This window comes from Caballeronia sp. NCF2 (assembly GCF_023631205.1).
Taxonomy (GTDB): Bacteria; Pseudomonadota; Gammaproteobacteria; order Burkholderiales; family Burkholderiaceae; genus Caballeronia; species Caballeronia zhejiangensis.
The window spans coordinates 169,947-222,025 of record NZ_JALQDN010000063.1; the positions used below are offsets into that span (position 1 = coordinate 169,947).

48 protein-coding genes and 2 pseudogenes (1 of these 50 only partly in view) are annotated in these 52,079 nt (G+C 64.0%); 28 read left to right on the plus strand and 22 right to left on the minus strand.

The window, feature by feature from the left end:
* The 3 genes in view from NCS02_RS22855 to NCS02_RS22865 are tightly spaced (at most 11 nt apart) and all read left to right on the plus strand, a layout consistent with a single transcriptional unit that may run on beyond the window.
* Positions 1-1,013, plus strand: the 3' portion of a protein-coding gene (locus NCS02_RS22855; protein ID WP_250503401.1) for an MFS transporter. 289 nt of this gene lie to the left of the window's left edge; only the last 1,013 of its 1,302 coding nucleotides appear in the window; its start codon lies beyond the left edge, outside the window; the stop codon is at positions 1,011-1,013.
* Between the two features lie 11 nt (positions 1,014-1,024).
* Positions 1,025-1,735 (plus strand): SDR family NAD(P)-dependent oxidoreductase, encoded by a 711-nt coding sequence (locus NCS02_RS22860; RefSeq protein WP_033536512.1) that lies wholly within the window; start codon positions 1,025-1,027, stop codon positions 1,733-1,735.
* Positions 1,736-1,745: 10 nt separating this feature from the next.
* Complete coding sequence (locus tag NCS02_RS22865; protein ID WP_250520000.1) at positions 1,746-2,543, plus strand: IclR family transcriptional regulator; 798 nt, start codon at positions 1,746-1,748, stop codon at positions 2,541-2,543.
* A gap of 39 nt (positions 2,544-2,582) precedes the next feature.
* On the opposite strand, the gene NCS02_RS22870 is transcribed toward NCS02_RS22865, so the two are convergent.
* Positions 2,583-4,019 carry an AarF/UbiB family protein gene (locus tag NCS02_RS22870; RefSeq protein WP_250503402.1) on the minus strand — a complete coding sequence of 479 codons (1,437 nt, stop codon included), beginning with the start codon at positions 4,017-4,019 and terminating at the stop codon, positions 2,583-2,585.
* Between the two features lie 151 nt (positions 4,020-4,170).
* On the opposite strand from NCS02_RS22870, the gene NCS02_RS22875 reads away from it, so the two are divergent.
* Positions 4,171-5,085, plus strand: coding sequence for a serine hydrolase domain-containing protein (locus tag NCS02_RS22875; RefSeq protein WP_250503403.1), 915 nt, complete (start codon positions 4,171-4,173; stop codon positions 5,083-5,085).
* 156 nt (positions 5,086-5,241) lie between these two features.
* Positions 5,242-5,652: a hypothetical protein gene (locus NCS02_RS22880; protein WP_250458184.1), complete on the plus strand. Its 411-nt coding sequence runs from the start codon at positions 5,242-5,244 to the stop codon at positions 5,650-5,652.
* Here NCS02_RS22880 and NCS02_RS22885 read toward each other — a convergent pair.
* A complete protein-coding gene (locus tag NCS02_RS22885) occupies positions 5,628-6,095 on the minus strand; it encodes a response regulator (protein WP_175982666.1) in 468 nt (155 codons plus the stop codon). The two genes, NCS02_RS22880 and NCS02_RS22885, sit on opposite strands and share 25 nt — an antisense overlap.
* A gap of 219 nt (positions 6,096-6,314) precedes the next feature.
* Between NCS02_RS22885 and NCS02_RS22890 the strand changes: the two genes are divergently transcribed.
* Complete coding sequence (locus tag NCS02_RS22890; protein ID WP_175982667.1) at positions 6,315-6,554, plus strand: hypothetical protein; 240 nt, start codon at positions 6,315-6,317, stop codon at positions 6,552-6,554.
* Here the strand turns inward: NCS02_RS22890 and NCS02_RS22895 are convergent.
* From NCS02_RS22895 to NCS02_RS22905, 3 genes are read right to left on the minus strand one after another with little or no spacing between them, the layout of a single operon-like run.
* On the minus strand, positions 6,551-8,098 hold the full coding sequence (locus NCS02_RS22895) for an efflux transporter outer membrane subunit (RefSeq protein ID WP_250458185.1): 1,548 nt from the start codon (positions 8,096-8,098) through the stop codon (positions 6,551-6,553). The two genes, NCS02_RS22890 and NCS02_RS22895, sit on opposite strands and share 4 nt — an antisense overlap.
* Position 8,099: 1 nt before the next feature.
* Complete coding sequence (locus tag NCS02_RS22900) at positions 8,100-9,686, minus strand: DHA2 family efflux MFS transporter permease subunit (RefSeq protein ID WP_008349125.1); 1,587 nt, start codon at positions 9,684-9,686, stop codon at positions 8,100-8,102.
* Between the two features lie 4 nt (positions 9,687-9,690).
* Positions 9,691-10,842, minus strand: coding sequence for an HlyD family secretion protein (locus tag NCS02_RS22905; RefSeq protein ID WP_250503404.1), 1,152 nt, complete (start codon positions 10,840-10,842; stop codon positions 9,691-9,693).
* Between the two features lie 272 nt (positions 10,843-11,114).
* Here NCS02_RS22905 and NCS02_RS22910 point away from each other — a divergent pair, with 272 nt between their 5' ends.
* A complete protein-coding gene (locus NCS02_RS22910) occupies positions 11,115-11,657 on the plus strand; it encodes a universal stress protein (protein ID WP_008349129.1) in 543 nt (180 codons plus the stop codon).
* On the opposite strand, the gene NCS02_RS22915 is transcribed toward NCS02_RS22910, so the two are convergent.
* Positions 11,636-12,382 (minus strand): IclR family transcriptional regulator, encoded by a 747-nt coding sequence (locus NCS02_RS22915; RefSeq protein WP_008349131.1) that lies wholly within the window; start codon positions 12,380-12,382, stop codon positions 11,636-11,638. The two genes, NCS02_RS22910 and NCS02_RS22915, sit on opposite strands and share 22 nt — an antisense overlap.
* Positions 12,383-12,483: 101 nt before the next feature.
* Between NCS02_RS22915 and NCS02_RS22920 the strand changes: the two genes are divergently transcribed.
* Positions 12,484-13,656: a fumarylacetoacetate hydrolase family protein gene (locus NCS02_RS22920; RefSeq protein ID WP_008349133.1), complete on the plus strand. Its 1,173-nt coding sequence runs from the start codon at positions 12,484-12,486 to the stop codon at positions 13,654-13,656.
* Between the two features lie 6 nt (positions 13,657-13,662).
* Here the strand turns inward: NCS02_RS22920 and NCS02_RS22925 are convergent, their stop codons facing one another.
* Both NCS02_RS22925 and msrC read right to left on the minus strand, forming a co-directional pair.
* On the minus strand, positions 13,663-14,646 hold the full coding sequence (locus tag NCS02_RS22925; RefSeq protein WP_033536490.1) for a substrate-binding domain-containing protein: 984 nt from the start codon (positions 14,644-14,646) through the stop codon (positions 13,663-13,665).
* Positions 14,647-14,772: 126 nt separating this feature from the next.
* Positions 14,773-15,267: a free L-methionine (R)-S-oxide reductase MsrC gene (msrC, locus tag NCS02_RS22930; RefSeq protein ID WP_250503405.1), complete on the minus strand. Its 495-nt coding sequence runs from the start codon at positions 15,265-15,267 to the stop codon at positions 14,773-14,775.
* 311 nt (positions 15,268-15,578) lie between these two features.
* On the opposite strand from msrC, the gene NCS02_RS22935 reads away from it, so the two are divergent.
* The 4 genes and pseudogenes from NCS02_RS22935 to NCS02_RS22950 all read left to right on the plus strand — a co-directional run bounded on the left by NCS02_RS22935 (position 15,579) and on the right by NCS02_RS22950 (position 20,427).
* Positions 15,579-16,820 carry an ROK family transcriptional regulator gene (locus NCS02_RS22935; protein WP_175982673.1) on the plus strand — a complete coding sequence of 414 codons (1,242 nt, stop codon included), beginning with the start codon at positions 15,579-15,581 and terminating at the stop codon, positions 16,818-16,820.
* Positions 16,810-18,354, plus strand: a complete 1,545-nt coding sequence (locus tag NCS02_RS22940) for a sugar ABC transporter ATP-binding protein (protein WP_250503406.1) — start codon at positions 16,810-16,812, stop codon at positions 18,352-18,354. Before NCS02_RS22935 ends, NCS02_RS22940 begins: the two co-directional genes overlap by 11 nt.
* A 100-nt stretch (positions 18,355-18,454) precedes the next feature.
* Positions 18,455-19,405, plus strand: a pseudogene (locus tag NCS02_RS22945) (ABC transporter permease subunit); the annotation flags it as partial.
* Between the two features lie 128 nt (positions 19,406-19,533).
* On the plus strand, positions 19,534-20,427 hold the full coding sequence (locus NCS02_RS22950; protein ID WP_404989962.1) for an ABC transporter substrate-binding protein: 894 nt from the start codon (positions 19,534-19,536) through the stop codon (positions 20,425-20,427).
* Positions 20,428-20,439: 12 nt separating this feature from the next.
* Here NCS02_RS22950 and NCS02_RS22955 read toward each other — a convergent pair whose 3' ends face one another.
* The 3 genes from NCS02_RS22955 to NCS02_RS22965 form a co-directional block, all read right to left on the minus strand.
* Entirely contained in the window at positions 20,440-21,354 is a 915-nt protein-coding gene (locus tag NCS02_RS22955; RefSeq protein ID WP_250503407.1) for an NHL repeat-containing protein, read from the minus strand.
* Between the two features lie 73 nt (positions 21,355-21,427).
* Positions 21,428-22,666 carry an MFS transporter gene (locus NCS02_RS22960; RefSeq protein WP_033536488.1) on the minus strand — a complete coding sequence of 413 codons (1,239 nt, stop codon included), beginning with the start codon at positions 22,664-22,666 and terminating at the stop codon, positions 21,428-21,430.
* 119 nt (positions 22,667-22,785) lie between these two features.
* Complete coding sequence (locus NCS02_RS22965; protein WP_008349142.1) at positions 22,786-23,622, minus strand: alpha/beta fold hydrolase; 837 nt, start codon at positions 23,620-23,622, stop codon at positions 22,786-22,788.
* 223 nt (positions 23,623-23,845) lie between these two features.
* On the opposite strand from NCS02_RS22965, the gene NCS02_RS22970 reads away from it, so the two are divergent.
* The 3 genes from NCS02_RS22970 (at position 23,846) to NCS02_RS22980 (ending at position 26,989) form a co-directional block, all read left to right on the plus strand.
* Positions 23,846-24,331: a molybdopterin-dependent oxidoreductase gene (locus NCS02_RS22970; RefSeq protein WP_250503408.1), complete on the plus strand. Its 486-nt coding sequence runs from the start codon at positions 23,846-23,848 to the stop codon at positions 24,329-24,331.
* A gap of 364 nt (positions 24,332-24,695) precedes the next feature.
* Positions 24,696-26,603, plus strand: a complete 1,908-nt coding sequence (locus tag NCS02_RS22975) for a two-partner secretion domain-containing protein (protein WP_350029897.1) — start codon at positions 24,696-24,698, stop codon at positions 26,601-26,603.
* Positions 26,588-26,989, plus strand: a complete 402-nt coding sequence (locus tag NCS02_RS22980) for a winged helix-turn-helix domain-containing protein (RefSeq protein WP_008349149.1) — start codon at positions 26,588-26,590, stop codon at positions 26,987-26,989. The genes NCS02_RS22975 and NCS02_RS22980 overlap by 16 nt, the downstream gene beginning before the upstream one ends.
* On the opposite strand, the gene NCS02_RS22985 is transcribed toward NCS02_RS22980, so the two are convergent.
* Positions 26,986-28,296 carry a DUF2325 domain-containing protein gene (locus NCS02_RS22985; RefSeq protein WP_250441217.1) on the minus strand — a complete coding sequence of 437 codons (1,311 nt, stop codon included), beginning with the start codon at positions 28,294-28,296 and terminating at the stop codon, positions 26,986-26,988. The two genes, NCS02_RS22980 and NCS02_RS22985, sit on opposite strands and share 4 nt — an antisense overlap.
* Positions 28,297-28,517: 221 nt before the next feature.
* Here NCS02_RS22985 and lpdA point away from each other — a divergent pair, with 221 nt between their 5' ends.
* A complete protein-coding gene (gene lpdA, locus NCS02_RS22990; protein WP_250460633.1) occupies positions 28,518-30,272 on the plus strand; it encodes a dihydrolipoyl dehydrogenase in 1,755 nt (584 codons plus the stop codon).
* Here lpdA and NCS02_RS22995 read toward each other — a convergent pair.
* Positions 30,269-33,709, minus strand: coding sequence for a response regulator (locus NCS02_RS22995; protein WP_250523302.1), 3,441 nt, complete (start codon positions 33,707-33,709; stop codon positions 30,269-30,271). The two genes, lpdA and NCS02_RS22995, sit on opposite strands and share 4 nt — an antisense overlap.
* 401 nt (positions 33,710-34,110) lie before the next feature.
* On the opposite strand from NCS02_RS22995, the gene NCS02_RS23000 reads away from it, so the two are divergent.
* Positions 34,111-35,520 (plus strand): aromatic acid/H+ symport family MFS transporter, encoded by a 1,410-nt coding sequence (locus NCS02_RS23000; protein ID WP_250460637.1) that lies wholly within the window; start codon positions 34,111-34,113, stop codon positions 35,518-35,520.
* Between the two features lie 62 nt (positions 35,521-35,582).
* A complete protein-coding gene (locus NCS02_RS23005; protein ID WP_250503410.1) occupies positions 35,583-35,810 on the plus strand; it encodes a hypothetical protein in 228 nt (75 codons plus the stop codon).
* Positions 35,811-35,819: 9 nt separating this feature from the next.
* On the opposite strand, the gene NCS02_RS23010 is transcribed toward NCS02_RS23005, so the two are convergent.
* Together NCS02_RS23010 and NCS02_RS23015 are read right to left on the minus strand one after the other, a co-directional pair.
* The gene (locus NCS02_RS23010) at positions 35,820-36,578 is read right to left on the minus strand and encodes a TetR/AcrR family transcriptional regulator (RefSeq protein WP_175982681.1); all 759 of its coding nucleotides are present in this window, start codon (positions 36,576-36,578) and stop codon (positions 35,820-35,822) included.
* A gap of 140 nt (positions 36,579-36,718) precedes the next feature.
* Positions 36,719-37,933 carry a trypsin-like serine peptidase gene (locus tag NCS02_RS23015; protein ID WP_250436922.1) on the minus strand — a complete coding sequence of 405 codons (1,215 nt, stop codon included), beginning with the start codon at positions 37,931-37,933 and terminating at the stop codon, positions 36,719-36,721.
* Between the two features lie 1,201 nt (positions 37,934-39,134).
* Between NCS02_RS23015 and NCS02_RS23020 the strand changes: the two genes are divergently transcribed.
* The gene (locus tag NCS02_RS23020) at positions 39,135-39,374 is read left to right on the plus strand and encodes a hypothetical protein (protein WP_250503420.1); all 240 of its coding nucleotides are present in this window, start codon (positions 39,135-39,137) and stop codon (positions 39,372-39,374) included.
* A gap of 44 nt (positions 39,375-39,418) precedes the next feature.
* On the opposite strand, the gene NCS02_RS23025 is transcribed toward NCS02_RS23020, so the two are convergent.
* Entirely contained in the window at positions 39,419-39,811 is a 393-nt protein-coding gene (locus NCS02_RS23025; protein ID WP_250520002.1) for a hypothetical protein, read from the minus strand.
* Positions 39,812-40,021: 210 nt separating this feature from the next.
* On the opposite strand from NCS02_RS23025, the gene NCS02_RS23030 reads away from it, so the two are divergent.
* Positions 40,022-40,768: an SDR family NAD(P)-dependent oxidoreductase gene (locus NCS02_RS23030; protein ID WP_250503412.1), complete on the plus strand. Its 747-nt coding sequence runs from the start codon at positions 40,022-40,024 to the stop codon at positions 40,766-40,768.
* Positions 40,769-40,778: 10 nt separating this feature from the next.
* On the opposite strand, the gene NCS02_RS23035 is transcribed toward NCS02_RS23030, so the two are convergent.
* On the minus strand, positions 40,779-41,465 hold the full coding sequence (locus NCS02_RS23035) for a CBS domain-containing protein (protein WP_008349162.1): 687 nt from the start codon (positions 41,463-41,465) through the stop codon (positions 40,779-40,781).
* Between the two features lie 118 nt (positions 41,466-41,583).
* On the opposite strand from NCS02_RS23035, the gene NCS02_RS23040 reads away from it, so the two are divergent.
* The 3 genes from NCS02_RS23040 (at position 41,584) to NCS02_RS23050 (ending at position 44,311) form a co-directional block, all read left to right on the plus strand.
* Positions 41,584-41,970 carry a hypothetical protein gene (locus NCS02_RS23040; protein ID WP_250503413.1) on the plus strand — a complete coding sequence of 129 codons (387 nt, stop codon included), beginning with the start codon at positions 41,584-41,586 and terminating at the stop codon, positions 41,968-41,970.
* Between the two features lie 549 nt (positions 41,971-42,519).
* Complete coding sequence (locus NCS02_RS23045; protein ID WP_175982103.1) at positions 42,520-43,617, plus strand: glycosyl hydrolase; 1,098 nt, start codon at positions 42,520-42,522, stop codon at positions 43,615-43,617.
* Positions 43,618-43,894: 277 nt separating this feature from the next.
* Positions 43,895-44,311: a ferredoxin reductase domain-containing protein gene (locus tag NCS02_RS23050; RefSeq protein ID WP_250441209.1), complete on the plus strand. Its 417-nt coding sequence runs from the start codon at positions 43,895-43,897 to the stop codon at positions 44,309-44,311.
* Between the two features lie 9 nt (positions 44,312-44,320).
* Here NCS02_RS23050 and NCS02_RS23055 read toward each other — a convergent pair whose 3' ends face one another.
* Positions 44,321-44,974: an HAD family hydrolase gene (locus NCS02_RS23055; RefSeq protein WP_175982102.1), complete on the minus strand. Its 654-nt coding sequence runs from the start codon at positions 44,972-44,974 to the stop codon at positions 44,321-44,323.
* 155 nt (positions 44,975-45,129) lie between these two features.
* On the opposite strand from NCS02_RS23055, the gene NCS02_RS23060 reads away from it, so the two are divergent.
* The 5 genes from NCS02_RS23060 to NCS02_RS23080 all read left to right on the plus strand — a co-directional run bounded on the left by NCS02_RS23060 (position 45,130) and on the right by NCS02_RS23080 (position 50,287).
* Positions 45,130-46,356: an FAD-dependent monooxygenase gene (locus NCS02_RS23060; RefSeq protein WP_008349167.1), complete on the plus strand. Its 1,227-nt coding sequence runs from the start codon at positions 45,130-45,132 to the stop codon at positions 46,354-46,356.
* 1 nt (position 46,357) lies between these two features.
* Positions 46,358-47,113, plus strand: coding sequence for a maleate cis-trans isomerase family protein (locus NCS02_RS23065; protein ID WP_275445957.1), 756 nt, complete (start codon positions 46,358-46,360; stop codon positions 47,111-47,113).
* A gap of 674 nt (positions 47,114-47,787) precedes the next feature.
* Positions 47,788-48,603, plus strand: coding sequence for an alpha/beta fold hydrolase (locus tag NCS02_RS23070; RefSeq protein WP_250503415.1), 816 nt, complete (start codon positions 47,788-47,790; stop codon positions 48,601-48,603).
* Between the two features lie 17 nt (positions 48,604-48,620).
* Positions 48,621-49,661 (plus strand): 2,5-dihydroxypyridine 5,6-dioxygenase NicX family protein, encoded by a 1,041-nt coding sequence (locus NCS02_RS23075; protein ID WP_250503416.1) that lies wholly within the window; start codon positions 48,621-48,623, stop codon positions 49,659-49,661.
* Entirely contained in the window at positions 49,658-50,287 is a 630-nt protein-coding gene (locus tag NCS02_RS23080) for an isochorismatase family protein (RefSeq protein ID WP_250503417.1), read from the plus strand. The genes NCS02_RS23075 and NCS02_RS23080 overlap by 4 nt, the downstream gene beginning before the upstream one ends.
* On the opposite strand, the gene NCS02_RS23085 is transcribed toward NCS02_RS23080, so the two are convergent.
* The 4 genes and pseudogenes from NCS02_RS23085 to NCS02_RS23100 form a co-directional block, all read right to left on the minus strand.
* Positions 50,253-50,591: a hypothetical protein gene (locus NCS02_RS23085; protein WP_008349173.1), complete on the minus strand. Its 339-nt coding sequence runs from the start codon at positions 50,589-50,591 to the stop codon at positions 50,253-50,255. The genes NCS02_RS23080 and NCS02_RS23085 overlap by 35 nt on opposite strands.
* 165 nt (positions 50,592-50,756) lie before the next feature.
* On the minus strand, positions 50,757-50,975 hold the full coding sequence (locus NCS02_RS23090) for a hypothetical protein (RefSeq protein ID WP_250523303.1): 219 nt from the start codon (positions 50,973-50,975) through the stop codon (positions 50,757-50,759).
* A gap of 79 nt (positions 50,976-51,054) precedes the next feature.
* Complete coding sequence (phbB, locus tag NCS02_RS23095) at positions 51,055-51,798, minus strand: acetoacetyl-CoA reductase (RefSeq protein ID WP_008349175.1); 744 nt, start codon at positions 51,796-51,798, stop codon at positions 51,055-51,057.
* Between the two features lie 131 nt (positions 51,799-51,929).
* Positions 51,930-52,079: pseudogene (locus tag NCS02_RS23100) on the minus strand (acetyl-CoA C-acetyltransferase); the annotation flags it as partial.

Here is a 52,079-nt window from a genome sequence, read left to right on the forward strand (position 1 = left end):
GGCTCGTCACGAATCTGCATCAGTTTCTCGCGGCGCGCATCGCGCTCGGCATCGGCGAGGCGCCGCAATTTCCGGCGGGCGCAAAGGTCGTGTCCGAATGGTTCGCGCAACGCGAACGCGGCAAGCCGACGGGCATCTTCGTCACGTCATCGACCATCGGACCCGCGCTCGCGCCGCCCATCCTCACCGTGCTTCTGCTGTCCTTCGGCTGGCGCAACATGTTCGTCATCATGGGCGCGCTCGGGATTGCGGTGTCGATCGGCTGGTACATCGTCTATCGCAACCGGAAGGACGTGAAGCTCGAATCGCAAGAACTCGCGCATCTGACCGAGGGCGAACCGGCGCAGCGCAAGGAACGCAACATGACGTTCGCGGAATGGCGCGGCCTTTTCGGCAAGGCGACGACGTGGGGCATGATCTTCGGCTTCATGGGCGTGATCTACATGGTGTGGCTGTATCTCACGTGGCTGCCCGCGTATCTCGAACACGAGCGTCATCTGACGATCGCGAAGACCGGCTGGGTCGTGACGATTCCGTATCTCGCGGGCACGCTCGGCATGCTCTCGTCGGGCTTCATCGCCGATGGTTTGATGGCGCGCGGCGTCGCCCCGATCCGCAGCCGCAAGTGGCCGATCTGCTCGGGACTCATCGGCGCGGCGCTGTTCACCGTGCCCGCCGCGTTCACGCCGAACCTGACGCTCGCGATCGCCTATCTCTCGGCCGCGATGTTCTTCGTCAACATGGCGAGCGGCGCCGCGTGGGCGCTCGTTTCCGTTGCCGCGCCGCGCCACATGGTCGCGTCGCTCGGCAGTATCCAGAACTTCGGCGGCTACTTCGGCGGCTCGTTTGCGCCGTTCATCACGGGCCTCGTCGTCGACAAGACGCATTCGTTCGTGAACGCGTTCCTGATCAGCGCGGGCGTCGCGTTCGCTGCTGCGCTCGTCTACATGTTCGTCGTGCGCGCGCCGATCGAGGACGCGGAGCGCCAGACCGAACCCGTTCCCGCCGTATGAATCGCACCGATATGACTTTTCAAGCTGATCTCTTCAAGGGCAAGACCGTCGTCGTGACCGGCGGCACGCAGGGCATCGGCGCGGGCATCGCGCAGCAATTCGCGGCGCTCGGCGCGCGCGTGATCGCCGCCGGCCTAGCGCCGACCGACGCGCCCGGCATCGAAGTCGTCGAACTCGATGTCGCCGATGCCGCCAGCGTCGCCGCGCTCTTTGCGCGTATCGATTCGCTCGACGTGCTCGTCAACTGCGCGGGCATGATCCGGCGCGGCGACGAGCACGACATCGAAACATTCGAGCGCGTGATCGCGGTGAATCTCAACGGCACGATGCGCATGTGCGCCGCCGCGCGTCCACTGCTCGCGCGCAGCAAGGGTTCGATCATCAATACGGCGTCGATGCTGACGTTCTTCGGCGGCGGACTCGTGCCCGCGTACAGCGCGAGCAAGGGCGGCGTCGCGCAACTGACGAAATCGCTGGCGATCGCCTATGCCGCCGAGGGCATCCGCGTGAATGCCGTTGCGCCCGGCTGGATTGCGACGCCGCTCACGCAAGCGCTGCAGAACGACGACGGCCGCTCGCAAGCGATCCTCGACCGCACGCCGATGAAGCGCTGGGGCTTGCCGGAAGACGTCGCGCGCGTGACGGCGTTTCTCGCGTCACCGGCGGCGTCGTTCATGACGGGCGCGATCGTACCCGTCGATGGCGGCTATCTCGTGGCATGATTCCCGCATCATGCCCTCAGACACCGCTTCCCTCGACGCCGCCAAGGCCACCGGCACCGCCGCCTTCTCGAAGTTCATGGCGGTGCTGCAACTCATTGCCGATGCCGGCGAACCGCCGACCATCGCGCGTCTCACCACGGCGAGCGGTTATCCGCGTCCGACGGTCTATCGCATCGTCGGCGCGCTAATCGCGGAAGGCCTGGTCGTCGAAAGCGTGCGCGGCGGATGTTACGCGCCCGGCCCGCGGCTGATGTCGCTCGCGAGCCGCAGTTGGGAGCGCTCCGATTTGCGCATCGCGGCCACCGACGCGTTGCAGGCGCTGCGCGACGCGACGCAGGAGACGGTGCATCTGGCAGTGCGCAGCGGCTCCGAGATGGTGTACATCGAGAAGCTCGAAAGCCCGCATGCGGTTCGCATGGCGTCGCGCATCGGCACGCGCGTGACGCTGTATTCGAGTTCCGTCGGCAAGGCGTATCTGTCGAAGCAATCGCCCGCCGAACGCGATGCATTGCTGCATGGCCTGAAGTTCGAACGCTTCACACCGAACACGATCACCGATCGCGCCGCGCTCGACGCCGAACTCGATGCAACTCACGCGCGCGGCTATTCGGAAGACCGCGAGGAAAACGAGGCGCAGATTTTCTGCTACGGCAGCGCGATCGTCGGCGCGAATGGCGTGACGCTCGGCTGCGTGAGCATCAGCATTCCGCTGTTCAGAAAGAGCGCGACGCCGCTCGAAACCTACGTCGAGCCGCTGAAGGACGCGTCGCGCGCGATCGCGGAGCGTATGTCGCCGGGTACGCGTTGACGCGCTAATGCCCGCGCCTTGGCTCGGAACCAGCGCCCCTCAGTCCCGCCGAAACGCGCCCGCCGCATCCGCCCGCTGTGCGATGAGCCGCGGCAGACGCGGCAGTGTGTGCGGCCAGTGCGTCGCTTCGTGCGCAAAGCGCGCCGCCATGCTTCTGAAGCCGATCTGATCCGCCGCGAGCCGCACGATGACCCTGCGCGCGATCTTCCATACGTCGACGTCCGGCGCGATGTCCTCCGCGATGCGCTCGATGCGTTCCGCCGAACGCGCGAGCAGCACCGCGCGCGACGCGATGCGCCCGTGCGACGCGCTGAACATATGTTCGGCGGGCGCCTTGCCGATCGCGCCGAATAGATGCGCGACACCGACCTTGCTGCGTGCGTGCGGCGAAGCAAAGCGCTCGGCTTCGCGCCGATACGTCGCTTCGACGCGCACTTCGTGATGCGTCGCATGCGTCTCGGGCCGGCCGTGCTCGAGATGTGCGCGCGCGGCCGCCTTGTGATCGCCCTCCATCAGCGCATGCGATACGCCGACGATGAAGTCGCGCTCGTGCGCCGCGAAGAACATCATCGGATTGTCGGCTTCCAGCACGATCTGGCCGCGCGTCTCGCCTTCGATGCCCACGCGCGCGCCCGCCGCGTCCAGTCCCGCGTGATACAGCCCGACGCCCAGCGCCATTTCGAAGAACGCTTCGATGAGCGTCGCGAGGACATCGGCCTGATCGAGCCCGCATGACGCGAGCGCTTGCGCATCCGACAGTGCGGCCGTTTCGATCGCGCGTGTCGTCAGCACCGAATCGTTGCAATAGTCCCAGAGCACTTCTGGCACGGCGAGACGCGCGTCGTCGCGCAGGCGAAAGCGCAAGTAGCTCTGATCGGCGGCGCGCTGGCGCAAGTCGATCATCGCATCGACGCTCTCGCGTGAACGGCGCACCCATTCCACCGGATGCATCTCGCGCGCCTTCGCCGAACGGCGTTCCGCGAAACGCGCAGCCGCGAGCGCGAGGTCGAGATCGTCAGCGAGTTCGGCATGCGCGTCGGCGCGCAATAGCGTGACGCGCACCGCCATATCGCGGATGCGAGCACGATGCGTCTGCTCCGCGATGCCCGAGCGCAACGGCACCGCGCTCAACTCGGTGAGCTCGAAGGAAAGCGCGGGCGGGAATGCGGCTCTGCAAGCGTCGCGAAAGCGCGTTGCGTCGTACGGCGTGAAGAGCCCGTCGAGTTCGGACAGCGCGACGCGCACCGCCGTTTCGGCAAGCGCCGGATGACTCGCGAGCGCGCCGGACGCGTTCTCCAGCACGCGCGAAAGTTGCGAGAGCGCGGGCACGCCGGCTGCCAGCGGCGCGGCGCGCGCGCCATGCGTGGCGAAGAAGCGCGCGACGCGCGTCATCGCTGCGCCGTCGCCGGTCAGATGGCTTTCGCGGACGAACGCCCGGCCAAGACGCCAGAGCGTCGCGAGTCGTCGGACTGACAAATTCGGGCTCGCTGAAAGTGAGTTGAAACCGCTGAAAGGCTGCGATGCCGCCGTGTGTGGCATCCGGATTGCTGACTGTGTAACACGATTCGTTCCTGCATGCACGCGGACGAAACGAAGCCCTCCTCATTTACTTCGCGATCCTTTTTAAATGACGACTTCTTCCTTACGCGAAGCGCTGACGAACGAATCCGGCGTGCGAAGCTTCATCGTCGCGCACGACGATGCGATCGCGTTCGAACATTATCGTGAGGACGTGACGCCGGAATCGCTCGAAAACATCAACTCGGTCACGAAGACCATCGTCACGCTTGCCGTCGGCGCGGCGCTTCGCGAAGGCGCGCTTCCGCCGCTCGATACCCCCGCCGCGCGCCTTGTGCCGCCCATGTGCGACACGGCGCTCGATCATCGCGTGCAGCGCATCACGCTCAGGCATCTGCTCATGATGACATCGGGATTCGAATGGGACCAGCGCACCATCGACGACTGCGTGCTCGGCAGTTGCGAGCGCTTCTCGGACGATGAAAGCCGGCTGCGCTTCATTCTCTCGCGGCCCTTCGCGAGCGAGCCGGGCACGCGCTTTCAATACGATTCGCACGCGGTCCAGTTGCTGTCGCTGGCGCTCGAATCCGCGACGGGGCGCACGCTCGCCGATTACGCGCGCGACACGCTGTTCGCGCCGCTCGGCATCGAAGCGAGCGCATGGATCAGCGACGAGGACGGTCACACGTTCGGCGGGCGCGGTCTCCTGCTGCGCGCACGCGACATGATTTCGCTCGGCGTTCTGATGATGCATCGCGGCGCATGGCGTGGCGCGCGCATCGTCGACGAAGCGTTCATCGACGATGCCATGTCGGTGCAAAGCGACGGCGGCCCGCCGATGGACGCGCAATACGGCTATCTCTGCTGGATCGATCCGCGTTATGTCTTCGCGGCGGGACACGGCGGCCAGTTCATCTTCATCGCGCAACGAGAGCGGATCGTCGCGGCCACGACGTGCGACAGCGGCGATGCACATCGCAACATGCGCGACCTGTTCGAGCGCCATGTGCTCGACATGGCGTGAAAGAAACCGCGCGACTGTATCTTTTTGTCGATGCACATTTCGGATTAATCTCAATACGGTATCTTATAAATGCGTCGCCTGGACGCATTCACATCAAGATCGAGAAAACTTCGAGCGCCGTGCACGAAGACTCATAACGATAAAAAGAGAAGCGCCATGCAATACCATTCCGAACCGCCGATGGCGAAAGCGATGTACATCCTTGGGCAGATCGGCGCGATCATCTGTCACGAACGCGGGCCGCGCCCGCAGACCGCGGTGCTGACGAAAATGGCATCGCGCCCCGCCGAGGGTTTCTCGATAGCTGTTGCGAGCATGAACGAAATGTGCCCGCCGCGGCGCGGAGAGCGCCGCGCGCTGCTGCAATGGAAGCACAAGGAGATCGGGCGCCTGCGCCGCATGCTGCCCGATCCGCTGCCGACGGCCGCATCCGCGCATACGCAGATGCCGTTCTGGGCCGGCTATTGTCAGTACTGGGAAGACATGTTGAAAGCGGACGCAGAGCGCGATGTCGAACCATTCGCGCCGAAGCTCGAACTCGTTCAGCGCAAGCGCACCGATGCATGATCGCCCTCGCCTTGACGCGCCGAGAAATAATCGCGCAGCACCGCGATCATGCCGTCGAGTTCGGTCGGCTTGACAAAGTAGCCGTTGAAGCCGGTGCGCTGCGCGCGCGACAGATCCTGCGGATCCGTGCAACTCGTATGCGCGAGCAGCAACATCGACAGATCGATGGCGCGGATCGCTTCGGCCGCTTCCCAGCCATCGCCGAGCGGCATCATCAGATCGAGCAGTACGACGCCCGGCCGCCACTTGCGCGCGAGCGACACGGCGTCGAGGCCCGTGTGCACCGCGCGCACGGTGAAGTCGGCGTCTTCGAGCGCGAGACAGATCGCGCGCGTCGCGTCCATGTCGTCATCGGCGATGAGCACGCGCGGCTCGTCGCAGCACGTCGCGCGCGGCGGAATCTGCCACAGCGCTCGCGTGGAAACACGTTCGTGTCGTTGCATCGTTCGGGCCTCGGAATGAACGGAGATGAGAGCAACGATCATTCCCTCGCGGGCCCGCAAAAGCGTGGCGTCAGGCGGCATGCGGCGCGCCGACGTTACACTTCGGGATTACCCGGTGGCTGTCGCGGCGCGTCGATGCACGCGCGCCGTGCAGGATTTGCATCGTCGTCGCATGAGCGTCGACGATGGTGCATTCATCTCCAAACGAGAGGCTAATCGATGTTCGTCGTGTATTGGCTTGGCGACAACCCTGACGCCGAAGGCGCGGCACGCTACAAGCGCTTCGATGCGAACGCGCTCGCCGATGCGCTGCGCTTCGCCGAAGACCTGCGCCGCCGTCAAGCCGCTGGCGAGAACATCGGCTTCGTCACGCTATGCAGTGAAAACCCGCATTCGGTCGGCAAGCCCGGCGTCGCCGATCCGCCCGCCGACTACGACTGGAAAAAGCGCAGACGTTAGTTTTGCGCGGTCGCGGATGCGTCGTCCTGCCATCCGCCGCCGAGCGACTTGTACACGGCGATGAGATCGGTCGTCACGTTGACGGTCGATTGCGCGAGCTGCTCGCGCGTCTGCGCAAGCTGACGTTCGGCATCGAGCACGGTCACGAAAGGCGTGAGTCCTTTGCGATAACTGTCCGTCGCGAGTTGCAGGCTGACGCGATTCGCCTCGACCGTGCGCGTGAGCGCCGCGCGCCGGTCCTGTTCGGTCCGATACGAAACCAGCGCGTTATCCACTTCCTGCAACGCGTTGAGCACCGTCTGCCGATACTGCAACGCCGCTTGCCCCGCCTGCGCCTTCGCCACGCGCACGTTCGCGCGCAACGCGCCGCCTTCGAAAATCGGCAGCGAAATGCTCGGCCCGACCGACCAGAACAGGCTCGACCAATGCGCGAGATAGCGCGCCTTCGTTGCACGCGTGCCGACCTGCCCAGTTAGTGAGATATCCGGATACATCTGCGCCACCGCGACGCCGACTTCAGCGGTCGCGGAATGCAGTTGCGCCTCCGCGCGGCGAATGTCTGGACGACGGCGCGCGAGCGTCGACGGCAAGCCGATCGGCACGACCGGCGGCACCGGCGGCAACGCGCGCGCATCGGACAGTTCCGCGTCGAGCGTGCCCGGCGCGTTGCCGGTCAGCACGGCGAGACCGTTCATCGCCTGCGCGATTTGCGCATCGAGCGTCGGCAGTTGCGCCTGCAACGATCCGACTTGCGCGCTCGCGCTCTGCACGTCCTGCTGGCTCGTCAGGCCGACGCGTGCCTGTTCGCGCGTGAGATCGAGAATCTGCTCTTCGGCGTCGATCTCGGCGAGTGTGATCTGCTTGATCGCCTGCGCGCCGCGCAATTGCGCATACGTGCGTGCGACTTCCGATTCGAGCGAAACGAGCGCGTCGTTGCGACTTTCGATTTCAGCCTGCGTCTGCGCATTCGCCGATTCCACCGAACGCCGCACGCGGCCAAAAAGATCGAGTTCCCACGATGCGTCGAAGCCGTCCTGAAACAGCGTGACCGGACCGGTCGCGGAATCGAGTCCCTGACGGATCTGTGCGCCGTTCGCGCCGAGACCGTCGAGCTTGTCGTACACGCCTTGCGATTCGAGCAGGCCTTTCAAGCCGAGTTGCTGACGCTTCACGCTCGCATTCGCGCTCAACTGCGGCAAGCCCTGCGCCGCCGCCGACACGCTCTCTTCCCGCGCCGCCGCGATGCGCAGCACCGCGCTCTGCAAATCGAGATTGCCCGCGATGGCGCGTTCGATCAGCGCATCGAGCGTCGCATCGTTGAACTGCTTCCACCAGCGCGGATCGGGATCGGCGGAAGTCTGCGCCGTCGATGGCGCGTCGGCATGGGGCACGCGCGGATCGTCCGGCGCGTTCTGCGCGCGCTGCGTGTCGCGCCAGTTATCGGGAACATCGGCTTTCGGCGGCGTGAAATCCGGGCCGACCGCGCACGCGCTCAATGCGAGCGCGAACATCGGAATGAACGGAATGATTGGACGCAGCTTCATCTCAATGCCCTCCCGCCTGGCCCGAAGCCTTCACGGGCGAAAAGAAAAACGTGAGCGGTATGAACATGAACGCGAAGATCGCGCACGCGGCGAACACGTCGAGATACGCGAGGATGGTCGCCTGCGATACGAGCGTCTTGTACATCTGCCCGGTCGCGGCGGACATCGCTTGCGACATCGTCTGGCCACTGTCCATCAGCGTGCGCGCGATGCGTTGCACCGACTCGTTGTACGGCTGATTGAGCGGCGTCAGATGCTCGACCATATGCGCCATGTTCGCCTGCGTGCGCTCGCGGATCATCGCGGTCGCGAGCGAGATGCCGATCGATCCCGCGACGTTGCGAAACATCGTGAAGAGCGCGGAGGCATCGTTGTTGAGCGACTTCGGCAGTGACAGATACGCCAGCGTCGTGACCGGCACGAACAGAAAGCCGATGCCGATGGATTGCGCGCTGCGCATCTTCGTCAGCGTCACGTAATCGACGTTCGGCACGAGATGATGCGAATACAAGAGCGCGCATCCCATCAGAAAGAAGCCGAACGCGACGAGAAAGCGCGTCTGAATCACGTTCATCAGCTTGCTGACGACGGGAATCAGGAACACGATGCAGATCGCGCCCGGCGAGAGCACGAGGCCCGCGAGCGTCGCCGTGTAGCCGAGCTGCTGTTGCGCGAGCTGCGGTATCAGCACGGCGCTGCCGTACAGCACCGATGCGAATCCGACGATAGCCGCCGAACCGAGCGCGAAGTTGCGATCTTTCATCACGCGAAGATCGACGACGGGCCGCTTCGCGTACAGCAGCCAGAATGTCGCGCCGACGATGCCTACCGCCGCGAGCACCGCGAACGTCACGATGAAGTTCGACGCGAACCAGTCGTCGTCCTCGCCGCGATCGAGAAATACTTGCAGACAGCCGAGCCCGAGCGCGATGAGGCTGATGCCGACCACATCGATGCCGATCTTCTTCGGGTCTTGCCGTTTTTCCCACGGCGGATCTTCGACGAACTGCATCACCGCGATGGTCGTCAGCACGCCCACCGGCACGTTGATGAGAAAGACCCAGCGCCAGGTGAAGTTATCGGTGATCCAGCCGCCGAGCGTCGGTCCGAGCACCGGCGCGACGACGATCGCGACCGCCGAGATCGAGAACGCGCGGCCGCGCTGCTCGGGCGGAAAGGTATCGAGAATGATCGATTGCTGGCTCGGTTGCAGGCCGCCGCCGAAGAAGCCCTGCAGAATCCGGAAGACGATCAGTTCACCGAGATTCGACGCGATGCCGCACATGAACGAGCAGACCGTGAACGCCCCGATGCAGATGAGAAAGTAGCGCTTGCGCCCGAGTATCTTCGAGAAGTACGCCGAAAGCGGCAGCACGATGCCGTTCGCGACGAGATAGGACGTGAGTGTCCACGTCGCTTCGTCGTAGCTCGCGGACATCGTGCCGGAAATGTGCGGCAGCGCGACGTTCACGATGGTCGTGTCGAGCACTTCCATGAACGCCGCAAGCGTGACGACCACGGCGATGAGCCACGGATTCGCGCTCGGCTTCCAGCCGCTGTGGTCGTGTTCCGCGGTGCTGTCGCTCATGATGTCAATGGCGCAGCATGACGGTCGGCACGACCGAAAGCCCGAGCGGCAGCGATGTGCCCGGCTTCAATCCATCGTCGATGACGATCTTCACCGGCACGCGCTGCACGATCTTCACGAAGTTGCCCGTCGCGTTTTCGGCGGGGAACGCGGAGAAGCGCGAGCCGCTGCCGAGCTGCACGCTGTCGACGTGGCCGTGCAGCTTCATGTCGGGATACGCATCGACGTCGATATCGACCTTGTCGCCCGGCTGCATCCGATCCAGTTGCGACTCCTTGAAGTTCGCGCTGATCCAGACGCGCGTCGTGACGAGCGAAAGTATCGACGTGCCCGCCTGCAGGAACGTGCCGTATTGCACGTTGCGCTTCGTGATCCAGCCATCGGCGGGCGCGCGCAGTTCGGTGTACGAGAGATTCAGTTGCGCCGATTCGACTTGCGCCTGCGCCTGCCGCACTTGCTGACGCCGCTCCTCGACGGTCGCCACGACTTGCGCGATCTGCTGCGGCACGAGGCTCGCGGTGCGGACCTGCGCACGCGCCTGCGCGACGTTCGCCTGCGCGCTCTTTTGCTGGGCGTCCGCGGTGTCGATGTTTTGTTGCGACGTCGCGCGGATATCGACGGAATGCTGCCGCTCGTACGCCGCGCTCGCCTGCGCGAGATTGGCGCGCGCGTTGAGCTCCTGCGCCTGGGCCTCTGCGAGCTGCGCTGGATACTGCACGCGCGCCACTTCGAGCTGCGTTTGCGCCGCGTGCAGTTGCGCCTGCGCGAGACCGAGCTGCGCGTTGGCCTGATCGAGTTGCGCCTGATAATCGCGCGGATCGATCCTGATGAGCAGATCGCCTTTGTGCACGAAGCGGTTGTCGTCGATGTGCATCGTCACGACATAGCCCGATACCTTCGGCGCGATCGTGACGGCATCGCCGTCGGTGTAGGCGTCGTCGGTGCTGACCTGATTGCGCGTCAGGAACCACCAGACGAACGCGCCGATCGCCAGCACCACGACGACGACGCCCAGAATGATCAGCGGCTTTTTGCCGGGCTTCTTGCGCGCTTTGTCTTCCGCTTTGTCTTCCGCTTTGTCGCCGTCGTCTTTCGCGTCCTTGCGAACATTCTCGCGCGCTTCGTCTTGAGTATCGGAGTCGTCTCGGTCTGACATCGCCGCTCGCTATCGGGTAATCGGATGAGTCCCGGACGAACGCCGGGCGAAGTTGCGCGAATGCCGGAGCGCTCGGACGCTCGATCAAGGCATTCGGAAGGCACACGATCAGCAAACGGTATTCCCTTACGGTTTCGATACGCGCAGGCGCAGCGGCGCGGGCGCAATGGCCAGCGATCCAGTCGCTTTGTAAAAGATGCAATTGCGCGCTCATTTCCCGCTAACTTTGCGAGCCGATCATCCGCTCTGAACCAAACAGACGGAGACTCATCATGTACAAGCACATTCTCGTCGCGGTCGGCACGAGCCTCAGCGAAAGCGCCCTGACCACCGCCATCACGCGCGCCCGCGACTGCAACGCGCGGCTGACCGCGCTGCACATCGTCGATCAGGCGCCGTGGTGGGCCATCGTCACCGCCGACAGCAATCCGGGCGAAACGCTCGATGTCATCGAGGATCACGCGCGTGCCGTCACGCGCTATGCGGCGCGATTGATCGATAGCGCGGGCATCGACGGCATTGCGCGCAGCGTCACGCAGCCGCTCGACGGCACGAGCGTCGGCGAACTGATCGCGCGCGAGGCGAAGGCGGCGGGCGCGGATCTGATCGTGCTCGGCGGCGAGGCAGAAGCCGGCTGGCGGCACGGCGAAGCGCGTCTGCGCGATGTGGTGTGCTCGCACGCAACATGCGACGTGCTGATCGCGGCGCACGCGAGCGCACCGCTTTCCGCAGGAACCGATCACGCGCGCGTCGCCGCTTCGTCGGCCTGCGCTGGCACGCGCGTATCACATCGTCAGAGCGCGCCGCGCAAGTGAGCTGCAAGCTGCACGATACCGATCGAAATCTGCTTCTCACGTTTCGGATCGAGCCGGCCGACCGGCACGCTCGTCGATACCGCGACGCGCTTGCCCGCCGGCGTCATCCCGACGTAAGCCGCGAAACACGCGAGGCCTTCCGCGACTTCCTCGCGCTCGACCGCGAGACCGCTCGCGCGAATCGACGCGAGTTCGCGCAGTAGCGCCGCGCGCCGCGTGATGGTGCGCGGCGTCACCGCTTCGAGACGGTCGGGCAGGCGCTCGATCACGGCTTCATCGGTCATTCCGGAAAGCAGCGCCTTGCCGAGCGCGCAGCAATGCGCGGGCAGACGCGAGCCGAGATCCGACACGAGCCGCACCGGACGATGCGCGTCCTCGCGCGCGATGTAGACAACCTGCACGCCGTCGAGCACGGCGAGCTGCACGACCTCGTTGTGCTTGTTGATGAACGCGCCGGCGCCTTCGCGAAACGCGGCTTGCAGCTTGTCGTGCCGCACATAGGCGTTGCCGAGCTCGAAGAGACCGACGCCGATCATGTAGCCGTCGTCGCGCTTTTCGATCCATTGCATGCGCGCGAGCGTTTCCAGCATCAGATAAAGCGTGCTGCGCGAGAGGCCGGTTTGTTCCGCGAGCGCGGCCGCACGCACCGGTTTCGCGGCGGCGGCGAGCGCTTCGAGAATGTCGCTGGCGCGGCGCAGCGCGGGAACGTCGTAAGTTTTTTCCATGACCGCATTATTCCAACGGGTTGGACATTTAATCAACCCAATGGACACTCTTCGACACGCGGGCTACGATCGGCATTCCTTTCCCGCCTGTCATCGCATTCATGCAAACCGTCAACGTCTCCTCCTGTCTGCCCGAAGATTTCGCCGACGCCGTGCTGATCGGCCGTGTCTGGCGCCCTGCGCCCGTGAACGGTCCCGCCGTCGTCGCGGTGCGCAAGGGCGAAGTGTTCGACATCACGCGCGCCGCGCCGACCACCGCCGACCTCTTCGATCACGCCGATGCGCTCGACATCGCCCGCAACGCCGAAGGCGAGCATCTCGGCAACGTTCAGGATCTGCTGCAAGCGACGCTCGATGCATCGGCCGGCGGCCTGCGCCTGCTCGCACCCTGCGACGTGCAGGCGGTGAAGGCGTGCGGCGTCACGTTCGCGGTGAGTTTGCTGGAGCGCGTCATCGAAGAGCAGGCGGGCGGCGACGCAAGCCGCGCGCAGGAAGTGCGCGACACGATCAACAAGCTGATCGGCGCGGATCTGTCGAAGATCGAGCCCGGCTCGGACGCCGCGATGAAGCTGAAGGCCGAACTGGAGCGTCGCGGCGCGTGGTCGCAATACATGGAAGTGGGCATCGGGCCGGACGCGGAAGTGTTTTCGAAGTCGCAGCCGATGTCGTCGGTCGGGTTCGGCGCGGATGTCGGCCTGTATCCGACGTCGAAATGGAACAACCCGGAGCCGGAGATCGTGCTGGCGGTGAATGCGCGTGGCGAGATCGTCGGCGCGACGCTCGGCAACGACGTGAATCTGCGCGATATCGAAGGCCGCAGCGCGCTGTTGCTGGGCAAGGCGAAGGACAACAACGCGTCGTGCGCGATCGGCCCGTTCGTGCGTCTTTTCGACGAGCGCTTCACGCTGGATTCGGTGCGCGCGACGAGCGTGTCGCTGCGCATCGAAGGCGCGGACGATGGCTTCGTGCTCGAAGGCGTGAGCCACATGAGCGAAATCAGCCGCGATCCGGCGGATCTCGTCACGCAGACGCACGGCGCGCATCATCAGTATCCGGATGGATTCATGCTGTTCCTCGGCACGATGTTCTCGCCGATCAAGGACCGCGACACCGAAGGCGGCGGCTTCACGCATCATCTCGGCGATGTCGTGACGATCTCGACGCCCAGTCTCGGCGCGCTCGTCAATACGGTGAAGCTGTCGACGGAAATCGAGCCGTGGACGTTCGGGGTGCGGGCGCTGTATCGGAGTCTTGCGGCGCGGGGGCTGGTTTAACGCGCTCTAAGAAGCCCCGAACCGAAACCCCTTCGCTGCCCCTCTCGTCACCAGTTGCACCGGCGTTTCCATATACGGCGACAAGTCTCTCTGCCGCCGCTTCTCCACGAGCGCCTTCACCGCGACATCCAGACCGAACACCGCCTGCCGCGCGCCGAATTGCTCGACGGTCGCAAGCAGGCGGCCGTCGTCGAGCATCGGCTGCACGGTTTCGATGTTGTTGTAGCCCGTTACCAGCACGCGGCCCCTTTTTCCGGCGATGCGGATCGCGTCGATCGCGCCCATCGCGATGTTGTCGTTCGCGCAGAGCAAGCCGCGCAAGTCCGGATGCGCATAGAGCATCTCCAGCGCACTCGCCTTGCCGCTCACGAGGGTCCAGTCGCCGCTGTCCACGGCGGCGATACGCATGCCCGCCGCGTTCATCGCGTCCGTGAAGCCGACCGTGCGCTGCTGCGCGTTGCGATCGTTCGCCGGCCCGCCGATGATCCCGACTTCATCGCCCGCCTTCAGCTTCGAGCCGAGATACCCACCGACGAGCCTCGCCCCGCGCCGGCTGTCCGGTCCGACGAACGGAATCGTGACGCGCGCCGCGTCCTGCGCGGCTTCGTCGAAAGGATTGTCGATGGCGATCACGATGATGCCCGCCGCGATCGCCTTCGCCGCCACCGGCAGCAGCGCCTTCGAATCCGCCGGCGCGATGACGATCGCGTTGACCTTCGCTTCGATGAGCGACTCGACGATGTGAATCTGCCCGGCGACGTCGTTGTCAGTGAGCGTGCCGTTCGTCGTGAGATCGAGCTGCGATGCGTAATGGCGCTGATAGTTGCGCGCGCCTTCGATCATCGACACGACGAACGGATCGCCGAGCGACTTCATCACGAGCGCGACGGTCGCCTTGTCCGATGCCGCGCGCACGTCGCGCACGCGCGCGAACGCACACGCGCTCATGGCGCATGCGGCAAGCAGGCGGCGGCGGACGAGGCTCGTCATGAAATTTTGAGACGGATGAAAACGTCCCATTGTAGACGCACGCGACCAGTCGTCCGATGAGGACAAATTCTCAGCGCGAGGCCGCTTCCACGAGCGCGGCCGCGCCGTTATCCGCTGCTTCGACGTTCATTTTTTCCACGCGAGCGCGATGAACTCGGCGCACAGCGCTTCCATGCCGAGCGCGTCTTCATCGTCGAAGCGGTTCGGCACGGGGCTATCGACGTCCCACACGCCGATCAGCGCGCCGTCGCTTCCGACGAGCGGCACGACGATCTCCGAGCGCGACGCCGAATCGCAGGCGATGTGGCCCGGAAACGCGTGCACGTCCGGCACGACCTGCGTGCGCCGTTCGCGCGCCGCCGTGCCGCAGACGCCGCGTCCAAGCGCGATCCGCACGCACGCCGGCTTGCCCTGAAACGGCCCGACGACGAGTTCGGTGCCATCGAACAGATAGAAGCCGGCCCAGTTCAGATCCGGCAGCGTGTGATAGATGAGGGACGAAAAATTCGCCGCGTTGGCGATGAAGTCGGCTTCATCGGCGAGGAGCGCGCGGGCTCGCTGCAGCAGATCGTCGTATTGCGCGGCCTTGGTCGCGTGCGTGGCTTCGGAAATCGAGAACATGAAACGGCGGCCAATGTGTCGAAAAGTGTCGCCGACGATAGCACATCGATCCGCACGACGCTGCGCGCGCCGCGCGTCGAAAGCTGGCTGCAAAGCCGTGTCGCAAAGCTTGGAACTGACGATTGCATCGCCTAGTGTGAAAGCGCACCGGGTCCGCGGTTTGCAATGGTCGCGCAGCGCGTTTCGCATTCCGCTGAACAAAATGCTTCGGGATTTCCCTGCTTTACTTCGCCGCGCCGTCGGTCTTAAATAAATCAACTTGATTTAATTAATGGCCACGACTCGATGGCCGGCTACTTCGGAGACAGCGCGTGAAATCCCCAAGCGGCAGAGGCAGCAATTCCGCGAGCGTGCGCCGGTACAACGAACGTCTGCTGTTGCAGGCGCTGCGGCGCACCGAGCCGGCATCGAAGGCCGATCTCGCGCGTCACGCGAATCTCACGAGCACGGCAGTCGGCAGCATCGTCGAATCGTTAGAAAATGCGGGCCTGATCGAATACACCGGTCGTCGTCTCGAAGGCCAGCGCGGTCAGCCCGCGTCGCTGATCCGGCTCGATCCGCGCGGCGCGTTCGGTATCGGCGTGCGGCTGGATCGCACGGGCATCGAAACGGTGCTCGTGAATTTCGCCGGCGACGTGCTCGCCCGCAGCGCGCTGGACGCCATCCTGCCGCATCCATCCGAAGTGCTCAAAATCGTGCAACGCGACGTCAAAAGCATGCTTCGCCTGCTTTCCGAGCCGGAGCGCGAGCGGCTGACGGGCATCGGCATCGCACAGCCCTTCAATCTCGGCAGCTGGCTGCGCGAACTCGGCCTGCCCGCCGAACGCTTCCGCGCGTGGGACGAAACCGATTTCGCCGATGAACTGGCGCGCACGCTCTCGCTGCCGGTTTTCAGCGAAAACGACGGCAACGCCGCCGCGACGGCCGAGCTTTTCTACGGCCACGGCCGCAGTTGCGACGACTTCGTCTATCTCTTTCTCGGCTCCGCGATTGGCGGCGGCATCGCGATCAACGGCGACTGCCTGCGCGGCGCGTCGGGCAATGCGGGCGACATCGGCGTGATTCCGGTGCCGCCGAGCCGCCTGCCGTCCGCGCCGCAACCGGCCGGCCAGTGGGACATCCTGCTGTCGCGCGCATCGCTGAACGCGCTCGTGCGGCATCTCAACTACTGTGGCGCCGCGGCGGATAACCGCGTCGATCTGCAGGCTTGCATCGAGCGCAGTCTTCCCGCCGTCGACGAATGGATCGACGACTGCATCGAAGCGCTCGCGCCCGCCCTGCGCGCGACGCTCTGCGTGCTCGACGTGCCGATGGTCGTGATCGATTCCGACATCGACGGCGGCCTCCTCGACAAGCTCGTCGCACGTCTGTCGACGACGCTCGCCGCCAACGCGCCCGAAGCGCGCGGCACCCCGACGCTCGTGCGCGGCTCCTTCGGCCCGGATGCGGGCGCGATCGGCGCGGCCACGTTGCCGATGTTCTTCAACTTCTCACCGCGCGCGGCGATCCGCCACGCGGGCATCAAACCGCAGGAGATGAACCATGCCGCATGATGCTTCCAGCCGACCGCCGCTGCTCGAAATGCGCGGCATCAGCAAAACCTTTCCCGGCGTGCGCGCGTTGAACGACGTGCGTCTGTCGGTCTATCCCGGCGAAGTGCATTCGCTGATGGGCGAAAACGGCGCGGGCAAATCCACGCTGATGAAAATCCTCTCGGGCGCGTATCAGGCCGATGCGGGCGGAGAAATCCTGATCGACGGCAAGACCGTCACCATCGACGGGCCGCTCGCCGCGCGCGCGCTCGGCGTCGCGGTGATCTATCAGGAACTGAGCCTCGCGCCGAATCTTTCCGTCGCGGAGAACATTTACGCGGGGCGCGAATTGCGGCGCGGCAGGCTCGTCGATCGCGCGGGCATGGAGCGCGGCTGCACCGACGTGCTCAAGCGTCTCGGTGCGAACTTCAAGCCGCATACGCTCGTGGGCGACCTGTCGATCGCGGAGCGGCAACTCGTCGAAATCGCGCGCGCCGTGCATGCTCACGCGCGCATCCTCGTGATGGACGAGCCGACCACGCCGCTCTCCTCGCGCGAAACCGATCGCCTGTTCGAGCTCGTGCGGCAACTGCGCGAGGAAGGCATCGCGATCATCTACATCAGTCATCGGATGGCGGAGATTTATGAACTGAGCGACCGCGTTTCGGTGCTGCGCGACGGCGCGTACGTCGGCACGCTGATGCGCGACGAACTCTCCGCCGACAGCCTCGTCAAGATGATGGTCGGCCGCGACATCTCCGGCTTCTACAAGAAGCAGCACGCGCCTTACGATCCGGGCAACGTCGTGCTGTCCGTGCGCGATATGGCGGACGGCAATCGCGTGAAAGGATGCAGCCTCGATCTGCACAAGGGCGAAGTGCTGGGCATCGCGGGACTCGTCGGCGCGGGACGCACGGAGTTCGCGCGTCTGATCTTCGGCGCGGAACCGGCGATACGCGGCGAAGTGTCGATGCACGGGAAGCCGCTCAAGCTGCGCACGCCGCGCGACGCGATCGATGCCGGTCTCGTCTATCTGACGGAAGACCGCAAGGGCCAGGGCCTCTTCCTCGACATGAGCGTGCGCGACAACATCAATATCACCGTCGCCGGACGCGATGCGAACGCCGGCGTGATGGACCTGCCGCGCGGCAACGCGCGCGCGAAGGACGCGATCGCCGCGCTGACCATCCGCGTGCCGAACATGCGCGTGAACGTGGGCGCGCTGTCAGGCGGCAATCAGCAGAAGGTGCTGCTGTCGCGCCTGCTCGAAACCAAGCCCGAAGTGCTGATTCTCGACGAGCCGACACGTGGCGTCGATATCGGCGCGAAGTCGGAGATTTATCGAATCATCAACGATCTCGCGCGGTCGGGCGTCGGCGTGATCGTCATCTCGAGCGAGCTGCCGGAAGTGATCGGCGTGGCGGACCGCGTGCTCGTGATGCGCGAAGGCGAAATCGCGGGCGAACTCGGCGGCCATTCGGGCAAGCCGATTTCGCAGGAAGGGATCATCGAACTGGCGACGGGCTCGAAGGTCGCGCTCGATCAGGCGGCTTAAAGGATATCTGGAGAGAGACATGGCTAACACGACGAAACACCACGACAGCGCGCCGGTTGCGAAGGCGGAGAGCGTATCGCAGCGGCAGAACCGCATCGAGCATCGCGAACGCATGCAGGTGCTGATGCGAACCGCGGGCATGCTGCCCGTGCTGATCCTGCTGTGCATCGGCTTCGGCATCGTCACCGACGGCTTCTTCAGCTTCCAGAATCTGTCGATCGTCACGCAGCAGGCATCGATCAACATCGTGCTCGCGGCGGGCATGACCTTCGTGATTCTGACGGGCGGCATCGACTTGTCGGTCGGCTCGATTCTCTCGGCGGGCGCGGTCGCCGCACTGCTCGCATCGAACATTCCGGGATGGGGATGGCTCGGCATTCCCGCCGCGCTCGCCGTCGGTCTCGGCTTCGGCGTCATCAACGGATTGCTGATCGCGCTGCTCAAGCTGCCGCCGTTCATCGTGACGCTCGGTTCGCTGACCGCCGTGCGCGGTATCGCGCGGCTCATCGGTCACGATACGACGATCTTCAATCCGCAATTGCCGTTCGCGTTCATCGGCAACGACACGCTCTTCGGCGTGCCCTGGCTCGTCATCATCGCGCTGCTCGTCGTGCTGGTGTCGTGGTTCATCCTGCGACGCACGGTGCTCGGACTGCGCATCTATTCGGTCGGCGGCAATCCGGAAGCGGCGCGTCTTTCCGGCATCAAGGTGTGGGGCATCCAGCTTTTCGTCTACGCGATCTCGGGCCTGCTCGCCGGTCTCGGCGCCGTGATGTCGGCCGCGCGTCTCTACGCCGCGAACGGTTTGCAACTCGGCCAGTCGTATGAACTCGACGCCATCGCCGCGGTCATTCTCGGCGGCACGAGCTTCGTCGGCGGCGTGGGTTCGATCGTCGGCACGCTGGTCGGCGCACTCATCATCGCGGTGCTCTCCAACGGCCTCGTGCTGCTCGGCGTGTCGGATATCTGGCAGTACATCATCAAGGGCCTCGTGATCATCGGCGCGGTGGCGCTCGATCGTTACCGTCAGCGCGGCTCGGCTCGCACCTGATCTGGCTAAACCGGGCGCATTCGGGTCCGCTTGCGCCCGCCCTCAAAAATATGGACCACCCCGGAGACAACAACATGCGCAAACACAACAAGCTTTTCGCCAGCGTCGCACTCGCTCTCGGTTTCACGATGTCGCTATCCGCGCACGCCGCCGACAAGCAGTTGAAGTCCATCGGCATCACGGTCGGCTCCCTCGGCAATCCGTACTTCGTGACGATCTCGAAGGGCGCGGAAGCGAAGGCCAAGACGCTCAATCCGAACGTGAAGGTGACGGCTGTTTCGTCGGATTACGACATGAACAAGCAGTTCACGCAGATCGACAATTTCATTTCGGCGAAGGTCGACATGATCCTGCTGAACGCCGTCGATCCGAAGGCGATCGAGCCGGCGGTGAAGAAGGCGCAGAAGGCGGGCATCGTCGTGGTCGCGGTGGACGTCGCGGCGGCCGGCGCGGACGCGACCGTGCAGACCAACAATGTGCAGGCCGGCGAGATTGCCTGCGATTATCTGGCGAAGAAGCTCAACGGCAAGGGCAACGTGGTGATCGAGAACGGGCCGCAAGTGTCGGCGGTGATCGATCGCGTGAACGGTTGCAAGAGCGTGCTCGCGAAGAACCCGGGCATCAAGGTACTTTCCGACGATCAGGACGCGAAAGGCTCGCGCGAAGGCGGCATGAACGCGATGCAGGGTTATCTGACGCGTTTCCCGAAGCTCGACGGCGTGTTCGCGATCAACGATCCGCAAGCGATCGGCACGGACCTCGCGGCGAAGCAACTGCATCGGAACAACATCGTGATTACGTCGGTGGATGGCGCGCCCGATATCGAAACCGCGCTCAAGACCGACACGATGGTTCAGGCGTCGGCGAGCCAGGATCCGTGGGCGATGGCGCAGCAGGCGGTGAGCGTCGGCTACGATCTGATGAACGGCAAGAAGCCCGCCAACTCGACGATCCTGCTGCCGTCGACGCTCGTCACGCGCGACAACGTCGGCAGCTATAAGGGATGGTCGTCGCCGCGATGAGCGACACCGTCGCTATTTGATCGGCACCACGCGCAGCGCGCTCGGCTTGTCCGGCGCGCTCGACCGATCCACGACGACGAGCCGTTTGCGCGCGACGTCCACCGCCACGCCGCGCGGCGATTGCAGATCGTCGGCGATGACCGTCGCGCGGCCGCGCTTCGAGATGCTGCATACGGCGTGCGCGCCGCATTTCGTGAAGAGCCGGCCGTCGGGCGTCGCGGCCATCAGGTCGGGCGCATCGACCGTCGCGAAGACATCGCTCGCCGGCACGGGCGCGCTCGCCGCCCGCGCCGACTGCAAGTCCACCTGATAGATGCGGTTCGCGGCCTGATCGCTGATGTAGAGCGTGTCGCCGACCGTAGCCAAGCCGACCGGCTTGCCCAATCCGGTGACGATGTCGCGCTCGATCACCTGCCGCGGCGCCGTGCCACGCGTAATCACGCTGACGCCGCCTTCTGCCGGCGCGCCACCCTCCTCCATGAACCAGCTCGACAGAAACGTGCCGCCATCGAGCACGAGCAGGCCGACACGCCGCCGCGCGGAATTCGTGTCCGATGCGAGCGCGACCTGACCGCTCGGCGCGACATCGTAGATCGCGGCCGACGTGCCGAAGCCGAATTGCTCGACGAGCAGATGACCGTTCGGCGCGAACGCGATCTGGCTCAGGCTCGTGCGTTCGCCCTCGGCTGCCGGAATGCGCGCGTAGAGCGAAAACGCGGGCGCGTCCTCTTCGCCGATATGCGACGTCATCACGACGCCGTTGGTCCGGTCGTCGGTGACGAACACGGCGCCGTCCGAATCGCGCACTGCGACGCCGTTTGGCGTGCCCGCGAGCGGGACGGTTTGCACGGCCGCGTCCGGCGGGACGGAGCCGCACGCCGCGAGGAACATCGTCATTGCGATTGCCGCCATCAGCCGACGCTTCATGCACTTCTCCCGTCGATGAGCCCGGCGCAAGGGCGTCGGACCGAACGACCAATATAGCGCGGCTTGCGACAGGTCAATCCGGCGAAGCGTCGTATCCGCGCTTGAATGCGGACGCCCGGGCCGGCCGTTCCCATGCCGCCAGCCGTTGCAGCGCGACGAGTCCGAGCAGCGCGAGCGCGAGTCCCAACGTGAAATCAGCGTGTACGCCCGCACGGTCGACGATCGTGCCGCCGACCGCCGATCCCACCGCAATCGCCACCTGGATGATGCTCACGAACATCGCGGAACCCGCTTCGGGCAAGTCCGCCGTGCCGCGCTGAATCCACACGCTGAAGCACAGCGGCAAGGCGCCGAACGCAATGCCCCACAGCAGCATCCCCGCCGTTTCGCCGATGATCGAGTGCTCCAGCAGCAGCATCGACGAAATCGCGCCGAGCAGCAGCAACACCATCGCGGCGACCGACTTCTTGAGATGACCGGAGACGACCATCGACATCAGCGCATTCGAGAAGAAGCCGACGAGGCCGAAGCCGAAGAGCAGCAGCGTGATCGTGCTCAACGAGAAGTCCTGTTCGAGCAGCGGCGCAATGTACGTGTAGGTCGAGAAATGCGCGCCGAAAACGAGCGCGACCATCAGCATGCTCAATCGCGTGTGAGGACGCGCGAGCAGCTTTCTGAAATCGGCGATGCGCAACGCCGATGCCGACGGCAACGAAGGCACGAGCAGCGCCTGTGCAATCAGCGCCACGGCGACGAGTCCCGCCGTCGCCGCGAACGAGAAACGCCACGACGCGAACGACGCGATGAACGTGCCGAGCGGCACGCCGACGACCGTCGCGAGCGTCACGCCGGTCAGAATGGTCGCGGTGGCCTTCGCTGCATCTTTCGGCTGCACGAGTCGCGGCGCGGCGGCGGTCGCCAAAGTCCAGAAGCCGCCCAACGCGGCGCCGAGCATGGCGCGGCCCGCGAGCATGACCGGCAGATTGTTCGCGACGGCGCTGACGAGGTTCGCGATCAGAAGGACGGCGGTGAGGAGCAGGAAGACATATCGCCGATCCATTCGGCCCGCGCTGACGATGAGCGTCGGGGCGAATATCGCGGCCATGACGCCGGGCGTCGTCACCATGAGACCCGCGACGCCGGGCGACACGCCGAGATCGTGCGCGATCTGCGGCAGCAAGCCGACGGGCAGGAATTCGGCCGTCACGAACGCGAACGCGCTCACGGCCACGGCGATGACGGCGAGCCATTGGCGCATCGACGTCGAACGTCCTTCCGGCGATGCTGCAATTGCTGGTGTATCGATTTGCATGATGGCACTGAGGCTAGATTGGAGTTGGCCACTTTAAGCGCGCTTCCAATCGGGAAAAAGCCGTGTGCCTTGAACAGAGATGCCGGCGCGGACGAACAATGTCCGCGCCGGCTGGTGAATCAGCCCTGCACGAATGCGAGCAGGTCTGCGTTGAGGACGTCCGCGTTGACGGTCAGCATGCCGTGCGAGAAGCCCGGATACGTCTTCAGCGTGCCGTTCTTCAGCAGCTTGATGGACTTCAGCGCGGCATCGGCGATCGGCACGATCTGGTCATCCTCGCCATGCAGAACGAGCGTGGGGACGGAGATCGACTTGAGATCTTCGGTCTGATCCGTTTCCGAGAACGCCTTGATGCCCTCGTAGTGCGCCTTGGCGCTGCCCATCATGCCCTGACGCCACCAGTTCTGGATGACGCCCTGATGCACCGTCGCGCCCGGGCGGTTGAAGCCGTAGAACGGACCTGCGGGCACATCGACGAAGAACTGCGCGCGGTTGTCCGCGAGCCCTTTGCGCAAACCGTCGAAGACGTCGATAGGCAGGCCTTCCGGGTTGGCTTCCGTCTTCAGCATGAGCGGCGGCACAGCGCTCACGAGGACCGCCTTCGCGACGCGTCCCGCCGGTTCGCCGTGCTTCGCGACATAGCGGGCGACTTCACCGCCGCCCGTCGAATGTCCGATATGGATTGCGTTGCGCAGATCGAGCGCCTCGACGACCGCGAAGGCGTCGGCGGCGTAGTGATCCATGTCGTGACCGTCCGAGACTTGCGACGAGCGGCCGTGTCCGCGCCGGTCGTGCGCGATCACGCGATATCCCTTCTGGACGAAAAACAGCAATTGCGCGTCCCAATCGTCGGAAGAAAGCGGCCAGCCGTGATGGAAAACGATGGGCTGCGCGTCCTTCGGGCCCCAATCCTTGTAGAAAATTTCGACGTTATCTTTGGTCGTGACGAACGGCATGACAATCCTCTCTCGTTGATGGGATGGAGCGGGATGCCGGCTGGGCGGATCGCTCAGCCGGCTGCGACGTTCTCGCGGGTAGAACAGTACACGTTTGCCCATTTTGTTGCCCAATCGTGCGCCGGGCATGCCGATTATGTGCGGACAGAAATGTCATCGGTGCGACATCGTAATATATTCCCGGATATAGCCCATTTCGCGCGACCCCATGTTTCGAGGAATCATGTCGTCATGGAGCGAGAGCAATTCGAGTAGCCCATATATCGAGATCGGCGGCGCGGTGCAAAGGCCGCTGACGCTCGATGTCGCCGCAATGCGCGAATTCGGGCGCGTGAGCATCGAACCGTTCGATCTCGTGTGCTTTTCGACGGGCCGCTACATTCGACCGATGGGAAGCTATCGCGGCGTGCCATTGCGCGTGCTGCTCGACGCCGCGGGCGTGCGCCGGCCGGACAACACCGATTTCAAGCGCACCGTGTTCCTCGCGCACGCGCACGATGGCTATGCGGTGACGTTCTCCTGGCACGAGCTTTTCAATACGCCGATCGGCGCGCAGGTGATTGTCGCGTATGAGTGCGAGGATCGGGAACTTGGCATCGAGGACGGATTGCCGGTGCTCGTTTCCGGCGCGGACACGGTGCGCGCGCCGCGCCATCTGAAGCGCCTCGTGCGCGTCGATGCCCACGTTCTGGGTGCGTCGCATCGATGAACGGATCGGCCGATCGCATGCTGTTCGCGCGGGAAATCGGCGCGACGATCACTTCGGCGAAGGAAGTCGCGCTTGCGCGAGGCGTTGAGACGACGTGTGCGCCGGGTTGTCCGCGATGTGAGGTTTTGTGATCCGGTATCCGGACACGCCCTAGATCGCCGCGCACAGACCGGGACTCGCGCTCGTTCGTTCCAAACTCAGAATTTCCCCACTCGAATAAACGCCTCGCATCTCGCGAGGCGTTTCTTCTTTCAGAGTTATCCGTATGAATTTTCAGTTAAGGATGGCTGAAAATTCGGAGTTCTCTGCCGCTAAGCAGTGGCGCGCAGACGCTGACCCCGCCGACTCAATCCCGAAAAGAATCATGAATAAGGGTTTTTACAAACTCGTCTATAGCCGCGTGCGGCATATGCTCGTCGCCGTCGCGGACTTCGCCAGCGCTCATCGCACCGCGCCCGGCGCGCGTCGTCCCGCGACGCGCTCTCATCACGCCGGGCCCGTGCCCGCATTGCGCGCGCTCGTTCTCGCCGCGATGGTCCTTATCGGCAATGTCATCCTAAGCGCGCCGTCAATTGCGCAGATAGTCGCGGTGCCCGGCTCGGGCGCTCAAGTCATACAGACGCAAAACGGGTTGCCGCAAGTCAATATCTCGCGACCCAGTTCGGCGGGCGTGTCGGTCAACAATTATTCACAATTCGACGTCCAGCGCCAGGGCGCGATTTTGAATAACGCTGCAACCATCACGCAGACGCAACAGGCCGGATACGTGAATGGCAATCCGAATCTGACGCCCGGTCGTGAGGCGCGGATCATCGTCAATCAGGTGCAGAGTAATTCGCCGTCGCAATTGCGCGGGTATCTCGAAGTGGCGGGATCGCGCGCAGAGGTGGTCGTCGCGAATCCGCAAGGGATTCGGGTCGACGGCGCGGGTTTCATTAATACGTCCCGAGCCGTGTTGACGACCGGAACGCCGAATTTCGGGCCATCGGGGAATCTGACGGGCTTCAACGTCACAGGCGGGACGATCACGGTACAAGGCGCCGGTCTCAATGTGACGAACGTCGATCAGGTCGATCTGTTGAGTCGCGCTATTCAAGCCAACGCGGCGATTTATGCGAACAACCTTAACGTGGTCGCGGGCGCGAATCAGATCGATCACGACACGCTCAACGCTACGCCGATCGCGGGCACCGGTCCGGCGCCGTCGGTGGCGATCGACGTCGGCGCGCTCGGTGGCATGTATTCGAATCGCATCTATCTGACATCCAACGAATACGGTGTGGGCGTCAGCAATCGCGGGATTCTGGCGGCGCAGGCCGGCGATCTGACGCTCAAGTCCAATGGCCAGCTCGTGCTCGCCGGAACGACGAACGCAAGCGGGAGCATGAGCGTATCGGCGCGCGATGGCATCGATAACAGCGGCGTGACGTATGCTCAGCGCGACGTGATCGTCGCGACATCGGGCGCGCTGACGAACAGTGGCACGCTCGCGGCGCAGCGGAATACGAGCGTCAATGCGGGCAGCGTCGCATCGACTGGAACGCTCGGCGCGGGCGTCAATCAGGATGGCACGGTCGCGCAAGGCGGCGATTTGACCGTTCTGGCTTCGGGCGCACTGAATGCGACTGGCCGGAACGTCGCGGGCGGCAACGCGACGCTTGCGGCCAGCAGCCTCAATCTCGCAAGCAGCCAGACGGCGGCAAACGGGAACGTGTCGCTCGCAGCGAACGGGGGCGACCTGAATCTATCCGGCGCGACGACGAGCGCCGGCGGGTCGATCAACGCCGACGCGACGGACGCGCTCATCAACGACCACGGCACGATGACCGCCGGCAACGGCCTGACGCTCAACGTGGGCCGTGTGTCGAATCAAAGCGGTCAGGTTTCGGCGCATGGGCCGCTCGTCATCCAGTCGGCTGGGCAGATTGCCAATCAGCGCGGCTCGTTCGTATCTGACGGCACAATGCAGGTGCGCGGCGGCGTCATCGCGAACAGCCAGGGGACGATGCAAAGCGCTGCGGCCCTGTCGGTATCGGGTACATCGCTCGACAACACCGCGGGGCGCATCGTCAATCTCTCTACCCGATCATCGACCGTCCGCGATGACCACCTCGCGCCTCCCGTCAGCCCGAGCCACATGCATGTCGCAAACACGGCCTTGCATATTCCCCGCTGCCGTCCTATCCGGACAACCGATAACGCCCGCAAGCCCCTCGTCAAACGCCCCTCCGATTTCCTTCGTGTATCCTCTCGGGCATGGCGACGACCCTGAAAACACCGGAAAACGCATCAGACACCGACGCGGCGAACCAGCCGATCGAAGTGCGCTTTCGCATGCGCATCACGAAAGGCGAGACCATCGCCATCGGTCCGGGCAAGGTGTCGCTGCTCGAAGCGGTGCGCAAGCACGGCTCGATATCGGCGGCGGCGCGCAGCCTCGACATGTCGTACCGGCGCGCGTGGCTGCTCATCGACGAGCTCAATCGCTCGCTCAAATCGCCCGCGACCATCTCCGAACAAGGCGGGCAAAGCGGCGGCGGCTGCGTGCTGACGCCCGTCGGCGAAAGCATCGTGCGGCTTTATCGCGATGTCGAAACACAGGCGCAAGCCGCGTGCGCCGAGCAGATCGAATCGCTCACGCAGTTGCTCAAGCCCTAACCGTGTCGTAAGCAGAACGCCGACGGCGGCGGCGCGCTCGCCTGACCGCCACGCGCGCCAATCGTGAGCCGTCCGACGAACTCCACGAAACTCGCGACGCTCGCGGTGCGCAACGGCGAATACTCGACGCCATGCCGGTCGCAGACGCGCTTGAGCATGCTCATCGAATCGTGATCGATGCAATCGACGGGAAACAGCACGACATCCGCGTTCGGCAGCGCGGCCGCGAGCAAGCCCTTGCGATCTTCGATGCCGCCGTCATGGACGATCAGCTCGCCGCCCGCGGCCTCCACCAGCGCCTTCAGCACCGCATTCGAATTCGGCCTTCCGCCGACATAGACGATGCGCCTGCCGCTCACCCATTCCATCGCGCGTCGGCGCACGTCGGGGCGATCGCAGGCACCGAGCGTCGCGCGTTCCAGCGCCGCGCACTCGGCCTGTACGACCTTCAGCAGCGCCTGAACTTCGCCCAGCTTGTTGCGCAATGCGCGTGTCTCGTCCTCGTCCCGGAGCGCGCGCTGCTCGGCGGCTTCGCGGCGGCTCGTGTGCAGCGCGAGCCTGCGTTCACCGTCCTCGATTTTTTCGCGCAGGCGCTCGACTTCGGCTTCGAGCTGCGCCGTCGGCATATCCGCCTTGCGTTGCCCGAACGCTGCGAGTTGCAGCGCGTGCTCGCTCGCCTGTCTGACGGACGCATCGCGTTCCGCGCTCAGTTCGAAAAGACGCGCCTGCTGCCGATCGATCTTTTCCCTAAGCTCCTGATTCTCCGCTTCGAGCGCGACGAGCCGCCGGATATCCGCGCGATTCGCCGCGCCGACGAGATGCGACAGCATATGAAGTTCGCCGAACGCGGACTGGCGCACTGCAATCGTCGCGTGCGGATGCGACATCACCGCCCAGTACGCGGGCGGAATATCGCCGGACTTCAGCGCCTCGTTCCACAGATCGAGCAGCGCCTGCGTATCGCGCGCGGCGTCAAAACGGCGGATCGCGCCTGAATAGCGTTCGTCGAGCGCCTTGTTCAGCGCCTTCGCGCCCGCGCCGCCCGCAATCGCGAGTTCGACAGCGGCGTGATGAATCTCCAGATCGCTCGCGTGATGGCGGTCGAGATCGGTGAATTTGGGCACGAGCTTGCGTAGCTCGCCCGTCGAAAGACAAGTGCCGATCACCGAGCAATGCAGATGCGAATCCAGTTCGGCAAGACGCGCGCGACGACGCGAGGCGCGAAGATCGGATTCGGTCGGCTGACAGCACGCATCGCGTAGGCCGGGCGCGCTCGAGCGTGCAAGTTGAAACGGAGGGGTCCGCATGATCACCTCGTGCTTTCGTGTTCCGCAATATACCATCGAATATAACGATGACTCAAAGCCGAGGCGATGCGCGAGTCGAGGGCCGTATCCCGCGCGCGCGGTCCGGACACGGCGTATCCTTGTGTCCTTCGGCGCGTCAGGCCGGCCGGACAAGGCCGCGTCCGCAAGGCACGCAGCCGGACATTTCCCATCGCGACGAATTGCTCAACAGGAGAATCTGAATGGCCAGGGTTGAAGTCAAGGTTCCGCAGCTTTCCGAATCCGTCACCGAAGCGACGATGTTGCCGTGGAAGAAAAATGCGGGCGACGCCGTGGCGCAGGACGAAATCCTCATCGAGCTGGAAACGGACAAGGTCGTGCTCGAAGTGCCCGCGCCATCGGCCGGCGCGATCGTGGAAGTGCTGAAGAAGGCAGGCGACATCGTTCACGCGGACGAAGTCATCGCGGTCATCGATACGGACGCGAAGGCATCGGCATCGGCGCCCGCGTCTGCACCCGCTCCCGCTCCCGCGTCTGCCCCGGCGCCTGCGCCTGAAAAGCCCGCCGCCGCGTCAGGTCAGAAGGCCGATTTCGACGTGATCGTCATCGGCTCCGGGCCCGGCGGCTATATCGCCGCGATCCGCGCCGCGCAGCTCGGCCGCAAGGTGGCGTGCGTCGAGGAATGGATCAACCACGCCGGCAAGCCGAAACTCGGCGGCACCTGTCTGAACGTCGGCTGCATTCCGTCGAAGGCGCTGCTCGCGTCATCGGAGCAATTCGAGAAGGCGCAACTCCACTTCGACGAGCTCGGCATCAACCTGGACAACCTTTCCGTCGATGTCGGCAAGATGGTCGGCCGCAAGGAAGCGATCGTCGAGAAGATCACGGGCGGCGTCGAGTTCCTCTTCCGCAAAAACAAGATCACTTGGATCAAAGGTCACGGCAAGCTCGCGGGCAAGGACGGCGCGAACTTCAGGATCGACGTCGGCGGTGAAACGCATACCGCGCAGCATGTGATCATCGCGACGGGCTCGAAGGCGCGGCATCTGCCGAACGTGCCGGTCGACAACAAGATCGTCTCCGACAACGAAGGCGCGCTCGCCTTCACGTCCGTGCCGAAGAAGCTCGCCGTGGTCGGCGCGGGCGTGATCGGGCTGGAGCTCGGCTCCGTGTGGCGCAGGCTGGGCGCGGAAGTGACGATTCTCGAAGCGCTGCCCGAATTCCTCGGCACGACCGACTCCGCGCTGCAAAAGGAGGCCGCGAAGCTCTTCAAGAAGCAAGGTCTCACGATTCATCTCGGCGTGAAAATCGACGGCGTGAAGACGACGGATTCGAGCGTCTCGATCTCCTACAAGGACAAGGACGGCAACGCGCAGACGCTCGACGCGGATCGTCTGATCGTGTCGATCGGCCGCGTGCCGAACACGGACGATCTCGGTCTCGATTCCATCGGCTTGTCGGTCGATGAACGCGGCTTCATTCCGGTCGACGGCCATTGCGCGACGAAAGTCCCGAACGTCTACGCGATCGGCGATGTCGTGCGTGGCCCGATGCTCGCGCACAAGGCGGAGGACGAAGGCGTGCTGGTCGCGGAGATCATCGACGGGCAGAAGCCGCACATCGACTACAACTGCATTCCGTGGGTGATCTACACGCATCCGGAAATCGCGTGGGTCGGGCAGACGGAGCAGGCGCTGAAGGCGGAAGGCCGCGCATTCAAGGCCGGCCAGTTTCCGATGCTCGCCAACGGCCGCGCGATGGGCATCGGCGAAACGGACGGCTTTATCAAGATCCTCGCCGATGCGAAAACCGACGAGATTCTCGGCGTGCACATCATCTCGGCGAACGCGTCGGATCTGATCGCGGAAGCCGTCGTCGCGATGGAGTTCAAGGCGGCGAGCGAGGATATCGGGCGCATTTGCCACCCGCATCCGTCGCTGTCGGAAGTGATGCGCGAAGCGGCGCTCGCCGTCGACAAGCGCGCGCTGAATATCTAAACGCGCCGCGCCATCCACACGCGCAACAGCGAGTAAAGCCGGTCGATGTCGATCGGCTTCGCCAGATAATCGCTCGCGCCCGCCGCGAGACATTGCTCCTGATCGTCCTTCATCGCCTTCGCGGTGTTCGCGATCACCGGCAGCTTCCGAAAGCGCGCGTCCTCGCGAATACGCCGCGTCGCTTCGAGTCCGTCCATGCCGGGCATCATCACGTCCATCAACACGACGTCGATGTCCGGATTCTTGTCGAGCGCCTCGATTGCCTCGAAACCGTTGCGGCCGATATCCACCTTCAATCCCTGATGCTCCAGCGCGCTCGATAGCGAGAAGATGTTGCGAATGTCGTCGTCGACGAGCAAAACGCGGCGGCCATCCAGCACGCGGTCGCGCGAGCGCGAAACATGCAGCATCGCCTGACGATCCGCGGAAAGATCCGTCTCGACCTTGTGCAGGAACAGCGTGACTTCATCGAGCAGACGCTCGGGCGAACGCGCGCCCTTGATGATGATCGACTGCGAGTAGCGCATCAGTTCCGCTTCCTCGTCGTGCGTCAGATTGCGGCCCGTGTAGACGATCACCGGCGGGAACGAATACGCGTCGATCGCGGCCATCTGGCGCAAGAGGTCGCCGCCCTGCATATCGGGCAGCTTCAGGTCGATGATCATGCAATCGAAGATCGTCGTCTTCAGCAGTTCGAGCGCGTCGCGGCCGAACTCGACCGGCGTGATCTCCACGTCCGTATCGCTGATGAGTTCGACGATGCTCTGACGCTGACGCGCATCGTCCTCGACGAGCAGCACGCGCTTGATCTTCTGGCTGCTCTTCTCTTCGAGGCGCTGGAAAATCGCCGTCAGTTGCTCGCGCGTCGTCGGCTTCACCGCGTAACCGATCGCGCCGAGGTGCAGCGCGGCCTCGCTTCTGTCCGACGCCGACACGACATGCACCGGAACGTGCCGCGTTTTCGGATTCGCCTTCAGTTCCTGCAGCAGCACGAGCCCCGAGCGGTCGGGCAAGGCGATGTCGAGCAGGATCGCGTTGGGCGCGCTGTCCTGCGCGAGCTTGAGCGCCTCGCGCGCCGTGCCGCTCACGATGCATCGATAACCCAGTTCGTGCGCCAGATCGAGCAGCACTTGCGCGAAGCCCGGCTCGTCTTCGACCACGAGCACGAGACGTCGCCCGGGCGTGACATCGAAGCGATCGTCGTCGATGACGTGGAGCGCTTCGATCGGCGCCTCTTCTTCGACGACCACGGGCGCGGGCGCTTCCGCTACGGCGCTCGGCAACGCGTCGGACGCGCCGTAGACGAGCGGCATCGTCAGCGTGAACGTGCTGCCGGCGCCCTGCGCGCTGCGCACCGCGATATCGCCGCCGAGCAGATGCGCGAGACTGCGCGAAATCGACAAGCCGAGACCCGTGCCGCCGTAGTGACGGCTCGTGGTGCCGTCGGCTTGCTGGAACGCTTCGAAGATCGCTTCGAGCTGATCCGGCGCAATGCCGATGCCGGTATCCGTCACGACGAACTGCACCGCGCCCTCGCCTGCGCGCTTGAGCGTGAGCGAGACCGCGCCCGCATCCGTGAACTTGACCGCGTTCGACAGCAGGTTCTTCAGAATCTGTTCGAGACGGCGGAAATCGGTCGTGAGCGTCGGATAGTCGTCGATATCGTTGCGCAGTTCGAGCCGGAGCTTCTTCTGCCGCGCGAGCGGATCGAAGGTGCGCGCAAGCGAATCCATGATGCGCTGCAAGGGCACGTCCTCGATATGCAAATCGAGCTTGCCCGCCTCGACCTTCGAGAGATCGAGAATGTCGTTGATGAGATTGAGCAGATCGTTGCCCGCAGAGTAAATCGTCTGCGCGTACTTGACCTGGTCTTTCGTCAGATTGCCGGGCTTGTTCTCCGACAGTAGCTTCGCGAGAATCAGCGAACTGTTCAGCGGCGTGCGCAGTTCGTGCGACATGTTCGCGAGAAACTCCGACTTGTAGCGGCTCGCGCGCTGCAGCGCTTCGGCGCGCGTTTCGAGTTCGCCCTGCGCGGCATTGAGCGCGACGTTGCGTTCGTCGAGCACGCGCGCCTGTTCCGCGAGCCGATCGTTGGTCTGTTCGAGTTCGGCCTTCTGATTCGCCAGATAAACGTGCGCCTGCGAAAGCGCGGCCGTCTGCTGTTCGAGTTCCTCGTTGGTCGTGCGCAGTTCTTCCTGCTGCATCTGCAGCTCTTCGTTCAACTGCTGCGTTTCTTCGAGCACGCGTTGCAGGCGCTCGCGATACTGCGCCGCCTCGACGAAATCGCCGATATTCCCCGCAATCGACTTCAGGAACTGCTCGTCGCGTTCGGTCAGCTTGTGCATCGCGCCCAGTTCGATGGCGCCGTTCGCCTGGCCTTCGTTCTCTATCGGCACGATCGCGAGACTCGCGGGCGCGCTCGCGCCGAGCGCCGATGTCACCTTCCAGTAACCAGCGGGCACGTCGTTCATGCTCGTCAGCTTGCGCGCGTGCACCGCCTGCCCGACGAGGCTTTTCACGCCCGCGAGCGATTCGGGAACCGGCGCGCTGTCGGGATCGAAGCCGAAGCTCGCGGTGCGCTTCAACGCACCGTCGGCTTCGAGCACATAGAACGCGCCCATCGAAATCTTCAGGTAATCCGCGAGGAAATCGAGGATCGTCTGACAAAGCTGATCGAGCGATTGCCGGCCGATGACTCTCTCTGCAAGCCGCGTCTGCCCTTCGCGCAGCCAGGCCTGTTCCTGAAGCGCGCGCGTCTGCCGTTCCTGCTCGCCGATCGCCGTGCCGAACGCGCTGGAAAGCTGCATCAATTCGCGTCTGCCGAAGATTGCGAGAATCACGGACAGCGCGAGACTCAGGATCAGGAAGACGACGACGGTGATCGTCGTGAGCTGTTTCGCCGATTCCACGCGCTGCAGCCGCAAGGCCTGCTCGATGTTGAGAAACGCGAAAAGCTCGCGCTCGGTCTCCGCGCGTTCGGCCGATCCGCGCCCCGCGCGCACCAGCGGAACGGAATCCTGCGCGCGGCGGCGGGCATCGATGAGCTCGTCGGCGACCTTGTCCCACTGCGTCTGCAAGGCGCGAATGCGAATCAGGCGATCGACTTGCGGCGCGTTGTCGGAGACGAGATCGGCGAGCGTGTCGATATCGGCGCTGAGCTTCGGCTTCGCGGTGTCATACGGCGCGAGAAAGCTCTCGTCGCCGGTAATCAGATAGCCGCGAATCGCGCTTTCTTTCTCGCTGACGAGCCGGCCGATTTCCTGCGCATTGCCGATCACGCGTTCCGAATGCTCGACCCAGTTGATGCCCGACAGCAGATACAGCACGAGCGCGACGAACGCGACGGCCGTCACGACGCCCGTTCCGAGCGGCAGCGCGATGTTGCGAAAGAGGATGCGACGAAAGCTGGCCTCGTCGACGCCGGACCGCAATGGCATAAACAGCTCCGATGTGGCGTGAAGGTCGCGTGCCGGGCAGATGTCTGGAAGCGGCCCGCACGACGGCGACGATCGCGAAAGTTGTAGTTCTTGTTTCAGCCGCTGCGCATGATACCCGGTTCGCCCGCGCCGCGTAGCGGGCCTCCGGCACGCTCGCGAAGCGTCGCATCGCTTCCTTTCAGCACATTCGTTCGAATGCTTTCATCGCGCTGAACGCCTGTGCGGAGCGCCCGCTCAGCGCGCGTCGAGAACTATTTTTTTCCGCATTGCGTTTATTAATTATAGGTACATATAATAAACCAGCGTCGAAACCGGTGGGCCCCCGCTTCGCGTGAACACCGGCATGTCGCCGGCCTGGTGACAATGGACGGCGAAGCGCCGTCGACAACGAGGAGTTGGTCATGTCGCAAGCAGAGCTTCACACCGGCCCGGCATTCCCGCCGCGCGCCGGGCATTCGACGGCGTCCGATCGGGGCGATGCGTGGAGCGGGAGCGTGCCTGTCGAGGAGTTCATCGACGCGCACCGCTTCTCGCGCTTTCAATGGACGCTGATGGGCGTGTGCTTTCTGATCGTGCTGATCGACGGCATGGACACGGCAGCCATCGGCTATATCGCGCCGGCGCTCGTCAAGGGCTGGGGCATCACGAAGGGCGCGCTCGCGCCCGTTCTAAGCGCCGCGCTCTTCGGGCTCGCGGCGGGCGCGGTCGTTTCCGGGCCGGCGGCGGATCGCTTCGGACGGCGCGCGGTGCTCATCGCCGCGACCGCCTTCTTCGGCGCGATGAGTCTCGCGACCGCGTTCTGCGGCTCGGTCGAATCGCTCGTCACGCTGCGCTTTCTGACCGGCATCGGTCTGGGCGCGGCGATTCCGAACGCGATCACGCTCGTCTCCGAATACGCGCCGGCAAAGAGCCGCTCGATCATCGTCAATACGACGTATTGCGGCTTCACGGTCGGCGCGGCGCTCGGCGGCTTCATTTCATCGTGGCTGATTCCCGCATTCGGATGGCATAGCCTTTTCGTCGTCGGCGGCGTGGTGCCGCTCGTGCTCGCGCTGTTCGTCGCGATGCTCGTTCCGGAATCGGTGCGCTATCTCGTCAAGCGCGGCGCGTCCAAAGAGAAAATCTGGGCGCCGCTTTCGAGGATCGCGCCGCTCGATCTCGCGCGCATCGATTCGTTTCGTCTGTCCGAGCGCACGCGAACGCACGCGAAATCGTCGGTCGGCGCGATTCTCTCGCGCAATTTCGTCGTCGGCACGCTGATGCTGTGGCTCGTGTACTTCATGGGCCTCGTCATCTTCTATCTGCTGATGAGCTGGATGCCGCTGCTCATGAACGAAGCCGGCTTCACGCCCGAGCGCGCCGCGCTGCTCACCGCGCTCTTTCCGCTCGGCGGCGGCATCGGCACGATCGCATCGGGGTGGCTGATGGATCGCTGGAACGCGAACGTCGTCGTGATGCTCGGTTATCTGCTGACCGCCGTGCTGATCTTCGTGGTCGGGCAGGCGATCGGCAGCATCGGGCTCGTGAGCGCGCTGATCTTTCTCGCCGGCACGACGATGAACGGCGCGCAATCGTCGATGCCCTCGCTCGCCGCGATGTTCTACCCGACGCAAAGCCGCGCAACCGGCGTTTCGTGGATGTATGGCGTCGGGCGCTTCGGCGGCATCGCGGGCGTCGCGCTCGGCGGATTGTTCGCGCAGTGGAAGCTCGGCCTGCCGGCGGTGTTCGCGCTGCTCGCCGTGCCCTCGGTGATCGCGGGCATCGCGCTGTTCGTCAAGCTGAAGGCGCACCCGGAGACGGAACGCGCGTGATTCTCGCGGGCCGCGCACGACGCGCGGTCCGCATCATCTCTTTGAAACGACAGGAAGCAAAGATGAGTCAGGAACTGGAAGTGTTGACCGGCAAGCTGCATGGCCTCACCGCCGCGCTCAGCGTGATCGCGGCGGCGTTGCCGCAACAGGCATCGGCGGATGTACAGGAAACATTGCGCGACATGATCGGCGAAACGGCATCGTCGGACTTGCCCGGCGCGACGCTCGCATCGATGCATTCGACCATCGCGCAAGTGCTCGAGTCGATGGAAATCGGTTTGCGGCGCTGAACCTTGCTTTTATGCGGCGCGTGCGGAGCGCGTCGTCTTCGGCTTCGCGACCTTCTTCGCGCTGGCCGGAGATGACGCGCTCGCCTGCGCCTCCAGACCGCCGACGATGAAGTTCGTCAACTGCTCCAGCGTTTCGTTCGCGTCCCACGGATCGCACGCGCCCTTGGCGAGCACGTCGAGACGATGCGTGTCGGAGAACGCGTAGAGATATGCGCCGATCATCATGGTCACACGCCAGTAGAGATCTTTCGCGGGCAGGCCGGGCAGCGCGGCGCGCAGCGCTTCGACGTAGGCATCGGTCGAATCGCCGTAAGCGGTGCTGCGCAGGCTGTACGAGATTTCGGGCGGCTCCGTGTGCAGGCGCGCCTGCAGACGAATGAACGCGCGGCCGCCGTCCGTCTTGCGCAGCGCGACGAGCGGCAGCAGAAACGCGCGCACGATATCGCGCACGTTCGCCTCTTTTCCATCGATCAGTTCATTGAGCAGCGTCACGCGCTCTTCGGAGATCAGCATCGCGCGGCGCAGGAACACCTGCTCGAAAAGCTGCTGCTTGGTGCCGAAGTAATACGTGATGAGCGCCTGCGTGACGCCGCACGACGCGGCCACTTCCTTGAGCGATGTGCCCGCGTAACCGCGCTGCGAGAAATCGACCTCGGCTGCGTCGAGGATGTTCTCACGTTGATTGATATTGCCCGCCGGGCGGCCAAGCCGCTTGCGCTTGCTCGATGCGCCGTGTGCGCGGACGTGAGTGGTGTCGTCTTTCGTCATGCCTGAGCGATGCTGCCGATGAAGTGAGAAGCCGGTTCGCTTCGTATTCTACGGGCGTTTGAGGCATGCTCCAGCGAATTCGTCGGAAAAGGCGAAGTGGCCCGCGCGCCGTTCGAAGCGAACGGGCCACCGCGACCGGCCTAGTTGCAATATCCCTGCGATGCGTACGTGCCGCCGCCCGGCGCGGCGGTCGAACACAGCGTGTTCAGCAGCGACGCGATGTTGCCTGCTCCGTAATTGCCATAAGTCGCGTTCGGATACTGCGTGTTCTGACGGAACTGCGACGCATAGTTGTCCTTGATCGCGTTCGGATCGGACGAGCCCCAGGACGTCACGCCGATGATCGACAGATTCGACGCATTGCCGATGACCGCGCCCCCGGAAAGCACGGCATCGCGCGGCCTGAAGTTGACGATCCACGGTCCGCCGCTCGCGCCGCTCGTGAGATTGCTGCCCTGCCAGAGTTGCGATGCGCCGCTCACGGTCGTCGTATAGGCCGGGCCATCGGTGCGCTGCATGATCGCGCCGCCGTCGAGCAAGGTCGGATAGCCGAAGGTCGTGACGGCGGCCGTCTGAAGATTCCCGGTCTTCGGCGACGATATGAAGGAATAGTTGTTCCAGCCATAGCTCAAATAGCCGGTGATATCGCCGATAAACTGATTCGACGCGTTCTTCGCGATCGCGATGACGGCGATGTCGTTGTTGCGCGCCGAGCCCGAGCCGGTATCGGTGCCGTTCGCCCACGCCGATGGCCGCACGAGTGCCGCCCAGTTCCACGTTCCATAAGGCGCGATCTGAGCAGACGTGGCGCCGGACGCGCCGTAGTGTCCGGGGCGGAATTGCCAGTTCGAGAACAGCGAACTTCCGCTGCCGAAGCTCTGGATGCAGTGCGCCGCCGTGACGATCACACTTCTGCGAATCAGGCTCGCGGTGCAGTAGCCGGCGCTGAAGGTGAGCTTGCCGATCGCCCGATACGGATACGTCGTGCTGAGATAGTTCGCGCTCGTGGTGCCCGCCGCGCTCTGGTTGCCGTCCTGCACGCGGCCGGTCGAATAGGGTATGCCGAAGGTGCCATACGCTCTCGTCTGCGCATTGCTCACGATGCCGGCCGGCGTGTTGACGCCCGGCGTATAAGGCCCGGCGCTGGTTTCCGGCATGATCGCGGATGTGTCCGGCGGCGCGAGCACATTGACGACCGGCTTAAGATTCGACAGATCCGCCGGCGCCTCGCGCGATGCCGCCGGATTCGGATTCACCACGGCTTCGTCGTCTGCATGAGCGACGCCTGCGCTCGCCATCGACAGAGCGACAAGCGCCGTCGCCTCCACGCACGCGACTCGTTTCGATCTCTTCATGACACCCTCCGGTTGAAAGATACGATGTGTCGGCTGACGCATCGATCCGCCGTTCTTTGGTATTCCTAAGTCTTATGAAAAACACTGGGCCGGCTTGTCGATCTTGCGTTCGTGTTCTGATTCGTCGGATGCTTGGCTGCGCGCTTTGCTTCGACGAATGCGCGCGCGTCTATGCAATAGATCAGGAAAGCGAACGATAAATAACTCTAGTTCAAATTTGCGCCAATCTCGATCCCGGTCTTTGATCAGCGGATAGAGACGATATCCCCGTCCGATTGACCGGTCGTGCGCTTGGAGTGCGGTCTACGGCACAGAGCGCGTTTGACGCTTCGCATCCATACAGATAGCCTACATTCACCTTTCTACGGAAGCCAGCAACGGGTGCGCGAAACGCGTGACATTCGGCATCGCGAAGATTCATCGACATGCGATGCATCTGCTGGCTGGCCGCCGCGCCTGCGCGCGATTCTGACGTGCAAGACCGGGACGAGCGTATGAACTTACGACGCTTCCGGCCGTCCGCAAACGTTCTCTGAGCGCTCGCGCACTGCGCGAAATGACGACGCCCTCGCGTCCGGTTAATTACCGCACAGAACGCACCGTACAGCCTGTCATTCTTGCCCCACATCGCGTTCGACTCTGCATCCGACGCGTGGCGAAGAAACACTACAAGGGGCACAAATGAGCAATCCTAAAAAATTCAAATTGAATACTGCGATCAAACTCAGCGTCATCGTGATCGCGGCGGCCATGTCGAATTTCGCGTCCGCGCAAACGACGGGGAATCCTTGCAACCAGACTTCCGAGGGATGCGTGCCGCTCGGCACGAGCGCCGTGATGATGGTTGCGGCGGCGGACTCGCAGACGCGTGTATCGCCGACGACGGATCCGACCGTCGAAACGGTGTCGGCGGTCGTGCCGTTGCTCGAGGGCGGTCGCGGTGGCGAGGGATCGCCTGGAGCGGCTTCGGGCGGCGGAAATTCGAGTGGCTCGGGATCGGGTGCGGGTGCGGGTGCGGGCGCGGGCGGCGGTCAAGGCTCGTCCAGCAGCGGTCCGGGCGCGACGGCGGGGGCTGGCGGAAGCACGAGCGGCGGAGGCACCGGAACCGGCACAGGATCGGGTGGAACAGGTAACGGCAGTCAGGGCGCTGGAGATTCCGGTGGCGACTCCGGCGGGGACTCGGGCGGCGATTCGAGTGGACATGGGCACCATGGTCACGGGCACGGGCATGGCGATGGCGATGGTGACGGCGACGGCGATGGGCATGGCCACGGTCATGGACATGGCCACGGCGATGGTGACGGTGATGGCCACGGTCATGGTCATGGCGATGGCCACGGCGATGGTCATGGTGACGGACACGGTGATGGCCACGGCGATGGTCATGGTGATGGCCACGGCGACGGACACGGTGATGGCCACGGGGATGGACACGGCGTAGGGCATGGCGACGGTCACGGCGATGGTCATGGTGACGGCCACGGCCTAGGTCACGGCGATGGCCATGGCGACGGCCACGGCGATGGTCATGGCGACGGCGGTCATGGCGGAGTTGGTCACGGAGACGGCGGTCATGGCGACGGCGGCCATGGCAACGGTTCGCCTGGCGGCCACGGTAGCGGTAACGGCAATGGCGGCGCAGCCGGTGGTCACGGTGGCGGCGGTCAAGGCGGTGGCAACGGCGGCAATGGCGGCGGCGGTCACGGCGGTGGTGGAAGCGGCGGCGGTAGCGGCGGCGGTAGCGGTGGCGGCGGCGGTCACGGTGGCGGCGGCGGTCACGGTGGTGGCGGCAACGGCGGTGGCGGCAACGGCGGCGGCGGCGGTGGCGGCAACGGCGGCGGCGGCAACGGCGGCGGTCACGGCGGCGGTGGCGGTCACGGTGGCGGCGGAGGCCACGGCGGCCGGTAACTTGGCAGCATGGCGCAAGGAAGAACCGATGCTCTTAACCCGGCATCGGTTTTTTCCTTTACTTGCCGTGAGCGCCTCGCGCGTATCCGCGATACCCGATCATCGATCGCATCGCGATCAGCGAAATCATCACGACGCGCGCAAACTGGGCCCTTCTCACCCATGACGAAGGATCGCGCCATGCCCTCTCACACTCTCGATCTGAACGGCCGCGTCGCGCTCGTGACGGGCGGCTCACGCGGCATCGGTCGCGCGATTTCGCTCGCTCTCGGCGCATCCGGTGCATCGGTAGCGGTGAACTATCGGCAGCGCGAAAACGAGGCCACCGGCGTGGTCGCGGAAATCGAGCGCAGCGGCAATCGCGCGATCGCGGTACGCGCCGACGTGTCGACAGGCAACGACGTCACCGCGATGATCGACGACATCGTTCAACGCCTCGGCCACATCGACATCTTGGTGAACAACGCGGGCACAGCGACGATGATCGATATCGACGATCTCACCGAAGCCGAGTTCGACCGCACGCTCGCCGTCAATCTGAAGTCGGCGTTTCTCTGCACGCAAGCCGTGCTCAACGGCATGCGCGCGCGGCGCTGGGGACGCATCGTCAATCTGTCGTCGGCGGCGGCGCGCGGGCCGGGTCTGGTGGGCGTTCACTACAACGCATCGAAGGCGGGCCTCGAAGGTCTGACGCGCGGTTACGCCGCACGGCTCGCGCGCGATGGCATCACCGTCAACGCCGTCGCGCCCGGACCGATCGACACCGAAATGGCCGAACCGCTCAAGGCGTCGAATGTTGCGGAGCGGCTGCCCGTCGGGCGGCTCGGAGAAGCGGACGAAGTCGTGGACGTCGTGATGACGCTAATCGGCAACGCGTTCATCACCGGACAGACGATTCCGGTGAACGGCGGCGCCAGCTTCATCTGAAGAGACGCTGCTACACCCTCGGCGGGCCGACGTGCGTGACGACTTCCTTCACGCCCGGCGCGTTTTCGGCCGCGACGCGAACGGCCTTCGCTTCGTCGTCGTTCGTGACCGTCATCCACAGATGCACGGTCCCGTTTTCGACGATGACGTTCTCGCGAGCGAGCGCCCACGGATGGCCCGACATCGCCGCGATGACCGCCTCGCGGATCGAGTGATCGGTGATATCGGCATCGACGGGCAACTCGGGCGCCATTGTGACGAGCGCGCGAATCAGATTGGCGCGGCTCACGACACCGACCACCTTGCCGTCGCGCAGCACCGGCACGCGCTTGATGCGCTTGCGTTCGAGCAGCTCGGCGATGTCGGCGACGGGGCATGTTTCGCTCACGGTCGCGACGTCGGTGGTCATCACGTCGCTGACCTTGCGCGCGTGCTCCTTGACATACTGGCTCGCCAGTTCGCGCGTGGATGCAACGAGTTCGAGCCACCACGCGCGCTGCTTGACGCCGGTCCCGATCTCCGCGCGATGCATCAGGTCGCCCTCGGTGACGATGCCGAGCAGGTTGCCCTCCTCGTCGATCACAGGCATGCCGCTGATGCCGGCGAATACCATCGTGCCCGCGGCCTGGCGCACGGACATATCGGGACTGGCGGAAACGATCGATGTCGTCATGATGTCGGCAGCTCGCACGTTCATCTCCCTCTGAAAAGACAGTGGCGTTATGGATAAGCGTTATGGTGCCTGCGGCGTCGGGTCGTCGTCCGGCCGGCGCGTGCGTCGAGCTTGATACAGGTCAACGGTCAGAATGCGCGCGATGAAGAAACGGAACCGCCCTCTCGCACCGCTGCTCGCGATGCGAACCCATCATCGGGAGCTTGATGAACGATACAACAGAACGCGCTGCGATACCGATCTCAAGTATGCGCTCACGCGGTTCGAGCTGAAGGTCGAACCCGCGCTCTTCGGCCTGCGCACGATCATGGACGAATCCGTCGAGATTTGCGCGAATCGCAGGCGCACTGCAGAAACGGTCATTCTTCCCGCCGTCGAGTGCCATCTATCGGAATTCGACCAGGCACCCATCGACGCAGCACTCGAATCTCGGCCCGACGCTTCCGCGATGCAACATCGAAGGAGAGCGCCGGGAGTTCTGTACCGCCTGATAACAGAGGCCGTCAGAGCCGTCGGGAGAATTTACTGACTCCGAACTCGAATCCGAAGAAGTAAGTTTTTCTGCCACCGCAACGCCGCAGCAGATTTTTTTACTGTGACAGACGTTTACATTCATCTCATAAGACGATAACCTTGCAGCCGTTGATCAGGTTTCGGCAACGGTTGCCGAGGTAGCGGAATAACTCCGAAACGATTCGGCAAGTTTGACTGCAAACGCGCAAACGTTACCTATCCGACGACGATGCCTTCGAACTGAGCAGGTTTGTCATTTCGTAAGGCCCACGAGAGCGAACGCAATCGTTTGCTCGACTCAGCCATCCAGAGCGCCTGCTGCATCGCGCAATGGACCCAGCAGTGAATCCGTGCCGTTCAGTCTGTCCTTTAGCGCCTAACTTCGGCGTCGAGCAAACAGTCTGTCCTGAGCATGTAGTTTGGATGACTAACGAGTGTCATTTCGACGACAAACGGATCAGACGATCGCCACGTTTCCGAGTGGCATCGTGAATCACTGAAGAGGTCCGGGCAGCATTCTGGGTTTTACGAGCCTTACGCAAGTACATTAGTACCACTAAACACAATGACGAACCTTAACCAGACCTCGCTTCGTAACTTCAACGTTTTCTCGGCCCGCAAGGCCGCAGCGATCGCCACGGCAGCGCTTACGAGCGTGCTGCTCGCCGCGTGCGGCGGCGGCGGTGAAACCGCGTTCGACGACGCGACTGCCAAGAGCGCCGCCGCTCCGGAATCGACGGCGAAAGCGGCGACGAGCACGTCGATCTTCTACGGCGCGAACGGCCGCAACACGAACGGCGGCGCGTACGACTCGACGCCCGTGGCGACGCAGCTCGCGCAACTGAAGGACATCGGCGCGACGATCTATCGTAACGACGTATACAACCTGGCGTCGGCGAAGGTCATCGCGAAGATGGCGCAGACGATGGCGGCGAGCGGCGTGACCGTGTATCCCGTGATCCTGCTCGGCACCGGCTTCAGCAACGAACAGGATGCGTACAACGCGGCCTACACGCTCGGCGCGCAAGTCGCGAGCACGTACAAGTACAAGTACTACGAAGTCGGCAACGAACTCGAAGCGACGGCGCTGAACGGCAACGTCGACGGCACGAGCTGGACGCATTACAAGAATCAGCCCTACGTCGTCGCGCGCGGCGTGATCCGCGGTCTCATCGCCGGCGTGAAGTCGAAGGACAGCACGGCGAAGATTGTCGTCAACGGAACGTGGCTGCACTACGCGTTCTTCCAAATGCTGATGGACGGCTCGCAGCCGGACGGCACCCGCGGCCACCCGACGGTTAGCTGGGACATCACCGCATGGCACTGGTATTCGGATCAGGGCAACATGACGCGCGCATGCGGCGGCACGGGTTGTTACGACATGCTCGGCGTTCTCCATTCGTTCGGCAAGCCGGTGTGGCTCAGCGAATTCGGCGTGCGTCCGAACTACGGCACGGATCAGCAGATCGCGAACTACATGGTCGGCAGCATGATGATGGCGCAGTACCAGAGCGTCGCATCGAAGTACAACATCCAGTCGATCCAGGCGTTCGAGCTCTATGACGACAACGAAGGCAACTTCGGGCTGATGAAGTCCGACGGTCAGACGACGAAGCCCGCTTACTGGTCGTACAAGAACTTCGTTGCGACCCACCCGATGTAATTGCGCGGGGCAAGTCACCCCGTTTAACTGACCCAACGATCAACGAGCGACCCACAGTGGTCGCTCGTTGCGTTTTGAGCCCTTAAAACAGGCGGTTTCCTTATCGGCGCGGCCGTATGACTGGTATTCCGTCATGGCGGCTTGTCGGCGGCTGCGGTCCACCCTACTCTGACTGCGAGCCTGCCCCGACGATCACCGCCGGGTTTGGCCATCCCATTCGATCCATACACTGCCTCATCTTCCGTTCTCGGAGGATGCCGGTCCTATTGGAGAAGATATGCGCGACAACCTGATTCCGGTCATCGAACGCGACGTGCTCAAAGAGCGCGTGCGATCCATTCTTTATTGCGGTGAATCCGGCGCCGCGTCGATCGTCGGAATCGCGAAGCGGCTCGCGTCGGCGGGCAGGCACTTCGAAGTGCACCACTTCGCGCGAGCGGCCGACCACGCGATGTTCGTCGATGAATTCGACGCACTGCGCGAGCACGGCAAGATCTACCATCATCTGGACCTGACCGATGATCTCTTCGCACAGGAAAGCGCCTTCACCATGAGTCCGACGCGCGCTTGCACGCAAATCTACTGCAGCGGACCGCCCGCGTTCACGGATCTGGTCGAGCGTCAGGCGCGAGAATGGGTGCACGCCTCGAACATCCACAAGATCGTGCTCAACGATCTCGCTGCGCGCAACTGACGCAAGCCGTCAAAGCGCCGCGGGATCGAGACCCAGCGCCTCTGCCAACTCGCGCGGCGAGCGCACGACCTGCGCTTCCCTGGGGAAAAGCGCGGCGCCTTCATCGTCGAAAGGCCATGCCAGAACGCGCATATGCGCCGCGATGGCGGCACGCGCGCCGGTCGGACTGTCCTCGACTGCGATCACTTCCTCGGGCGTGAGCCGTAAGAGCCACGCCGCGCGCTCGTACGGCTCGGGACTCGGCTTGCCGTTGCGAACATCGTTGACGCTGATGCTCACGAGCGAAGGCTCTTCGATACCGAGCGCACGCAGATTCGCTTCGAGCAGCATGCGCGATGCATTCGACACGATCGCCTGCGTGATGCCCGCGGCCTTCGCGGCGCGATACACCTCCAGCGCGCCGGGACGCGGCACGAGCGCGGGCGCATTCTCCAGATACGTCCGCGCGCGAAACATCGACCAATCCGCGAAGTCGACCGTCAAGCCGAAGCGCTCACGACACAGCGCATGCACCTCCCGCCCCGTCTTGCCGAAGACGAGCGGATGCATCTCCTCGCCCGCCTCCACGCCATGCCGCGCGAGCGCAGCGATCAACGTCTTCAGATGCAGCGACTCGCTTTCCGCGAGCGTGCCGTCCATGTCCCACAAAATCGCCTTGATCAAAGCCTGACTCTTCCTTGTCGTATGCGGACGGTCGCCGCGAAATGGGCGCAGCCTATCACGCCGTCACGAGCATCGTCATTGCCGTTGCATTTATTTATACGGCCATATAATATCGACATCAATCCATACGACTCAATCTTCGGAAGGACGAGATCATGAGCAGAACACTTCGCGTCGGCGTTGTCGGCGGCGGAATCGGCGGGGTCGCATTGACCGGCGCGCTCGCGCGGCACGGCATCGAGGTGCGGCTTTTCGAGCGCGCGGGCGTTTTCGGCGATGTCGGCGCGGGCATCCAGATGACGCCCAATGCGGTGAAGGTGCTGCAGGCGCTCGGCATCGGCGATGCGCTGCGCGATGTCGCGTTCGTGCCGCAAGCGATCGTCGGGCGCAACTGGGAGACCGCGCGCGAGAACTTCCGCATTCCGCTCGCTTCGGAATGCCCGAAGCTGTATGGCGCGCCGTTCTATCACGTGCATCGCGCGGATCTGCATCGCCTGCTGACGACGCTCGTGCCCGCCGATGCCGCGCGTCTGTCGACGAGTTGCATCGACATTCGGCAGGAGAGGGACGCCGCCGTCGCCGTCTTCGACGATGGCAGCGAATTCGAAGCGGACGTGATCGTCGGCGCCGACGGCGTGCGTTCCATCGTGCGCTCGAAGCTCTTCGGCGACGAAGCGCCGCGCTTCACGGGCAACATGTGCTTCCGCGCCGTCGTGCCCTTCGATGAGACGCCCGAATTTGTGAGTCCGGATTCGTCGTTCTGGCTCGGGCCGCACGCGCATGTCGTCACGTATTACGTGCGTGGCGGCGCGGCGGTGAACATCGTCGCGGTCGCGGAGACGCAGAGCTGGGTCGAGGAATCGTGGAACGCGAAGTCGAGCCGTGAGGAATTGCTCGACGCGTTCGAAGGCTGGCATCCGAATTTGCAGCGTCTTTTCGAGCGCGCGGAATCGGTCTTCAAATGGGGCTTGTTCGATCGCGATCCGATGCGGACTTGGTCGCGTGGCAACGTCACATTGCTCGGCGACGCCGCGCATCCGATGTTGCCGTTTCTCTCGCAAGGCGCGGCGATGGCAATCGAAGATGGCTACGTGCTCGCGCAATCGCTCGCGGCGCATGGCACGGACATCGCGCACGCATTGGGCGACTACGAGGCCGAACGTCTGCCGCGCACGAGCCGCGTGCAACTCGAATCGCGCGAGCGGGGCCGCACGTATCACTTGCCGAGCGCGTTCGCGCAGAGAAAGCGCGATCTCATCTACAAGTTCAAGTCGTATCTGAATCCGCAGGCGTCGGGCATTCAGGCCAACTGGGTCTATGCGTACAACGCAACGGATTTCGCGCCGCGCGCGGCTGTGTCCAACGTTTCAGCGGAGGTTTGAGATGCCGGGAAAGGTTTATCGCATCGGGCAGATCGTCCCGAGTTCGAATACGACGATGGAAACCGAAATTCCGGCGATGCTGACTGCGCGTCAATCCATCGAACCGGAGCGTTTCACCTTTCATTCGAGCCGCATGCGGATGAAGAAGGTCGTGAAGGAAGAGCTCGCCGCGATGGATGCTGAGTCGGACCGCTGCGCCGTCGAGCTTTCCGATGCGCGCGTCGATGTGCTGGGTTATGCGTGTCTCGTCGCGATCATGGCGATGGGGCGCGGTTATCACCGCGTATCGCAGGCGCGTTTGACCCGGCATACGGCTGCGAATGGCGGCGAGGCGCCGGTTGTGACGAGCGCTGGTGCTTTGGTCGATGCGTTGAAGGTGATGAAGGCGAAACGCGTCGTCGTGGTGGCGCCTTATATGAAGGCGCTGACTGAGCTTGTGGTCGACTATATTCGAAGCGAAGGGTTCGATGTCATCGACTATCGCGCGCTCGAGATTCCCGACAATCTCGATGTGGCGCGGCATGATCCGGTTCTTCTGCCCGCTATCGTGCAGTCGATGCGCTATCAGGACGCTGATGTCGTCGTTCTCTCCGCTTGCGTGCAGATGCCGTCTTTGTCCGTTGTGCCGATGGTCGAGGCGTTGACCGGGAAGCCCGTCGTGACTGCTGCAATCGCTACTACTTTTGCGATGTTGTCTCAGCTTGGGCTCAAGCGGGTTGTGCCCGGGGCCGGGGCTTTATTGTCTGGGGCTTTTTGATTTTTTTTCTTCGCCGGATCCCGTTTTCGCGTCGGTCTATTAGCGTTGCCCCTGTGCGGGGCGGCACTCACTTTCTTTGCTGCTGCAAAGAAAGTAAGCAAAGAAAGCAGCTCGTTAAGCCCGCGGTCACACGCAATTTGGGTAGTCCTCTCGTCCCCGGTGGCACTCGCCTAAAGAGTGCCCTCATCACAATAACGGGGCTTGGCTCGCGCACGGTCCGCCGCCCGAAAACGCTGAGGACACTGGTTCAGCACGAAAGAGCTTCGGCACAGCGCTACGCGCTGTCGCCGGGTCTGCAAGGGAAACCGGCGAGCGGCGAGTGCCGTGAGATGGAGGCGTTAGTAGAGAAGCACATGCATCCCCGATTGACCGGTCGGCCGCGAAGCGGGCTGGAGCTATTTGGTGCTGAACCAGCTTGTTGTGTGGTGCGATGTGGCAGACCGTGCGCGATCCAAGCCCGGTTGGGCCTATGAGGGCACTCTTTAGGCAGCCCACGAACGACGAGAGGACTACCCAAATTGCGTGTGACCGCGGGCGTATCAGTAGCTGCTTTCTTTGCTTACTTTCTTTGCAGCAGCAAAGAAAGTGAGTGCCGCCCCGCACAGGGGCAGTGCTAATAGACCGCCACGACAACGGGATCCGGCGAAAACGGAAGTAAACGAGAAAGACACACGATGAAATCGACCCTACTCTACGGCGCAAACATCAACGCAAACGGCATCCGCCAACACTATCTGCGCTACGGCGGGCCGCAAGCAACCCACGATGCCATCGTGCTAATCCCCGGCATCACGAGCCCGGCCATCACCTGGGGGTTCGTCGCCGAAACGCTAGCCCGCCACTTCGATACCTACGTGCTTGACGTCCGCGGCCGCGGCCTCTCCGAAGCCTCATCGACGCTCGATTACAGTCTCGACGCGCAAACCGCCGATCTCATCGCGTTCATCGAAGCGATCGGCCTAAAGCAAGCCAACGTGCTCGGCCATTCGATGGGCGCACGCATCGCCCTGCGCGCCGCACGGCAAACAAAGTCCATCGCGCGACTCGCGCTCATCGATCCGCCCGTGTCCGGCCCGGGCCGTCGCGCCTACCCCGCGCAACTCGCGTGGTACATCGATTCGATCGCGCTCGCACGCAAAGGCATCGACGTAGAAGGCATGCGCGCGTTCTGCCCGACGTGGACCGACGAGCAACTGCGCCTGCGCGCGCAATGGCTGCACACCTGCGATGAACGCGCGATCCGCGCGAGCTTCGAAGGCTTCCATACGGACGACATCCACGCCGACATGCCGCACGTCACGCAACCCACGCTGCTGATGTCAGCCGGCCGCGGCGACGTGATCCGCGATGAAGACATCGCAGAAATGCGCGATCTGATGCCGCAACTCGAAGTCGTGAAAGTGCCGAACGCAGGCCACATGATCCCGTGGGACGACGAACAAGGCTTCTATCGCGCGCTCGGTTCGTTCTTCGGCGCAACACTCACCTGAAACGTAGGCGACACATCATGCCAATCAGCGACCATCAACTGATTCAAGCGTGGAAAGAGGTGCTCACGCTGTCGCGCCTGAAAGCAGGCCAGACCGTGACGATCCTCACCGGCGCCGCAACGCATCCGCAAACGCTCGCCTGCGCCTTGATTGCGACGCAATCGATGGGCGCCATCGTCAACCGGCTCGATCTTCCGCCCGTCAACGGCGAGAAGGCGCTGAGCCGCGACGCCCTCGCCTATCTCGGCCAAACGCCGCTCACCGGAAACCGCGCGGCCATCGCGGCCCTCAAGGCAAGCGATCTCGTGCTCGATCTGATGACGCTGCTTTTTTCGCCCGAGCAACACGACATTCTCGCGTCGGGCACGAAGATCCTGCTCGCCGTCGAACCGCCCGAAGTGCTCGTTCGCATGACGCCGTCGCTCGACGACAGAAGGCGCGTGCTCGCCGCCGCGAAGCGCATCGAACAGGCGCGCGAGATGCGCGTCACATCGAAAGGGGGCACCGATCTGCGCTGTCCGCTCGGCGAGTTTCCGGCCATCGCCGAATATGGTTTCGTCGATGAACCCGGCCGCTGGGATCATTGGCCGAGCGGTTTCGCGCTCACTTTTCCGAACGAAGGCGGCGCGAACGGGCGCATCGTGATCGATCGCGGCGACATCCTTCTGCCGCAGAAGAGCTATTGCACGGAACCGGTCGTGCTGACCGTCGAAGGCGGCTACGCGCGCCGCATCGAAGGCGGCGTCGATGCCGATCTCCTGCGCGAATACATGCTCTCGTTCGACGACCCCGAAGCCTTCGCGATCTCGCACATCGGCTGGGGCCTGCAAAAGCGCGCGCACTGGTCGACGCTCGGTCTCTACGATCGCGAGGCGACGCTCGGCATGGACGCCCGCGCGTTCGACGGCAACTTCCTGTTCTCGCTCGGTCCGAACAACGAAGGCGGCGGCAAGCGCACGACGGCTTGCCATATCGACATCCCCTTGCGCCGCTGCACCGTCTCGCTCGACGGCGTGGACGTCGTGCGCGAAGGAAGAACCATCGAGGAAACGTCATGAACGACGAGGTTTATCAGCGGCAAGGTTTCGGCAACGACCTTCGCATCGAAGGCCGCATCGGACTGTTGATCGTCGACTTCGTGAACGGTTTCGCCAATCCGGACGTGTTCGGCGGCGGCAACATCGCGCAGGCGATCGAGCGCACGGTGCCGCTGCTGCGCGCGGCGCGTGAGTTGCGCTGGCCGATCGCGCATAGCCGCATTGTCTATGCCGATGACGACGCCGATGCCAACATCTTCTCGCTCAAAGTCCCCGGCATGCTGACGCTGAAAGAGCACGCGCACGACAGCGCGATCGTGCCGCAACTCGCGCCGGAAGACGGCGAGCTCGTCGTGCGCAAGAACGTGCCGTCGGCGTTCTTCGGCACGTCGCTCGCCGCGTGGCTCACCATGCGCGGCGTCACCACGCTCGCCGTCGCGGGCGCGGTGACGAGCGGCTGCGTGCGCGCGAGCGTCGTCGATGCGATGCAGTTCGGCTTTCGTCCCGTGGTGCTATCCGATTGCGTCGGCGATCGCGCGCTCGCGCCGCATGACGCCAACCTTTTCGATATGGCGCAGAAATACGCGGCCGTGATGTCGTCGGATGAATTGCTCAACCGCGCGCGTCGTTCTCCGGCACGCAGCTGAACGATACGGTCGATGTCTGCTCTTGAAGCGAGCGCACGCCGCTCGTCGCTTCCGACCGGATCGCGACGCGTTGCGCGCGCTGCTTGCAGTATTCGGAGGCGGCGTCCATCGCCGCGTTGCGCGCCGTCACCCACGACATGCGCGTGCCCGTCGCCTTGCCGGTGACGGTGTAGGTGTTGGGCTGCGCGCCGGCCGTGACGCCGTTCGTCGTGCCGCAGGCCGCGAGCAGACACGCGAGCGCGAGCGCGCCGAACGCGCCGAACCTGCGCGGCGTCGAAATCATCGATCTGATGTAAGAGAACATACTGGCGAACCGTGAATTTGAGATACGGCCGAATGGTACAAGCGGACGCGAATTTCTTCACGGATCAGAGGAATGACGCTGCACGACGGGGCCGAACAAGCGGCGGCGCGGGCCTTGCCTGCGCGCGTTTTCACGGTCGACCGCGTGCGCGCTTTGTTGCTCCGCTCAGGCCTGAGCGATGCGATCCAGCAGGCGTTGCAGGCGCGAATGCTGCGACGGCGCGAGTCCCGGTGTGGAAAGCGCCTGCACGACGCGTCCGCGCCAGTATGTCTTGGAGAAGAGCGAGTTCGCGCCTTCGAGGCTCAGCACTCGCTCGAGATGTTCGATCGCCGAATCGAGATGACCGACGCTATAAAGGAGTGCGCGCGCGCTGACGTTGTGCATGGCACGGGTGTTTCAGATGAAGATCGATTCGATGCGAACACGAAGCGGCGCGCGCTGACACACGCGCCGCTCGCGGACATCAGCTCATGTGCTGGCCGCCGTTGATCGCGATGTTCGAGCCGGTGACGAAGCCCGCGTCATCGGAGCACAGGAACGCGACGAGCGCCGCGACTTCCTCGGGCTTGCCGAGACGGCCCGCCGGAATCTGCGGAAGAATCTTCGTGTCGAGGATCTCCTGCGGAATCGCCGTCACCATCTTGGTCGCGAGATAGCCCGGCGAAATCGTGTTCACCGTCACGCCCTTCTTCGCGACTTCGAGCGCGAGCGACTTCGTGAAGCCGTGCATGCCCGCCTTCGCCGCCGAATAGTTCGTCTGGCCGATCTGACCTTTCGAGCCGTTCACCGACGAAATGTTGATGATGCGGCCAAAGCCGCGCGACACCATCTCTTCGCAGACCGGCTTCGTCATGTTGAAAACCGAGTCGAGGTTGGTGCGCAGCACGGAATCCCAGTTCACCTTCGTCATCTTCTTGAAGGTCGTGTCCTGGGTGATACCGGCGTTGTTCACGAGGATATCGATCGGGCCGACTTCAGCCTGGATCTTCGCCACGCAGTGCTGGGCGGAATCGTAATCGGCGACGTCCACGCCATACGCGCGGAAGTTGTAGCCCTGGCGGTCCATGCTCGCAAGCCATTCGCCGACCTTCGCGTTGCCCGGCGAATGCGTCACGACGACCGCGTAACCCGCGTCGTGCAGCTTCATGCTGATTGCTTCGCCCAGACCGCCCATGCCGCCCGTCACCACTGCGATTCGCTTAGTCATGCTGATACTCCTCGTCATTTCTCTCAGGTTAATGAATCTCGGAATGGCGCCGACGCGGCCATCTTGCCCAACGCTAATATTGTTTTGATGACGCGTCGGGACGCGCGCGCGGCGCCGTCGTACTGCATTCGTTACGGACGTTCCACCGCCAGCGCGACACCCATGCCGCCGCCGATGCACAGCGACGCCAGACCCTTCTTCGCGTCGCGCTTCTGCATTTCGTGCAGCAGCGTGACGAGAATCCGGCAGCCCGACGCGCCGATCGGATGACCGATCGCGAT

Excerpts from the sequence above, each read along its gene's own strand:
- NCS02_RS22860 (WP_033536512.1), top strand. The coding sequence starts at position 1,025 with ATGACTTTTCAAGCTGATCTCTTCAAGGGCAAGACCGTCGTCGTGACC.
- NCS02_RS22865 (WP_250520000.1), top strand. The coding sequence starts at position 1,746 with ATGCCCTCAGACACCGCTTCCCTCGACGCCGCCAAGGCCACCGGCACC.
- NCS02_RS22875 (WP_250503403.1), top strand. The coding sequence starts at position 4,171 with ATGACGACTTCTTCCTTACGCGAAGCGCTGACGAACGAATCCGGCGTG.
- NCS02_RS22880 (WP_250458184.1), top strand. The coding sequence starts at position 5,242 with ATGCAATACCATTCCGAACCGCCGATGGCGAAAGCGATGTACATCCTT.
- NCS02_RS22885 (WP_175982666.1), bottom strand. The coding sequence starts at position 6,095 with ATGCAACGACACGAACGTGTTTCCACGCGAGCGCTGTGGCAGATTCCG.
- NCS02_RS22890 (WP_175982667.1), top strand. The coding sequence starts at position 6,315 with ATGTTCGTCGTGTATTGGCTTGGCGACAACCCTGACGCCGAAGGCGCG.
- NCS02_RS22895 (WP_250458185.1), bottom strand. The coding sequence starts at position 8,098 with ATGAAGCTGCGTCCAATCATTCCGTTCATTCCGATGTTCGCGCTCGCA.
- NCS02_RS22900 (WP_008349125.1), bottom strand. The coding sequence starts at position 9,686 with ATGAGCGACAGCACCGCGGAACACGACCACAGCGGCTGGAAGCCGAGC.
- NCS02_RS22905 (WP_250503404.1), bottom strand. The coding sequence starts at position 10,842 with ATGTCAGACCGAGACGACTCCGATACTCAAGACGAAGCGCGCGAGAAT.
- NCS02_RS22910 (WP_008349129.1), top strand. The coding sequence starts at position 11,115 with ATGTACAAGCACATTCTCGTCGCGGTCGGCACGAGCCTCAGCGAAAGC.
- NCS02_RS22915 (WP_008349131.1), bottom strand. The coding sequence starts at position 12,382 with ATGGAAAAAACTTACGACGTTCCCGCGCTGCGCCGCGCCAGCGACATT.
- NCS02_RS22920 (WP_008349133.1), top strand. The coding sequence starts at position 12,484 with ATGCAAACCGTCAACGTCTCCTCCTGTCTGCCCGAAGATTTCGCCGAC.
- NCS02_RS22925 (WP_033536490.1), bottom strand. The coding sequence starts at position 14,646 with ATGACGAGCCTCGTCCGCCGCCGCCTGCTTGCCGCATGCGCCATGAGC.
- msrC (WP_250503405.1), bottom strand. The coding sequence starts at position 15,267 with ATGTTCTCGATTTCCGAAGCCACGCACGCGACCAAGGCCGCGCAATAC.
- NCS02_RS22940 (WP_250503406.1), top strand. The coding sequence starts at position 16,810 with ATGCCGCATGATGCTTCCAGCCGACCGCCGCTGCTCGAAATGCGCGGC.
- NCS02_RS22950 (WP_404989962.1), top strand. The coding sequence starts at position 19,534 with ATGTCGCTATCCGCGCACGCCGCCGACAAGCAGTTGAAGTCCATCGGC.
- NCS02_RS22955 (WP_250503407.1), bottom strand. The coding sequence starts at position 21,354 with ATGAAGCGTCGGCTGATGGCGGCAATCGCAATGACGATGTTCCTCGCG.
- NCS02_RS22960 (WP_033536488.1), bottom strand. The coding sequence starts at position 22,666 with ATGCAAATCGATACACCAGCAATTGCAGCATCGCCGGAAGGACGTTCG.
- NCS02_RS22965 (WP_008349142.1), bottom strand. The coding sequence starts at position 23,622 with ATGCCGTTCGTCACGACCAAAGATAACGTCGAAATTTTCTACAAGGAT.
- NCS02_RS22970 (WP_250503408.1), top strand. The coding sequence starts at position 23,846 with ATGTCGTCATGGAGCGAGAGCAATTCGAGTAGCCCATATATCGAGATC.
- NCS02_RS22975 (WP_350029897.1), top strand. The coding sequence starts at position 24,696 with ATGAATAAGGGTTTTTACAAACTCGTCTATAGCCGCGTGCGGCATATG.
- NCS02_RS22980 (WP_008349149.1), top strand. The coding sequence starts at position 26,588 with ATGGCGACGACCCTGAAAACACCGGAAAACGCATCAGACACCGACGCG.
- NCS02_RS22985 (WP_250441217.1), bottom strand. The coding sequence starts at position 28,296 with ATGCGGACCCCTCCGTTTCAACTTGCACGCTCGAGCGCGCCCGGCCTA.
- lpdA (WP_250460633.1), top strand. The coding sequence starts at position 28,518 with ATGGCCAGGGTTGAAGTCAAGGTTCCGCAGCTTTCCGAATCCGTCACC.
- NCS02_RS22995 (WP_250523302.1), bottom strand. The coding sequence starts at position 33,709 with ATGCCATTGCGGTCCGGCGTCGACGAGGCCAGCTTTCGTCGCATCCTC.
- NCS02_RS23000 (WP_250460637.1), top strand. The coding sequence starts at position 34,111 with ATGTCGCAAGCAGAGCTTCACACCGGCCCGGCATTCCCGCCGCGCGCC.
- NCS02_RS23005 (WP_250503410.1), top strand. The coding sequence starts at position 35,583 with ATGAGTCAGGAACTGGAAGTGTTGACCGGCAAGCTGCATGGCCTCACC.
- NCS02_RS23010 (WP_175982681.1), bottom strand. The coding sequence starts at position 36,578 with ATGACGAAAGACGACACCACTCACGTCCGCGCACACGGCGCATCGAGC.
- NCS02_RS23015 (WP_250436922.1), bottom strand. The coding sequence starts at position 37,933 with ATGAAGAGATCGAAACGAGTCGCGTGCGTGGAGGCGACGGCGCTTGTC.
- NCS02_RS23020 (WP_250503420.1), top strand. The coding sequence starts at position 39,135 with ATGGGCACCATGGTCACGGGCACGGGCATGGCGATGGCGATGGTGACG.
- NCS02_RS23030 (WP_250503412.1), top strand. The coding sequence starts at position 40,022 with ATGCCCTCTCACACTCTCGATCTGAACGGCCGCGTCGCGCTCGTGACG.
- NCS02_RS23035 (WP_008349162.1), bottom strand. The coding sequence starts at position 41,465 with ATGAACGTGCGAGCTGCCGACATCATGACGACATCGATCGTTTCCGCC.
- NCS02_RS23040 (WP_250503413.1), top strand. The coding sequence starts at position 41,584 with ATGAAGAAACGGAACCGCCCTCTCGCACCGCTGCTCGCGATGCGAACC.
- NCS02_RS23045 (WP_175982103.1), top strand. The coding sequence starts at position 42,520 with ATGACGAACCTTAACCAGACCTCGCTTCGTAACTTCAACGTTTTCTCG.
- NCS02_RS23050 (WP_250441209.1), top strand. The coding sequence starts at position 43,895 with ATGCGCGACAACCTGATTCCGGTCATCGAACGCGACGTGCTCAAAGAG.
- NCS02_RS23060 (WP_008349167.1), top strand. The coding sequence starts at position 45,130 with ATGAGCAGAACACTTCGCGTCGGCGTTGTCGGCGGCGGAATCGGCGGG.
- NCS02_RS23065 (WP_275445957.1), top strand. The coding sequence starts at position 46,358 with ATGCCGGGAAAGGTTTATCGCATCGGGCAGATCGTCCCGAGTTCGAAT.
- NCS02_RS23070 (WP_250503415.1), top strand. The coding sequence starts at position 47,788 with ATGAAATCGACCCTACTCTACGGCGCAAACATCAACGCAAACGGCATC.
- NCS02_RS23075 (WP_250503416.1), top strand. The coding sequence starts at position 48,621 with ATGCCAATCAGCGACCATCAACTGATTCAAGCGTGGAAAGAGGTGCTC.
- NCS02_RS23080 (WP_250503417.1), top strand. The coding sequence starts at position 49,658 with ATGAACGACGAGGTTTATCAGCGGCAAGGTTTCGGCAACGACCTTCGC.
- NCS02_RS23085 (WP_008349173.1), bottom strand. The coding sequence starts at position 50,591 with ATGTTCTCTTACATCAGATCGATGATTTCGACGCCGCGCAGGTTCGGC.
- NCS02_RS23090 (WP_250523303.1), bottom strand. The coding sequence starts at position 50,975 with ATGCACAACGTCAGCGCGCGCGCACTCCTTTATAGCGTCGGTCATCTC.
- phbB (WP_008349175.1), bottom strand. The coding sequence starts at position 51,798 with ATGACTAAGCGAATCGCAGTGGTGACGGGCGGCATGGGCGGTCTGGGC.